This is a genomic window from Actinoplanes sp. NPDC051537 (genome assembly GCF_055586105.1).
Genome location: NZ_JBVJIU010000009.1, coordinates 1 through 57,671, shown reverse-complemented (window position 1 = coordinate 57,671; position 57,671 = coordinate 1). Strand labels below are relative to the sequence as shown.

Here is a 57,671-nt window from a genome sequence, read left to right as displayed (position 1 = left end):
CTTGTCGGCTGTTGGGCGCCTTCTGTGGGTGAGGGAAGGTCGCCCATACATGTTTGGTGTCTCCGTCGACGTGCCAGCAGACTTGCTGGGCTATGGAGAGGGCTATCTGTAGGCCACGACCGCCGGCCTGTACGCTCTGCTGAGCTGGTGGCTGTCTCGGGACCCGGTCGATGGCGTGGTCGATGACGTCGACGATGTAGCAGTTGTCGTCGATGAGTAGTCGTACGAGCACGGGAGGAGCTCCGTGTCGAAACGCGTTGCCGGCGAGCTCGGTCATGACAAGACCGATGGTCTCTGCCGCGGTGACCGCTGCCGGGTCTTGGCCGTAGGTGGAGACGAAGTAGCGTAGAAGTCCGTTGCGGACCAGACGCAGCTTTTGGTCGTTCGCCAGCCGCCAGCTGAGCTCTACGCGGGTGCGCGCCGGCAGCGCCAGCATCCGCAAGGGCCCCATGGCGCACATGTTGCCCCTCGGCTGACGGCGGAAACCCCTCCGGCCATCCTGAAATGCGAGGAAGTCTCCCTTTCCGAGTTGGCGGTTACGTGCGCACCATCGGAGGTTCGTCACCCGGGCGCCGAAGGCGCGGCGGGTGGGGGAGTGCCTTGTTCCGGTCTTCTGATCATCATTGGTGGATGAACGCGGGCAGCGCGAACAGCATGGTGGCCGACCAGGTGATGTGGGTCAGGCCCGGGGCGAGGATGCCGCCGGTGGCGCGGCGTTGCAGGCCGAGAATGAGGCCCAGGGTCAAGGCGGCGAAGACGAGCATCGGGTTGGCGGTGGCGACGGTGGCGGTGGCGTAGATGGCGGTGGAGATCGCGACGGGATGCCGCCGGCCGATGGCGGCGAACAGGGCGCCGCGGAAGAAGATCTCCTCGGCTATGCCGTTGAGTACGGTCACCGCGGTGATCGCTACGGCGTTGCCGTAGCGGGCGTGGTCGAGCACGTTGTTGACCAGGTCGCGCAATGGCGGGATCTCGCGGACGACCAGGGCGCCGGCGATGAAGATGGCGGCGATGACCAGGCCGGTGGCGATCGGGATGACGATCGGCCGGCGCCGCCCGCCGCGCTGCGGGGCCCAGCCCAGGTGCAATGGTCCGGACAGCAATGCGCCGGAAATCCATACCGCCGCTACCAGTCCGGTGAAGAGGTAGAAGGTGGCGTCGCCGGGGCGCACCGACAGGGACAGGCCGAGCAGGACCGCGCCGGCGGCCAGGGTGACGGCCGCGACTACTCGTCGTCGGCGGAACTGCCGGTCGGTTTGCTGGTGATTCCGCTCGACCGGTTCGAGCAGTGAAGCGGTGACGGCGCGCCGGGCGCGGGCCAGCCGTTTCATCGGTCCGGACGCGCCGCGTCGCGCTCCGCCGCCTCCCGTTGGGCCGCCTCCCGTTGCGCCGCCTCCTGTTGCGCCGCCTCCCGTTGCGCCAGGGCGAGCCGTACGGCGTCGTCGTAGCCGAGGGCCGGTCCGGGGACGATGCGGTTGATGGCGTCGTCGTGGACGATCACCTCGTTGGTCATCGAGTCGACCAGGTTGCGGGCGGTGACGGTGTCGACGTCGGTGACCAGCCTCAACCACGCTGAGGACAGCCGCGGCGTCAGCAGCGGCACGGTGATGTTGCGCAGTCGTTTCCCGCGGATCGCCGCGACGCGTTGCAGCATGTCGATGTAGCGCAACACCTCGGGCCCGCCGATCTCGTAGGTGCGGCCGCGGGCCTCCGGGGGCTCGAGGACGCCGGTCAGGTACCGCACCGCGTCGGGCAAGGCGATGGGCTGGGTACGGGTATTGACCCACCGGGGTGTCACCGTGATGGGCAGCCGATCGGCGAGTTGACGGGTCATCTCCCACGAGATGTTGCCGTGGCCGATGACGACGGCGGCGCGCAGCACGGTAACCGGTACCGGGCCCGCCCGAAGGATCTTCTCGACGGCCCGCCGGGAACGCAGATGCGGCGACAACCGGCCCTGTTCGGAGCCGAGGCCGCCGAGGTAGATGATCCGTTCCAGATGGGCGTCGGCGGCGGCCGCGGCGAAGGCGCGAGCGGCGTCGGCGTCGCGTCGTTCGAAGTCGTCGGAGCCCAGCGAGTGGATGAAGTAGTAGGCGGCGTCGGCGCCCTCGAACGCCGCGGCCAACGACTCCGGCTGTGTCACATCGGCCATGACCGGCTCGCCCGGGCCCCGGTAGGACTCGGGCCGGCGAGTCATCGCGCGTACCCGGTGATCGTGCTGGATCAGCCGTGCGGCGACGTGTGATCCGATGAACCCGGAGGCGCCGCTGACCAGAATCGTTTTCGTCACCGCTGCTATCTACCCGCACCGGTTGGCGCGCTCACCGCCTTTCTCCTCACATCCGGGCCATCTTGAGCGGCGGGCCGGTTCGTGGTCAGGCATAGCCACGGTAGCGACCCGGCCAGTCCGGGCGAACGCCGAGGCCGGCCGCATGGTCCGTCGCGCCGTTCAGATGACTGCCCGGCGGTCGATGCGGACGTGCGCCGGCTCCGCCCGGACGCAGTCCCGGCTGCCGTTTCCCTCAACTCTCGATGCCGGCCGCCGAAGTGGCCTAGAGGGCTCGATCTCCCGGGCCGCGGGAGGAGGACCGGACATGGCACAGGACGCCAACCGGTGGTTCGGGGTGGGCCGCAGCCTGCTGGCCGACCCAGCCGAGGCCGGCGCGGCGGCCTGCCGTGAGGCGCTGGACGGACGCCCGGCCACGCTGCTGATCGTGTTCGCGTCCCTGTCGCACGCGACCCCCGAGATGGCGGCCGCCGTGCACGCGGCGGCCGGGGGTGACGTGCTCATGATCGGCTGCTCGACGTCGGGCGAGTTCACCGCCGACGGCCGCGGCGCCGGGGTCGTCGTCAACGCGCTGGGCGGGTCCGGCTTCACCGCGGCGGTACGCGCCGTGCCGCACGACAGCATGGACCTGAACGCCGCCGGAGTCGCCGCCGCGTCCTGCATCGACGATGTCGACGCCGAGCACCGGGCCGTGCTCCTGCTCGGTGACGGCCGCAGCAGCGACCAGCAGGAGATGGTCCGCGGCGCCTACGCCGTCACCGGGGCCCTCGTCCCGCTGGTCGGCGGGTGCGCGGGCGACAACATCACACAGACCGGCACCTGGCATTTCTTCAGCGACGGACGTGACGTCCAGGTGCTGCCCAACGCCGTGCTCGGCGCCGCCATCGGCTCGGGGTCGCCGCTCGGGATCGGGATCGCCCACGGCTGGCACAAGGTCGGCGAGCCGATGGTCGTCACCCGCAGCGAGCGCGGCAAGATTTACGAACTGGACGGCGAGCCGGCGCTCGACGTCTACCTGCGCCGGACCGGGGGATCGCCCGAGCTGGCCACCGACCCGGGCGCGTTCCTGCAGTTCGCGACCGTACGGCCGCTCGGGCTGGCCCGGCGCACCGGCGAGGACGTGCGCATCATCTTCGAGGCCGACCCCGAGCAGCGGTCGATCTCCGGCCTCGCCGACACGCCGGAAGGCGCCATGGTGTGGTTCATGGAAGGCGACCTCGACGCGATCGCCGATGCGGCCGCGACCGCCGGCACCGCGGCGGTCACGTCCCTCGAGGGCGCCGACCCGCTCGGCGTGCTCGTCTTCGACTGCTGCGTGCGGCCGATCGCGCTGGGCGAGACCGGCGCCGAACTCGCCGCCGAACGCCTGCGCGAGGCGCTCGACTCGATCCCGTACGGCGGCTTCTACTCCAACGGTGAGATCGTCCAGCGACCCGGCGCCAAGGGCATGCACCACCTCACGGTGGTGGCCCTCGCGGTGAGCTGACCCATGGCCGCCTGGTCCGCCCTGCAGCTCAGCGAGTTCTTCAGCGCGATCACCCGGGCCGGGGACGTCGATCGGGCCGCCCGCATCGGGGTGCAGCGCGCGGCCGAGGCCACCGACGCCGAGGTCGCGGCCGTTGTCTGCGGCGGCGCGGTGCTGTGGTCGATCGGGCTCGGCCGGGGCGCGCGGGCGGACAGCTTCGCCGGCATTCGGGCCGGGGCTGAGCTCGCCCCCTTTCCCGGTCTCGGGTCGCTGCACGTCACCGTGCACCCGCTGGACCAGGGCAGCGACGACCGCCTGATCGTCGCGCGCCGGGACGAGGAGTTCGTCGCCGAGGAGCGGCAGATGCTCCAGGGCATGGCCCGGGTTCTCGGCCTGGCGCTGCTGAGCCTGCGCACCTTGGAGACCGAACGGCAGCTGCGCCGCGAGCAGGAGGCCGAGGCGGCGAGCCGGCTGGTGCTGGTACGCGCGCTGGAGCGACGCGAACGGCTCCTCGAGACGCTCCTGCGCGTGCAGCGGGCCACCAACCAGCGCATCCCCATCGCCGAAGTGCTCGACGCGATCACCATGGGCGCCGGCGCGCTGCTCGACGGCGCCACCACGGCACTGGTGCTGCGCGACGCAACGGAGGCCGGCACGCTGACCGTCGCCTCCCTCCATTCGGGCACCGACATCGCCGGGCGAGATGAGGGCGCGCTGCTTACCGTGGCCGAGCTCGCGATGACCGCCCGTGGCCCGGTCACGGTCGGGCTGTCGATCGCCGCACCGGTCACCGTCGGCGACGAGCCCGCCGGCAGCTTCGTCATCGCCGGAGATGGCGGCGACATTCCCGACAACGAACGGCGGGACGTGCTCGCCGCCTTCGCCGAGCAGGCCAGCCTCGCCCTCACCGGCGCGCACACGTTGGCCGCGATACGGGCGGCGCACCACGACCCGCTGACCCGGCTGCCCAGCCGCGGCCTGTTCCTGGAACGCCTCCAGCAGGTGCTCGCCGCGGAGCCCGGCCCGGCCGGTGTGGCGCTGCTCTACCTCGACCTCGACCTGTTCAAACAGGTCAACGACACGCTCGGCCACGCCGCCGGCGACGAGCTGCTGCGCGGCGTGGCCGACCGGTTGTCCGCCGTGATCCGCGACTCGGACATGGCGGCCCGGCTCGGCGGCGACGAGTTCGCCGTGCTTCTGCAGCCGCTGAGCCACGAGTGCCAGGCCCGGCACATCGCCGAGTCGGTGATCGAGGCGATCGGCCGGCCGTTCGACATCGCCGGGCGCACCGTGCTGACCCGCGCCAGTGTGGGGATCGCCTACAGCGACGCCAATCTGCCGGCCGACCGGCTCATCGAGAATGCCGACCTGGCCATGTACCGGGCGAAGAAGACCCGAGCCGGTACGTGCTGGGAGTTCGAGCCGCAAATGCGGGCCGCCCTGTCGCACATTGCTTGAGGCGCGGTAGACGCTCGAGCAACGACCGAGCGGATGGTCCGGGGCCGGCGTGCGCCCCGGACCAATTCCTGATGTCAGATCTTGTCGACCTTCCACCGCTGGTTGTTACCCAGGTGGCAGCCGTAGACCTGCACCTTCTGCCCGTCGCGCAGGCCGCCGCCGGAGTTGTCGGCGTCCAGGCACAGCCCGTTGACCTCGGAGTAGATCGGGCCGGCGACGGCGTCGACCCGGATGTTGGCCCAGAACTGGAACGACGACGGGCTGATGATGTTGTGCAGCACCACCGGCGCGCCGCGGGCGTCACCGCTGAGGTGCAGGTACCCGGCGAGCCGGTAGACGTCCTGAGCCCGTACGTTGTGCAGGCGGTGGCCGTTCTCCACCACCCACTGCTGGTTGCGCTCGCCGGTGCACGTCCAGATCTGCACCTTCGTGCCGTCGCCGAACGTGCCGAACTCGTCCGCGTCGAGGCAGAACGTCCGGGTGCCGTCGGTGACCTTCACCGTGACGATCGTCGGCCCGGCCACGGCCGCCGACGCGGCCGGAACCCGGCCCACCGTGTCGGCCGCGATCATCGCGATCAGGAGCATCATCAGCGCCGCCGCGGCGCGGACCGTTCTGAAACCTGTGGTCATGGCGTTCCCTTCGTCGTGTCGGTGCTTCGTGGCGGCCGCCGACCTGACGGAACCAGACATGCGGCTCCCCCGCCGAGTCCCTTTCGGATGTCGCCGAATGGACAGCCCGGCCGCGAACTCTCCGCGAGGGTGGAGCAGATATGTCGTGACACCACTTTCGGCGGGGGGAACGACATGACCGCAACACCGGACCGGCCTCTGGCCGCGCTCATCGGCGGCACGCGGACGCTGGTCCTGACGACGATCGGCACGGGCGGCGGAAGCACCACCACCGAGATCGCACGGCGGCTGCGGATCAGCCCGGCGTCGGCCTCCGAGCACGCGTACGCGTTGCGGGCAGCGGGCCTGATCAGCACCGAGCGCTGCGGGCCGTGCGTCGAGCATCGGATCACCCGGCTCGGGCGGGCACTGCTCCGGCGAGCGCCGGATCAGCACCGTGGCGCGAACCCTTCGCGACCGGTGAGCAGATAGCCGATGTCCGCGTCCGCGTCCGCCAACGGTCGGAGGTGCCCGGCATGAGGCGTACGCCGCGCGCCGGAAGCGCCGTGGGCGACGACGCCGCGGTCATCAGCCGGTCGGTGCACGACCCGGAGCAGTTCACCGAGATCTTCCGCCGGCACGCCGGTCACATTCACCGCTATCTGGGCTCCCGGGTCGGCCCGCAGGAGGCCGACGATCTGCTCGCCGAGGCGTTTCTGCACGCCTTCCGTAAACGCGACCGGTACGACACCAACCGTCCCGACGCCCGGCCGTGGCTCTACGGCATCGCGGCGAACCTGGCCGCCATGCACGCCCGCGACGGGGAACGCGCGTATCGACTCCAGCGCGCCGCCGCCGGGCGCGCCGACGACAACCGCCACGACGACCGGGTCGCCGCCGACGTTTCCGCGCAGGCCGCCCGCGACGTGCTGGCCGCGGGCCTGGCCGCGCTCGCGCCCGGCGACCGGGACGTGCTGCTGCTGATCGCCCAGGAAGAGCTGACCTACGAGCAGGTCGCGAGCGCGCTGGCCATCCCGGTCGGCACCGTGCGGTCCCGGCTGCACCGGGCCCGCGCCCGGCTGCGCGAGGCGCTCGGCGGTTCCGATCCGACCGGCGTGTACGAGGAGGCGAACGAGCATGGATGAACTCGCCGTGATCCGCGCGAACGCCGTGCCGCCGACCGCCCTCGACGACCCCCGGCTGGCCGGCGCGCGGGACCGCCTGCGGGCCGAGATCGCCGGCTCGTCCCGGCGATCGGCGCGCCGGCACGGGTGGATGCCGGCCGGTCTCGCCGCCGCTGCCGCCGCCGTACTGGTGGCCGTGCTTCCGCCGAGCGCCGAGGCGCCCGGCCCGTCGATGGTGCCGGCGGCCCAGGTGTTCGAACTGGCCGCCTCGGCCGCGCTGCGCGAGCCGGACCGGGAGCCCCGAGCCGACCAGTTCGTCCACACCCGCTCGATCGGCTGGGACGGGGCGGTGTACGAGTCCTGGCTGTCGGTCGACGGGACGCACGACGGCCTGGAGCGGGGCGACGACGGGCGTGAGTCGGTGATCCCCGGCTGCCGGGCCGGTCGCCGGCCGGTGACCATCGACGACATGCCGGTTCCCGGCCGGTACGAGCAGTGCGTCCCCGAACCGGCCTACGAACCGGATATCCCCGCCGAAACCGCCGCGATGGTCGCCTTCCTCCGCGAACGCAACGAGCGCGACGATCCGGCGAGCACCATGAACAGCACCGGCAAGGACATCATGGAGTTGTCCGTGAGCCACTACCTGCGCCCGGCGCAGCGGGCCGCCCTGCTACGTGCCGCCGCGCTGATCCCGGGCCTGGTCACCGGGTCGACGACGGCACCGGACGGCCGCGCCTGCACCACCGTCACCTGGGACTTCGGCGGCGCCGACCCGACGGTGCTGGTCTTCGACGCGACGACACACGCCTTCCTCGGGGACAACCTGGGCCTCACCACCGTCACGATCGTCGACCGGGCCGGCCAGGAGTCGTGACCCCCGTACAACAGCGTCCGGATGTCAGAAGTGTGCCGCGCTCGGTGTGCCTCATCCTGGAATGGCAGAGCTAAGACATCGACGTTCCACGAATTTCCCTGCACCGAACGCATACGCATACCTCCACCGGAGCCTCGGTTACAGAGTTGGAACGGTCGAGAAATGTCAGAGTAATGACGCGGGCCCAATCTTCTTGCACCTGCAGCAGCCGGCTGCACCTTGCTGACGACACCTGGCGAGGCGCTCGGGAGGCCGGCGGCTCGGCATGGGACATGCACGTCCGCACCATCCGCTGTGCCGCGACCCCAGCTCCTTTACCAGGAACGGAGTTCCCGCCTATGTCCACTCTCAGCAACCGGCTGCGCAAGCTTGTCGCCACGGGCACCGTCGCGACGACCGTCGCCCTCGTGCTCACCGGCTGTGGCGCCCGCGCCGGCGACGAGGCGTCCGGCGGCCAGTCGGCCGCGCCCAGCTGCGTCGACACCTCCGGCGACACCATCAAGCTCGGTTTCCTCAACTCGCTCACCGGCGGCATGGCGATCTCCGAGAAGACCGTCGCCAACGTGCTGCACATGGCCGCCGACGAGATCAACGCCGACGGCGGCATCCTCGGAAAGAAGATCAAGTACATTCAGGAAGACGGCGCTACCGACTGGCCCACGTTCGCGGAGAAGACCGGGAAGCTGCTCACCCAGGACTGCGTCGCCGCGATCTTCGGCGGCTGGACATCGTCCTCCCGCAAGGCCGTCAAGCCGGTCGTCGAGAAGAACAACGGCCTCTTCTTCTACCCGGTGCAGTACGAGGGCCTCGAGGCGTCGCCGAACATCTACTACACCGGCGCGACCACCAACCAGCAGATCATCCCGGCGATGGACTTCCTCGCGTCCAAGGGGGTGAAGAGGCTGTTCCTCGCCGGCAGCGACTACGTCTTCCCGCGCACCGCCAACGCGATCATCAAGCTCTACGCGGCCAAGCTCGGCATCCAGATCGTCGGCGAGGAGTACGTGCCCCTCGACAAGGACGACTGGACCACCCAGATGGCGAAAATCGTGGCGGCCAAACCCGACTTCATCTTCAACACCATCAACGGCTCATCGAACGTCGGCTTCATCAAGGCCTACTACGACGCCGGCCTCAAGGCGGCGACGACGCCGATCATCTCGGTGTCGATCGCCGAGGAGGAGGCGCCGGCCATGGGCCACGAGATCACTGGCCAATACGCGTCGTGGAACTACTTCGAGTCGCTCAAGACCGACACCAACCCGAACTTCATCAAGAGCTGGAAGGCCTACCCCAACAGCAGCGGCGTCACCTCCGACCCGATGGAGGCCGCGTACATCTCGCTGTATCTGTACAAGGCCCTCGTCGAGGCGGCCGGCTCGTTCGACGTCGACAAGGTGAACGCCGCGGCCAAGGCGAAGCCCATCACGTTCGACGCGCCGGAGGGCAAGGTCACGCTCAACGGCGAAAACCACCACATCTCCAAGCCGGGCCACATCGGCCAGATCAACGCTCAGAAACAGTTCGACATCGTCTGGTCCTCCGACAAGTTCATCGACCCGGACCCGTTCCTCAAGGGCTACGACTGGTTCCCGGCGACCGTCCGCGATCAGCTCGTCAAGGCTGCGGGCTGATCGCACCACCCGGCTCGAACGCGGGGTTGCGTGTTGCCGGCGACAACCCCGCGTACCCGGACTCAAAATCCCGCACCGTCACTCCGCACAGAGAGCGAGAGTACGTGGACGCACTGATCCCACCGCTGCTGAACGGCAGCGCAGAGGGTGCGCTGCTCCTGCTCGCCGCACTCGGTCTCTCGCTCACCTTCGGCCAGATGGGCGTGATCAACATGGCACACGGCGAGTTTCTCATGATCGGAGCCTTCACCGCCTACCTCGTCCAGCAGGTGATCGACTCCAGCGACCTCTCGATCGTGGTCGCACTGCCGGTCGCGTTCGTGGTCGCCGGCCTGCTCGGCCTCCTGCTGGAGGTCAGCACCATCCAATGGATGTACCGGAGGCCACTCGACACCCTGCTGGTCACGGTCGGTGTCAGCCTGATTCTGCAACAGGCGGCATTGCAGATCTTCCCGTCCCAGGGAGTCCCGGTGGAGAAGCCGCGATGGCTCGACGGGCAGTTGACCATCCTCGGCTACCACTGGCCGCTGCGGCAGTTCTTCACCATCCTGCTCGCGACCGCCTGCGTCGCCGTACTCGCGGCCTGGCTCAAGTACACCTCGTTCGGCCGCCGCATCCGGGCGACCGTGCACAACCGGGACCTCGCCGAGACCGCGGGGATCGCCACACGCACCGTCGACCGCCTGACCTTCTTCGTCGGGTCGGGTCTGGCCGGGGTCGCCGGAGTGGCCGCGTCACTCATCGGGGGCACGAACTCCCAGATGGGCGCGCAGTACATCATCCCGGCCTTTCTCGTCGTCGCCGCCGGCGGCATCGGCCAGCTCAAGGGCACCGTCATCGCGGCGTGGGCGGTGGGTGTCGCCCTCTCGTGCTTCGCCTACTGGACGACCGGCAGCCTCGCGCAGGTGCTCGCCTTCATCCTCGTGATCGTCTTCCTGCAGCTGCGCCCGCAGGGCCTGTTCACTGTGCGAACCAGGAGTCTGGCATGACGAAGCTGAAGCCACGGCTTTCCCTCTTCGGCATCGGGGTGTTCGCCGTGCTGCTCCTCGCGGTCGCTCCCCTCGTGCTCACCGATCACTGGCTCGGCAACCTCGGCAAGTACTGCTGCTGGGCGATGGCCGCAGTCGGCATCGGCCTGGCGTGGGGCCGAGGCGGGATGCTCGTGATGGGGCAGGGGGTGTTCTTCGCCCTCGGCGCCTACTCGATGGCCATGCACCTCACGCTGGAGAGCGCCGGTGACGGGATCCCCGGATTCATGGTGCTCTACGACCCGCTCGCGTCGCTGCCGGCGTTCTGGGAGCCGTTCCGCAGCACGGCGTTCACCCTGCTGGCGATCGTGCTGCTTCCGGTGATCGTGGCCGGCGCCCTCGGCTACGCGCTGTTCAAGCGCCGCGTGAAGGGCGCGTACTTCGCGATCCTGACGCAGGCGCTCGCCGTCGCGCTCGCCACCCTGATCAGCTCCACCATCCGCGAGACCGGTGGCGACACCGGGCTCAGCGACTTCAAGTACTTCTTCGGTTTCGTGCTGAAGGACTCGGCGAACCGGGAGATGGTGTACCTCATCGCGGCCGGGCTGCTCGTCGTGTGCCTGCTCGTGGTGTGGCAGCTCTACCGCAGCCGCTTCGGTGAGCTCCTCGTCGCCACCCGGGACGCCGAGGAGCGCGTGCGCTTCCTCGGCTACGACCCGGCCAACATCAAGCTTGTCGCCTTCGTCGTCGCCGGGCTGATGGCAAGCATCGGCGGAGCGATGTTCGTACCCATCGTCGGCATCATCACCCCGGCCGAGATCGGCGCCGCCGCCTCGATCCTCATGATCGCGGGCGTTGCCTTCGGCGGCCGCGCCTCGCTCTTCGGCCCGGTGCTCGGCGCGATGGCGGTCGGATGGGGGCAGTCGAGCCTCGGCTCGACCTGGCCCGAAGGCTGGACCTACATCGTCGGCCTGCTGTTCATCGTCGTCATCCTCTTCCTGCCGAAGGGATTGTCGTCGCTGCTTCCCCGGTTCACGGCGACGCGCCGGAGCCCGGGCGAACAGCCCGTCGCGGCGACCGCCGCCCCGGAGCTCGAGGCGGTGAAGTTGTGACCGACGCTTCGCTCGTCGTCACGGATCTCCACGTGGAGTTCTCGGGGTTCGCCGCGGTGGCCGGCGTCTCCTTCGACGCGCACCTCGGCGAGGTCCGGTTCCTCATCGGTCCGAACGGCGCCGGCAAGACGACGTGCATCGACGCCATCACGGGGCTGTCCAAGGCCACCGGGTCGGCGAAGCTTGGCGGGCGGGAGCTGCTCGGCCGGCCGGTGCACAAGATCGTCCGCCTCGGGGTCGGCCGTACGTTCCAGACCGCGAGCGTCTTCGACGAGCTCTCGGTGCTGCAGAACCTGGACATCGCCGCCGGACGCCAACGCCCCCGGGGCTCGCTGCTGCGGACCCGGCGTGGCGTCGACGCGTCGATCCAGCGGGCGCTGGAGGAGACCGGACTCGCCGACGAGCTCGCCACACCGGCCGGCATCCTGTCGCACGGCCAGAAGCAGTGGCTGGAAATCGCGATGCTGCTCGTGCAGGACGCGAGGGTGCTGCTGCTCGACGAGCCCGTCGCCGGCATGAGCCAGGACGAGCGGACCGCGACCGGCGAGCTTCTGCGGCGCGTCGCGGCGAAGCGCATTGTGCTCGTGGTCGAGCACGACATGGACTTCATGCGCCGCTTCGCCACGCGCGTGACGGTGCTGCACCAGGGCCGGGTGCTGTCGCAGGGCACGGTGGCCGAGGTGCAGGCCGACCCCAAGGTGCAGGAGGTCTATCTGGGCACTGCGGGAGCCGCAACGACGGCCGCCATGTCGGTCGTGCCCGAAATGGCAGCCGGGACGCAGGATCGGGAGGGGAACTGACATGCTCGAGCTCACCGACATCGAGGCCGGCTACGGGCGTACACGGGTGCTGCACGGCGTGACGGTGCCGGCCGGGAAGGTCGTGGCCGTGCTCGGCCACAACGGCGCCGGCAAGACGACGCTGCTGCGTGTCGCGATCGGACTCGTCAAGCCGTCGAAGGGGCGCGTGATGTTCGACGGCGAAGACATCGCGTCGCTCGCCCCCAACAAGCGCGTCGCTCGCGGCATGGCGTACGTGCCGCAGGGACAGCAGGCGTTCGGCCAGCTCACGACCCTCGAGAATCTTCAGCTCGTCGCCGATGGGCGCCGGGGCGGCAAGGCCCTCATCGACGCGCAGATGGCTCGCTTCCCCGCATTGGAGAAGTTCGCAGCCCGCAAGGCGGGCCTGCTCTCGGGCGGGCAGCGCCAGCAGCTCGCGATCGCCCGCGCACTCATCACCGAGCCGAAACTGCTCATCCTCGACGAGCCGACCGAGGGCATCCAGCCCACGATCGTCGCCGAGATCGAGCGCACCATCATGCAGCTGGCCGCCGAGGGCATCAACGTGCTGCTCGTCGAGCAGCACATCGGCTTCGCCCTCGAGGCCGCCGAGCGCTACGTCGTGCTCGCCTCGGGCTTCGTCACACAGACCGACCAGGGGGGCGCGGCGGCCACCTCCACCGTGCGAGGCGCCATGGCGATCTGAGCCGACATGACCGGCGTCCTTGCCCGCAACGCTGTTGTAACAGCGGACCCGGAAGATACCCAACGCGAGGGCGTCAGGGGGTGCCACGGTGAGCACAGGCAACGCACGCGCGGCGGCGGAGGACAGCCTCGAGGATTACGCCTTCCGTTACGTGCCGCGCACCTTCCGGCGCTGGAGCGCGGCGTCGGTCGGCGCCACCGCCCTCGGGTCCATCGCGTTCCTCGCCGATTTCTCGATCGGCGCGAGCATCGGCATCGACCACGGCACCGCCAACGCCGTGCTCGGCATCCTGTTCGCGTCGATCGTCATCGTCATCGTGGGCGTGCCCGTCGCCTACTACGCCGCCCGTTACAACCTCGATCTCGATCTCATCGCCCGTGGCTCGGGATTCGGCTACTACGGCTCGATGATCACGACAGTGGTCTTCGCGGGCTTCACGTGCATCTTCTTCGCCCTGGAGGGCGCCATCATGGCGCAGGGGCTGCAGGTCGCGACGGGGTTGCCGCTGTGGCTCGGCTATCTCATCTCGACCGTGGTGGTGATCCCGATCGTCATCTACGGCATGCGTGCGCTGGAGCGCCTGCATTTCTGGACCACCCCACTGTGGCTCGCCCTCGCCCTGCTGCCGCTGCTGTGGATTCTCGTCTCCGACCCCGAGGCGGTGCGCGCCTTCACGTCGTTCGCCGGCACGTCCGACGGCTCGATCAGCTTCGGCGCGGTCGTCTCGAGCGCGGCCGTGTGCTTCGCCCTCACCCCGCAGCTGGCGGAGCAGATCGACTACATCCGCGTCATGCCGCCACGCACGCCGTCGAACGCCCGCTCGTGGTGGACGTCGTTCGCGTTCGCCGGCCCCGGCTGGGTCGTCTTCAGCGGCACCAAGCAGGTGATCGGGGTGTTTCTCGCCGTCTACCTCCTCGTGGAGGTTGACCCCACCCTCGGGCACCAGGCGACCGAGCCGGTCAAGCAGTTCGTCGGCATGTACCAGACCCTCATCCCCGACTGGCTCGCCGTCGTCCTCGCCCTCGGGCTCATCGTGGTCGCGCAGCTGAAGATCAACGTGACGAACGCGTACTCGGGCTCGCTCGCGTGGTCGAACATCTTCACCCGGGTGGCCAAGCATTACCCGGGTCGTACGATCTTCGTGCTGCTCAACCTCGTGATCGCGTACCTGCTCATGACGCTGGACATCTTCACCCTGATCTCCTTCGTGCTGAGCCTCTACGCGAACGTCGTCATGGCGTGGCTCGTGACGATCGCCGCCGACATCGCGATCAACAAGTGGGTGCTGCGCATCTCGCCGCGCTTCCCCGAATTCCGCCGCGGCATGCTGCACGACTGGAACCCGGTGGGGCTCGTGTCGGTGGGACTCGCCTCGGTGCTGTCGCTGCTCGCGTTCGCCGGGCTGTTCGGCCCCGCCGTCAAGCCGTTCTCGGTGGTCATCGCGATCGGCGTCGCGGTCGTCGCCACGCCGGTCATGGCCGTCGCCACGCGGGGCCGCTACTACCTCCGCCGCCAGTCCGACGGCATCGACTCGCCCCTCTTCGACGACGACGGCAACCCCTCGGGCGAGCGGCTCCGTTGCCATGTCACCGGATATACGTTCGAGCGGCCGGATATGCTGGCCTCGGCCCAGCGAGGACCACTCGGCGAGGTGCAATACGTGTCGTCCCTGGCGCTCACGCTCGACGATTCCGATCGCTACGTGCTTCCGCCGGAAGTCACCGGACCCCCGCACTGGGCGACCGCGCGAGGCAGGGGGACGTGATGGAGGAGCCGGTCGACACCGCGACCGCGATTCTCGCCAGCGCCGCCGTTCTGCTGCGTGAGCAGACGTTCGACGACATCTCCTATCGTGCCCTCGCCGACCAGGTCGGCATCTCGGAGCGCACGATCTACCGGCAGTACCCCACGCGCGCGCACCTGCTCGCCGCACTCTCGAACTGGATCGAGCAGACCCGCTTCCCGCTCCCGCCGTTCGTGACCGTGTCCGATTTCCGGGACGCCGTGCACGACCGCTTCCGTGCCTTCGACGCCTCGCCCGCGTACGCGTACGTCAGCGCGCGGGCGTCAGCGATCTCGCTGACCCTCGAGGCCGAGCCTGCCTACATCACGCGCGCGATCGAGGCGATGCTCGACGTGGCGGCGCCGACGCTCAACCGGCGGGACCGACGGCGGGTCGCGGCATCCCTTCGCTACTTCTCGTCGGCAATGTTCTGGGCGCGGCTGCGCACGGGCTTCGACCTGGATGCCGGCGAGATCTGCGACGCGTTCGATCGCACCGTGGGCACCGTTCTCGCGAGGCTGCCCGACGCGACGTGGGCCCAGCCGTGACCGGGTCGACGGCAGTCCCGGCGCTGAGCGGCAACCAAGCGGCGATCCTCGCCGCCTACGCCGAGCTGATCGAGGAGGTCGGCAGCGACGACGTGTCGTTCCGGCTCGTCGCGCGCCGGGCCGGCATCGCCGAGCGCACGGTGTTCCGCAACTATCCCACGCGTGTCGATCTGCTGCTGGCGACGGCGACGTGGATCGAGGCGACGGTGTTCGCCCGCGATGAGTCGCACTCGATCTTCGACATCCCCCTCGCGATCCGCGACGCGATGCAGCGGTACGACGCGCGGCCGGAGCTCGCGCACGTCGTCGCCGAGGCGGCAATGCGCGGCGTGAGCGGCGCGGCGCCGTCGTCCGGCCGGGCGCACCTCGAGCGGCTGCTGGATGCCGAGGTGCCGTCCCTCGACGCGGCGGAGCGCAGGGGAGTCATCGTGGCGCTGTCCCACCTCGACTCCGCCGCGACCTGGGTGACGTTTCGCCGCGAGTTCGGCATGGACCGGCGTGACATCGCCGATGCCGCCGGGTGGGCGGCGGAGGCGGTGCTCGACGGCATCCGCGACCGCGTCGCCCCGGCCTAGCCTGCCGCCATCTCCGCCGTGCTGTGGGCTCGGATCTCGGGGCAAGGCGAGTCGCCGAACCGGGCCACCAGGGTGCGCACGTGTTCCTCGGCGGCTGCCGCGAGCCCGTCGTAGACGGTGACGAACACCTCGCGGGCTCGCGCCCGCGGCCAGTCGGCGGGCATCAGCTCGATCGGCAACTCCGGATCGACGAGGGGGAACTGCCGGTAGGCATTCATGATCTCGGTACGGGCTTGCACCGCGGCGGCACTGGAGACCTCTCCCGCGCGGATTCGGGGCAGCATCGGCTCCCAATGCTGGATGAAGGTGTGGTAGCGCTTCGCGATGGCCCCGACGTCCCAGGCGTCGATCGGGTTGCGGTTGGCCGCGGTGGCGAGGTCCACCTGGCGGGCCCGGAACATGGTCATGGTGCCCAGAGTGCTGGTCGTCAGCCGTTGTTTGACGATCGGGTTCGGTGCGTCGGGAGAGATCCAGAGCGCGTCGTACAGGGGCGCGAACCCCAGCCATCGCAGTTGCCCCCGGAGGGCTCGTCGGCGGCCGCGTTCATCCTGGGGAAACGAGAAGGAGACGAGGGTCCAGTACCCGTCCCATGGCTCCCCACGGGTGGCGAATCGGGCGATCCAGGCGCCGCCGGCGCTCAGGTCGGCGGCGGCGGCCGTCGTCAGGCGGTAGGAGCTGTGGCGCCCGTCCCGGGTACTTTCCAGCATCCGGCTTCGGAACAGCCGGCTGATGGCGGTACGGGCAGCGCCGCTCCCGATCCCCGCTTCCTCCAGCAACGCGACGATCGACGCCGACGGTAGCCAGGCCCGGGTGTGCAGGGTGTAGTCGGCCACGAGCGTCACGGCCAGATTCTGCGCGGTAGTGCCGCCCTGTTGGCGCTGCCGGCGCACGCTCGCCGGGTCGTCGGGAAAGATTTCCTCGATGTCGTACGGGCTGACCACGTAGCTGCTCCGGCGTCCGTCCACTGATGGTTGTCGATTGACACTACCGCGTCCCGCGTGCAACATGATTGACACATATTGATGTGAGGTGCCAGCAAGCGGTTCGGGCTGTCGACGGGGAGGCAATCGTGCGAGGTCGTCCGCAATTCCGGCCCGGCGCCGCCGCTGTCCCACCGGCGAGGGAGAGCGAAGCCGCGCCCCGATCGCGCCGAGCGTTTCTGCGGACCGGGGCCGTCGCGCTGGCCGGGCTGACTCTGGGCGTGGCGGAACCGGCGCTCGCGACGCCGGCCGGTCCGGGAAGACCGCATGGCGCGATGCCGTTCGGTCCGGTGGTGGTTGCCGATCCGGGATCCGGAGCGGCGTACGCCCGCGCCGTACGACTCGGCAACTCGCGGTCCTGGCTGGCGACGTTCCAGCAGTTCGGGGCGCCGGGGTTCCCCATCTACCGGAGTGACGACGACGGCCACACCTGGTCCGAGCTGAGCAATGTGCCGAGCACCGGTGACACGTCGGGCGTGTGGCTCCAGCCGTTTCTGTACGAGCTGCCGCGAGCCTTCGCCGGCTTCCCGAAGGGCACGCTCTTGTGCGCCGGCAATGCGCTCGGGAGCTTCACGAGCACCAAGATCCAGCTGTACGCGAGCCGCGACCACGGAGTCACGTGGACCTTCCTGAGCACCGTTGCGGAGGGCGGCGCGCCGATTCCGGAGAACGGCAACACTCCGGTGTGGGAGCCGTTCCTGTTGCTGCACTCCGACCGGCTCATCTGTTACTACTCCGATCAGCGAGACCCTCGATACGGGCAGAAACTGGCACACCAAACCAGTCGGGATCTGCGCACCTGGGGACCGGTCGTCGATGACGCCGTGGGTACGGATTACGACCAGCGCCCCGGCATGACCACGGTGGCCCGGATTCACGAGCGCCTGTGGATCCTGACTCACGAGGCAGGCGGCAACTCCGGCGACAATTTCTACGCCGTCCACTACAAGCTGGCGAGGGATCCGGAGTCGTTCGGACCGGCCCGTGACATCGTGCTGCACGATCAGGACGGCTACATCCCGTCGGCCGCGCCGACCGTGTCGTGGTCGGATTCCGGCGGTCCGAACGGGACGATCGTGGTGACGGCGAACGGCGACCAGGACCTCTTCGTCAATTGTCACCTCGGCGATCCCGGCAAGTGGACACGGGTGTCTTCGGCGATCCCCGGCGGCTACAGCCGGCAAACCATCCCCCTCGAAGGTACGGATTCCCGGCGGCAACGCGGCTTCCTGTTCATCATCACCGGCCCGAACTACGCCGAGAACGGCCCGATACAGGCCGGCGTGGTTCCGCTGGCCTGACCGCCGCGGCCGATGTCGCTCACCGGTTGGTGAGCTCCTTCTCCGGTTGTGGCTCCCGCTCCGGTTTTCTCTCCACTGCCACGAAGAAGCCCTTGACCGCCGGGGCGAGCGCGCCGAGCCGGTTCATCTTCTTGGGTACGGCCCACCCTGCGTACTCGGCCGGCGGGAGCGGCTGGTGCACCTCGGCGAAGCCGCCGTCCGGGAGCCGGCGGATGATGCCGGTCTCGACGCCGTGCGCCAGCGCCTCCCGGTCGTGTTGCTGCAACCCCAGGCAGATCCGGCGGGTCACGAAGTAGGCGATGGGCGGCGCCACCAGCAACCCGATGCGGCCGGCCCAGGTCATCGCGTTCAGGCTGATGTGGAACTTGTCGGCGATGATGTCGTTCCCGCCCGAGATCATGCAGATGAGGAAGAACGACACGGCCATCGCACCCAGGCCGGTACGGGCGGGGTTGTCCCGGGGCCGTTCGAGGAGGTTGTGCGCCGCGCGGTCGCGGTGGCGCCGCGCCTCGATCCACGGGTACGCCATCGGCGCCACGGTGAGGATGCCGGGCAACGCCACGGCCGGCCAGAAGATCGGCGGGATGCTGTAGTTGCCGAGGTAGACCTGCCAGTTCGGCATCAGCCGGATCGCGCCGTCGAGGAACATCACGTACCAGTCGGGCTGGCTGCCGGCCGACACCTCGTAGGCACGGTACGGTCCGTACAGCCACACCGGGTTGATCTGGAACAGGCCGGCCATCAGCGAGATGACCGCGAAGACGACCATGAAGAAGCCGCCCTGCTTGAGCGTGTACCGGGGCACGAACCGCTCGCCGACCACGTTGTTCTCGGTGCGGCCGGGGCCGGGCCACTGGGTGTGCTTCTGCACGAACACGAGGGCGACGTGCACGGTGATGAGCGCGAACAGCGCGGCCGGCAGCAGCAGTACGTGCACGATGTAGAGCCGCCCGACGATGAGGTGGCCGGGGAAGTCGCCGCCGAAGAGCGCCGCCGACAGCCAGCTGCCGGCCACCGGGATGGACAGCACGATGGCCTGGGCGATCCTCAGCCCGGCGCCGGAGAGCCCGTCGTCGATCATCGAGTACCCGGTGAACCCGGCCAGGAACGCCAGCCAGAACAGCAGCAGGCCGATCACCCAGTTCGCCTCGCGCGGCTTGCGGAACGCGCCGGTGAAGAAGACGCGCAGCATGTGCACCACGATGGCGGCCAGGAACAGCAGCGCCGCCCAGTGGTGCATCTGCCGGATGAACAGCCCGCCGCGTACCTCGAACGAAAGCCGCAACGATGACTCGTACGCCGCCGACATCGACGTCCCGCGCAGGGCGGCGTACGGACCGTCGTAGGTTGTTTCGCGCATCGAGGGGTCGAAGAAGAGCGTGAGAAAGACCCCGCTGAGCAGCAGCACGATGAACGAGAACAGGGCGATCTCGCCGAGCAGGAACGACCAGTGGTCGGGGAAGACCTTGTTGAGCAGTGCTCGTAACGGCGTGGCGACCTTGTAGCGTTCGTCGGCGCCCTTGGCCGTCTTCTCGATCGCGCGCATGCCACGCCCCTTCCCCGTCGCCTCCTGGCTGAAGACAAGACGAGGTAGCACCTCGAAATGTGACGCCGACCGGCTCCTACCGCGAACCAGGATCTGAGCCGCCGGCCGGCGCGGAGTCCTGGGCCAGGGCCATCGCGCCGACGAGCGGGGCGTCGTCGGCGAAGCGGGCCTTGGCCAGCGCCGGCGGGAACGGCACCGACCGGCGCAGGGCCGCCGCGACCCGCGGGATGATGTGCCCGGCGGCGCCCATCATGCCGCCGGCCAGGACCACTCGCTCCGGGTCGAGGACGACGCAGAGATTGGCGATGGTGCGCGACAGCGTCTCGATGGCCTCGTCCAGCAGGTGGGCAACGCCCGGTTCGGTTCTCAGCTCGAACAACTCCGCGGCGGTGACCGGCCGGCCCAGCAACGCGGCGCCGCGCCGGGCCAGGGCCACGCCGGACACGACGTCCTCCAGCGGCGCTTGTCCGTCCGCGAAGCCGGGATCGGTGTTGTCGTCGCGCAGATAGCCGATCTCGCCGGCCGCGCCATGCGCGCCGGGCACGACGCGACCGCCGACGACGAGGGCGGCGGCCAGCCCGGTGCCGAGGTTGATGTACAGGCCCACGTCGACCCCGCGCAGCGCTCCCCAGTGCAGTTCGGCGGCGGCGCCCGCGTTGACGTCGTTGTCGATCGCCACCGGGGCGTCGCCGAACTCGGCGCGTAACAACGCGGGCAGGGCCATGCCGTCCCAGCCGGGCACGTTGGGTGCGAGCCGGACCCGGCCGTCGCGCAGCACGCCGAAGGTGGACACGCCGACCGCCGCCGGGCCGGTCAGCAGTGTCCGGGCGGCTTCGAAGGTGCGTCGCACGGCCTGCATGGCGCCCGATTCGCCGAGGGTCCGCAAGCGGAGTGCGACCTCGGGGCGGCCGTCGGAGGAGCCGACGGCCGCCGTGGCGATCGCGATCTTGGTGCCGCCGAAGTCGATCGCCAGGACCCGGGGGCCGGTCATCGGGGCTGACCGCGCCGGGCGAGGGAGTCCACGGCGACGGCGACCGCGAGGACCGCGGCGGTCACCATGTAGCGCACCGAGGAGTTCACGTTCAGCAGCAGCATGCCGTTGGTGATGGCCTGGATGACGAGGATGCCGAGCAGGGCGGCGTGGGCGCGCCCCCGGCCGCCGAACAGCGAAGTGCCCCCGATGACGGCCGCGGCGATGGCCATGAGCAGGGTGTCGCTGCTGCCCGAGCTCTGGTTGACGGCGGCGAGGCGGCTGGCGGCCAGGATGCCACCGGCGGCGGCGAGGGCGGAGCCGGCGGCGAAGGCGATCACCCGGATCCTGGTCACGTTGATGCCCGCCCGCCGGGCCGCCTCGGCGTTGCCGCCCACCGCGTACATGTGCCGGCCGAAGACGGTGTGCTGCAGGATCAGGTCGAGCGCGACGACCAGGGCGGCGAAGATGACCAGCAGCAGCGGCACGCCGCGGTCGGCGGTGAGGACGAGCACGACGGCGGCCAGTGCGATCGCCAGACCGCCGAGGCGTACGGCCATCCGCAGGAACGAGGTCACCGGCAGTCCGGCCGCACCCCGCAGCCGCCGGTTGACCAGCGCGCTGGTCGCGCTGACCGCGACGATCAGGACGGCGGTCAGCCAGGCGACCGGCGTCGGAAGCCAGCTGTCGCTGAGCTTCGCCACGAACCCGTCGAACGGCAGGTTGATGGTCCCGCCGCTGCCCAGCAGATACAGCATCAACCCCTGCCAGCCGATCAGCCCGGCCAGCGTGACCACGAACGACGGCATGCCGAGCCGGGTGAACATCCAGCCGTGCAGCAGCCCGATCAGGGCGGCGCCGGTGAGCGCCGTCGCGATGGCGAGGACGGGCGGCCAGCCGTGGTTCACCGACAGGATGGTCATGATGACCGCGGCCAGACCGCTGACCGATCCCGCCGACAGGTCGATCTCGCCGAGCAGCACCACCATGATGATGCCGAGCGAGATGGTGCCGGTCGCGGCCATCTGCAGCGCGAGGTTGGTGAGGTTCTCGGCGGACAGGAAGCGGTCGTTCAGCGAGCCGAACACGACCGCGATGACGACCAGTCCGGCGACGACCGGCCAGGCGCCGAGGTCGGACCCGCCGCGACCGATCGGCCGCAGGGGCTTGCGCAGCATCAGGGAGAGGGCGGTCATGCGGTTTCCTCCGATGCGCCGGCCAGCGCGGCGCCGCCGGTGATCGCGGCCACGACGGCCTCCGGGGTGGTCTCGGCGGTGCGGAACTCGCCCGCGTTGCGGCCGAGCCGCAGGACCACGATCCGGTCGCTGACGGCCCGGACATCGGCGAGGTTGTGGGAGATGACGAGTACGGCGAGTCCGCGGTCTCGCAGGCGCCGGATCAGGCCGAGCACCTGGGCGGTCTGCTCGACGCCGAGCGCCGCCGTCGGCTCGTCCAGGATCACGACGCGCGGATCGGCGACCAGCGCCCGGGCGATGGCGACCGACTGACGCTGACCGCCGGAGAGCATGGCGACCGGGACCCGGATGTCCCGGATCCGGACGTCCAGGGACGCCAGCAGGTCGCGGGCCGCTCGTTCCATCCGGATCGGGCGCAACACCGACCAGCGTTGCCGTTCGGCGCCGAGGAACAGGTTGGCCACCACGTCCAGGTTCTCGCAGAGGGCGAGGTCCTGATGGACGGTGGCGATGTCCAGCTGTTGCGCCTCGTGGGGGCTGCTCAGGCGAACCGTGCGGCCGTCCAGCTCGACATGTCCGCTCTCCGGGATGACGACCCCGGAGAGGACCTTCACGAGGGTCGACTTGCCGGCGCCGTTGTCACCGACGAGGGCGACGACCTCGCCCGGCGCGAGGTCCAGGCTGACCTCGTCGAGCGCCTGGACCGCGCCGTACGCCTTGGAGATCGCGTTGGCGGAGAACACTATTGGATGCCCTGTCGCGCGCATGCCGCCTTCACCGGCGGAGTGCAGATGTCGGCCGCGGTGTAGAAGCCGTCCTTCACGATCGTGTCCTTGATCTTGTCGGCGGTCACCGGGCTCGGATCGAGCAGGAACGACGGGATCTTCGCCGTACCGTTGTCGACGCTGGCCGGCGCGGCCGGCTTCTGGTCGTGGACCACCCCGACGGCCAGTTCCGCCGCCTTCTCCGCCTCGCTGCGAATGTCCAGGTAGATGGTCATGTACTGCTCGCCGGTCAGGATGCGCTGCACCGCCGCGAGCTCGGCGTCCTGGCCGGTGATGGGCGGGACGGTGGCGTAGCCCGCCCGCTTCATCGCCGCGATGGCGCCGCCCGCCATGCCGTCGTTCGCGGACAGCACGCCGACGATGTTGTCGCGGCCGAGGGCGGTGATCGCCTGTTCCATCTCCTGCTGGGCCTTGTCGGGACTCCAGTCCGGAGTGTCGAACTCGCGTCCGACCGCCACCTTGCCGTCGAGCACATGGTGCGCGCCGGTCTTGTAGTCGGCCGAGCTGGGATCGGTGGGCGATCCGTTGATCATGACGATCTTGCCCTTGCCGGTCGTGCCGGCCTTGCCGAGCGCGTCCAGCAGAGCCTGGCCCTGCATCTCGCCCACCCGGACGTTGTTGAAGGAGACGTAGTAGTCGTACGTGATGCCGGAGATCAGCCGGTCGTAGGCGATCACCGGAACCTTGGCCTGCTTCGCCCGGTTGACGAGGGACGCGACGGCGCCCGCGTCGACGGCGTCGAGGACCAGGGCGTCGGCACCCTGGGTCAGCGCCGCCTCGACCTGCTGTTGTTGCTTGGCCGCGTCCTGATCGGCGTTGAAGTAGAGCACCTTGCAGTCGGCGCACAGGGCCTTGACCTTGGCCTCGAACAGGGGCCGGTCGAAGGCCTCGTACCGGGTGGTCTTGGACTCGGGAAGGAAGAGGGCGATGGTGGCCGCCTTCTTCGAGCTGTCGGAGGCGTCTGAGTTGTCCGCAGCGCCGCAGGCACTGAGGAGAACGACGGCGGCGGTGGCTGCGGCTGCTGCGGCGAACCTGCTGGTTCTCACGGTGCACCTCTCTTCCGAAGGTTTGAGGAGCATCGTCAGCCACCCGGCCGCCGTTTGGCAATGTCCTTTACGAAATTGATAAATGAGATTTACGAACGGGTGTGGCAGCCTGTAGGACGTGCAGAGCAGTGCGACAGCCAGTACCACGGCCGTTCTCCGGGTGATCAACGAGCGGGCCGTGTTCGCCGAGATCTTCCGGCTGGGGAAGGCGTCCCGCCCGGAACTGGCGGCGATCACCGGGCTGTCCAAGCCGACCGTGGCCGTCACCCTCAACAACCTGGAGGACGCGGGACTGCTGCGTCAGGTCGGCCGGCGCGCCGGCCCGGCCGGTCGCTCCGCCCTGCTCTACGAGGTGCGCCCCGAGGCCGGCTACGTCCTCGCGGTGGACATCGGGCGCGCCTTCGTGCGTACCGCCCTGGCCGATCTCGTCGGCGACATCGTCGCCCGCAAGGAGGAGCCGTCGCACGGGTACCGCGAACAGGACCTCGTAGCCCAGCTCACCCGGATCGCCGACGAACTGGCCGGCGCCGCGGGCATCGTCCGCGACGACATCACGCTCGCCGTCTTCGGCACCCCCGGCATCCACGACAAGACCGACGGCTCGCTGCACCTCGCGCCGAACCTGCCCGGCTGGGACCGGCAGAACAGCGTCGCCCAACTGGCCGGCATCACCGGCGCGACCTACGTGGTGGAGAACGACACCAATCTCGCCGCGATCGGCGAGGCGACGTACGGGCTCGGCCGGGGTGTACGCCATTTCGTGTACGTGCAGATCGGCACCGGCACCGGCATGGGCATCGTGATCGACGGCAAGTTGTACCGCGGCACCCGCGGCGCCGCCGGCGAGATCGGGTACATGCCGGTCGGCGACGGCGACCCGCTGCTGGACGAGCCGGGATCCCGGGGCCGGGGCATGTTCGAATCGGTCGCCTCGGCCGCCGGCGTCGTCGCCACCTCCCACCGCCTGGGTCTGGTGGACGCGGTCACCGCGAAGGAGGTTCTCGACGCCGCCCGGGCCGGTGACGAGGCCGCCCTGCGGGCGGTGGATCGCGAGGTCGAGTACGTGGGCCGGGCCCTGGCCGGCGTCACCGCGGTGCTCGATCCGGAGCTCGTGGTGCTCGGCGGGGGAGTGGCGGGTCACGCCGGCGATCTGCTGACCGGCCCACTGCTCGAGCGGCTGAACCGCCTGGTCGCCTTGCGCCCGCCCCGCATCGAAGTCTCCACGCTGGGCACCGACGCGGTCCTGCTCGGCGCCCTGGCGTCCGGCCTGACCGCCGCCCGTGACCTGGTGCTGGACCGCGCCGAACCGCCGACCGCCCGGTGAGCCCGTCGCGGGCCTGACCGGCGCAGCCGAAGCGGTGAATCGGGCCGCCCGGAACACGCACTCGCTTGATGTCCATGCGCTCCTCGCCGGCGTCGCGATCTCGTCGTCTCGAACGGGGTTTCGGCAGCCATCGCCGTCACGCGTGGACCGTCCGTTCGGTAGCGGCGACGATGAGCGCGGCGACGGCGGCGGGATTGTCGGCCATCGGGACGTGTCCGCAGCCCGGCAGCTCGCTGACGCGGGTTCCCGGCGGCAGTTCGTCCAGGTGGCGGGACTGGCGGGGGAGCAGGAGGCGGTCACGCGACCCGAAGGCGACGGTGACCGGCGCGTCGATGGGTGGGCCGGCGCGGTAGCAGCGCGGCTCGGTGGCTTTCATGGTCGCGTCGAAACCGGGGGCGCCGGCCATCGCCCGTACGGCGCCGCGGGCGTAGGCGGCGGTGATCCGGGACGGTTGCCCGTGGGTCTGGCCGAGGACGGCGATCCGCCCGGCGCGGTACCGGACGAGGCGGCATGCCGGTGCGGTGAAGTGCTTGGCGAGCCATTGGGTGGTGCGCAGGCTGATCCGGTTGTACAGCGGGGTTGGGCCGCGCCACAGGCCGGCCGGGGAGAGCAGGGCCAGCGATCGGAGCGGGCGGGCGGCGGCGAGCTCGAGGGCGACCCAGCCGCCGAGCGAGTTGCCGGCCACGTGCGGTGTCGCTATGCCCTGGGTGTCGAGGAAGGCGGCCACGGCGGCGGCGATGGCGTCCGGCCGTGGTTCGACGTGCGAGGGAAGCGGCGGGGATTCGCCGTGGCCGGGCAGGTCGACGGCGATGACGTCGAATCGCTCGGTGAGCCGGTCGAGGACGGGGTCCCAGGCCTGGCGAGCGGAGCCGATGCCGTGCAGCAGGATCAGCGGCGTCCCGGCACCGCGGCGGGTGAATGCGAGTGTCATGTCAGCAGGACGACCAGGCCTGCCACATTGTGACGCGTGGGTGCTCGCCGCGTCAGGGTGCAGTAGGTGGCTTAGGCGCTTGTATCGGGTAGATGTCGATGGGGTAGCTGCCACCGTTCTCGATCGTGGACCGCCGCACGCTTGACACGAATGTCGTGCCCACGTTCGGATCGGTTGTGCTGGGCCCGAGGTCGACGCCGTTGAACTTGGCCGTCGCCGTGGCCGCGACCACAGCGTTCGCACCGGTGGCCGAGATGGTGAATTTGTGGTGCGGGTCCGCCGTGGTGCATTGGCTGTCGTTGCAGTTGGTGATTCCGGTGTACTGGTATGTGCTCGTGATCGGCTTGCCCGTGGCGGCCCAGGTAGCCTCGATCGTCGCGGTTTTGTCGGTGTTGCACCCGTCGGCGCTGGTGCAGCTCGTCAGCCCGAACGTGATCGGCGCGAGGGTCGCCTTTTCGAGGTTGTTCTTCGCCGTGAAGGTCCCGGATCCGGGCGAGACCGTGTCGCCGATCGCGAACTCGACGGTATTGCCGTCCCGGTCGACGACACGCTTGTCCAAGGAGACGACGGTGCCATCGGCGAATGTCAAGATCCGGCCATTAGGGCGGGTTCCCTGCAGCACCGTCAGCTGGTAGTAGGTCGTGCTGCCGTCGGGATTCGGGATGACCCAGGCGGTGTTCGCCGCTACGCCTTTGCCGCCGCGCACGGTCTTGTTGCCCAGATCAATCGTGGGAGCGGAGTAGTCCGGAATGGAGATGATTCCCGACAGTTCGCCAGAGATGACACTGACCCGCGACGTACGGGAAAGGGTCGCTCTTGTCGTCGGTTCTCCCAAGCTCTTCCCATTCAGCGTCCCGGCCGCGGGCGCGGACCGGTACGCCGCATCATCGCTCAGCCTCACCTCGGTCGGGCCGGCCGGGGCGCTGCCGTTGTCCCGGAAAGTCGAGCGGGTTTCCCCCATCGGCCCGGTCCCGATCCAATCGGTCTGAATGATGAGGCTCCGATCGACGGCCTCGCACGGGGACGGGCCCAATACACACTGGTCCACCTTCACCGGCGCCAGCGTCGCCGAACGCAGTGTCCCCACTTTGTCGGTGCGGAAGACAGGTGCGGTCGTGAACAAGGTGCCGAAAAAGGAATCCTTGGTGTAGATGCTCTGACCGTTCGGGCCAATGACCGTCCGGAACAACTCGATCGTCGTGCCGTGGCCGAATTTCGGGCGGTGCTGCTCGTCGTTGACAATGCCGTCGACGAGATCAAGCTGCGTGACGAGTTTGTTTCCTTGATCATCCAGACCCGACCACACGGCGGTGGCATGGACAACGATCCCGCCGTCAACCGTCTTACCGGCGGCGGCCGCCGGCGCCGCGACCACGGCCGAGATGGTGAACACCAGCAAGGAGACGACCGGGATGCGGAAACGTCGCCTACGTCGCCCGGCAGGGGCCGGCGGCATCGGTCGGTTGATGTCGTCGCTCATCGTTGGCTCCTCAGTCTGGTTGAGCGGCCGTGCCCCAGCGGCAGCCGTGAGACGTCCGCACCTCGGCCCGATGGAGATGCTTGGAAGCCGCGCACGCCTCTTCCGCGGGGGCTTCGCCCTGCCGGACGCGAGCGTCCGAAGTGGATCGCCGGTCGTCCGACGCGCTCGGCACGACGGAGGCGGCCCAGAGCCCACGACAACCGGCCCGCCGGCGCTCCTGCTACCGGGCTGTCGATGTTGACCGACCACGTCTGCGCCACGGTCCGCTCCTCAGAGGGTTGGCCGACACCGCCGAGGTTCGCAGGAGAGGCTGAAGCGGCACTGACGCGGTGCTGAAAACGCAGGTGAAAGCTCAGGCCGGAGAGCCGGCCGTCAGTTTGCGGCCGTGCGCGGCGGCAAATGAGTGCGCGGCACCAGCGAACGACGTCGGTATCTCGAGCCGCCCGCTCGGGGCGCTGTCAACCCCAGGTCGCCATGAGCATTTCGGCCAGCCAGGTCTCGTAAGCCGTGCCGCCCCATTCCGCGGAAGCGGTGAGCTGGGTATAGAGGGCCGCGCTCGTCAGTGCCCAGCAAGCATCGGCCACACGCACGCGATCCGTGCCGGCTCGCAGTAGTCCGGTATCGGCGAGATGATCGACGAAAGCGCCCACGCCGGTGCGTCGTTCCCGCTCGCCGGCCTCCAGCACGGCGGCGGCCTCCGGGCCGGACTGGGCGAGCAGTGCGGCCAGGCCGGCGAGCCGCTCATGCACGCCACGGACGAACTGCGCGTACAGCAATATCTTGGTCGCCGGGTCGCTGGTCGCCCAGATCGTCCGCAATTGGGCCCTCTCGGCCATCGCTACCGGTTCGTCGTCGCCCGCCAGGGTGACGTCCCACAGCGCCTTGATCAGTCCGGGTTTCCCTCCGAACGTCTTGTAGATCGTTTCCGGGGACACCCCGGCGCGATCGGCGACCGCTCGGATGGTGCTGGCGCGGTAGCCGTCGGCAAAGAGCATCTCGCGGAAGGCGGCCAGAACCACCGCGCGGGTGCGGCGAGCGGCGGCTCGGCGGCTCGGCGACTCGTACGGCTTGCGGTCCGTTCGCGGCAATGACATGAAACACTTCCGCTCGAAGGGTTGGATACAGCACACTGTACTAGATTTCCCACCCGGCATCGGAGAGCTCATGCCCCGCCTCACTCCCACGATCGAACGCCTCGGCGACGACATCGTGAACTTCTACCTCGTAGAACACCCCGACGGGCTGACGCTCGTCGATGCCGGCCTGCCCGGGCACCGGCCGCAGGTGGAGGCGTTCCTGCCGGACGTGCGGGCGGTACTCCTGACGCACGGCCACCCGGATCACACCGGGCTGGCGGCCGCCGCTCAAAAGGCCGGCGCCGACGTCTGGATCCACCAGGCCGACGCGCCGATCCTGACCGACGGGCCGCGCAGCGCCATGCGGCACGCCAAGCCGGAGCGCTCCATGGTGCCGTACCTACTTCGCCGCCCCGCCGCGGTCGCCGCTCCGCTGCGCATGGCCCGCATGGGCGCCTTCAGCGCCAAAGCCGTGCCGGGGGTGCGCACCTTCTCCGGCGATCAGCGCCTTGATGACGTGCCCGGTCAGCCGCAGGTGATCACGCTGCCCGGACACACGCCCGGCACCGTCGCCTACCACTTTCCCGACCTCGGCGTACTGTTCACCGGCGACGCCCTGGTGACGCTGGACGGGCTGACCGGGCACACCGGGCCGAGGCTGATGTGCCGCGGCTTCACGCACGACGGCGCGACGGCGCTTGCCTCGCTCGACCGGCTGGCTGGAGTGCCCGCTTCTCTGATCCTTCCGGGCCACGGCGAGCCACTCGAAAGCAGTCCACAGCACGCCGCCGATCGGGCACGTCATGCCGGGTTGCGATAGGCGCCCGTCCTGGTCGCTGACGATCTTCACCGTCGACGAGGTCCGCCGGTCAGATCCGGGACTTGAGCTCCTGGTAGAACTTGGCCGGCTCGAGGCCGTTCAGCTCGTCGTCAATGCGGACGTCGACCACCCGCTGCCCGTCCCGCGGCACCAGCCGGGCGGTCGGCGCGCCGGTGCCGGCCTTCGGCTCGCCGTCCGACGTGCCCAGCACGTTGTCCTTCTCGTCCAGCAGTACGTGAACGATGCGCATGCCACCCTCCTCAGGGATCAGAAGCCGCCGCCGCGCCACTGGAACGCGACCGGGTTGGCGCCGTCGTTGCGTACGACGGCGTGATAGGTGATGTGACCGTTGGCGTCGAGGCTCTCCGCCGTCTGGGTGGTGACCAGCTCGCCCGAGGGTCCGAGTGGCTCGGCCTGGATCAGCTGGGGGCCGACGTCACCGTTGCCACCCCACGAGAACCACCAATCCTGCGAGATGCCGGGACCGATCGTCCCGGATCCGGATGTCCATGCCATAACCCCTCCTGAAAATTTGGTACGGCGCTAACGGCCGCCACCGCGCCATTGGAAGCGGACCGCCGACGGGCCGTCGTTGCGGACCGTCGCGTGATAACCGAGGTGCCCGTTGGTGTCCGAGGTCTCGCTGACCTGGACGGTCACCAGCTCGCCCGACGGCTCGACCGGCTGGGCCTGGATCAGCTGCGGTCCGACATCGCCGGTGCCGCCCCAGGAGAACCACCAGTCCTGCGAGGTTCCCGGGGCGATGCTGCCGAAGCCCGAGACCCAGTACGGACTGGGCCGGTACCAGATGTCGACCTCGCCGGCGTCGGCCGACACGTCCTCGTTCTCGACCAGCGTGTGCTGCCCGGTGTCGGTCACGTCGTTGTGGCCGGTCCAGGTGAACGACGGGTGGGTCGGCCCGGTGTCGATGCCGATGCCGCGCATCGCGGTGTACGACGAGTCCGGGTAGTCGGACGCGACCGTCACGCTGTACGCCTCAAGGGTCTCGATGCACCACGTCAGCTCCTCGACGTCCTGGATCGCCAGGCCCGCGTTGGCGATGCCGGTGAACTCGCAGTCGTAGCTGAACCCGGCCGGACCCTGCCCGGTCAGCGTCATCACGCCGGTGAGGACGTCGCCCTCGTCGACGTCGACCAGGCTCGAATGGAACGACTGGCCGGTCTGGCCGTCCGCGTACCAGCTCGCGACCGACCATTTCGCGCCGCCGCCGGCGGCCGACGGTCCCCACTGCAGCACCGGCTGGTAGATCATCGTGGAGTTCTGGATGCCGTTGAACAGGAAGATGGTCTGCCCGTTGCTGGTGGCCGGCGCGGGCGGCACGGTCCAGGTGGTGGTGAAGCGGGACACCGGGGTGCCGGTGTCGTTGAGCCACGACGCGTACGTGATCCAGCCGCTGCCCAGAGCCGGGACGGCCGTTTCCGCTTCCGTTTCCGGGCGTCGCACCTGGAACGGCATGAGTGGTCGGCCGAACGGCCGGACCGGCATCACGCCGTGGTCGGTGACGACCCGGCCGTCGGGCGCCAGCGTCTCCATCCGCCGCTCCCGCAGCCGGAGGCGGTGGCCGGGCGGCACCTCGTGCACCTGGGATCGGCGCCGGAGCCCGCCGGGGGTCAGGACGAGGTCGTCGGGCCCGCCCCGCTGTTCTTGCTGCTTCTGGGGACCGCTCTCCGCGTACGCCATGGCCCGTCCTTTCTCGCGTTCCACCTCGGCCGCGTCGCGCACCGAGAGGGAGCCGTCCGCCCCGGCGACCACGACCGACCCGGGCGGTACCAGGTGGGTCGACGATCGCGGTCGCGGACCGCCGGGAGCGATGACCGTCTCGTCGTCCGACATGACGCACGCTCCCTTTGCCCGAATCGATTAATGCGCGATTCGCGCTGATCAAAGCGTATGGACATTGGTCGATAAAGGTCCGACGCCGCTGTTCCGGACGTCTGGGTGCCCTGGTCGGAACCCGCGCTTTATGAGCCGACAATAGGGCCGGGGGAACGGCGCGTGGCACCCGCTGTCATCAAGCCGACTGGGCGCCGTATTCGCCTTTCGGCCGCTGTCCGGGAGGGCCGTCCCGGCGCTGGGTCGAGCGAGGCTTTGCTCGGGGTCAGAGCAGCAGCAGCGGGTCAGGATCGTCGGCGAAGCGTCCCTGGTCGTCGAGGGTGGCGCTGACCTTCAGGCTCACGCTGGTCGGGTGGGACGTGTTCGGCGACTTCGTGATGGTATGGTCGCCCGGTTTTAGCGTCCACCGTGCCGGTGTAGTCGTTCAGGTCGAATCCGGTGTCCTGCGATAAGTGGGCGGACTCGGTGCCGAGTCGGGCTTTCGCCGCGGCGAAAGCCTGTGCGGGATCGGCCGGAATGCTGACCGCGGCGTGCCGGGGACCGGCTGCACGTCCGGAATGCGGCTGACTGTTCGATGCCGAAGGTGGACACCAGCCTCGAGGTTGTCTTTCATGAGCCGGTGACCGACCGAACCTCACCACTCTCGGCCCGCGATGACCGGCCCGCGAAGCTTCCCAAGCCGATCTGGCGCGGCTGGATGCATCTCCTGTGGTTTCCGCTCTCCCTGATCGCCGGCACGTTCCTGGTCGCCGCCGCGCGTGGCGCCGCCGCGGTGACCGCGGCGGGCGTCTACGCGGTCGCCGTGAGTGCGATGTTCGGTGTCAGTGCCCTGTACCACCGCGTCGACTGGCAATTCGCGAGGAAGCGGATCCTGCAGCGATGCGACCACCTGATGATCTTTGTGCTGATCGCCGGAACCGCCACGCCGATGTATCAGCTGACGGCTTCCCCACGCTACGGACGCGTCTGCTCGATCGTGATGTGGGCGCTCGCGACGGCGGCGGCCGGCTTACACCTGGCGCGGATGCAAGCACCCGAGCGCGTAATTGGTGGCACTTATATCGCTCTCGCCACGGTGGCAGCTCTGGCTCTTCCGCTGGTCTGGATCCACGCCGGGCCACTCGCCGGAGGCCTGGCCATCGCCGGTGGCCTGTTGTACGTTGCCGGGGCCCTCGCCTACCACTACCGCAGACCCGACCCGGCGCCGTCGGTGTTCGGCTATCACGAGGTCTTTCATGCCTTCCTCTGCGCCGCTGTCACCTGTCACTATGTCGCCGTCTTCATCCTCGTGATCTAGCCGACCACTGCGCCGACGGCGCCGACCAGCCTTCCGGTCGTTCGCGCCGACCCGATCGAACTCGGCGTCTTCGAGGAAGCGACCACCGTCCGCCTACCGCTCCTGCGGCGGCACTACGGACTGGCCTTGTCGGGATCGGGCTACGAGCCGTGGCCGGCGTGGCCGTCGTGGGCGATCGCGCCCACCGTGCACGCGGCGTCCGGGGGGTTGGCGCGCACGGCGATCAGGGCGCGGCCCGTCACCGTGGCGCCGGGTGGGACCCGGTTGACCAGGCCGACGCCGGCGCCGAGTGGGCCGGCGGGCGCGGCCACCGTGAGCTCCACCTTGTAGGCGTGCTCCACGCGGTCGCCGTTGGCGATCGTGTAGGTGACGTCGGCCGAGCCCGCGTTCTGCAGGTCACAGGAGGCGACGCGGGCGGTCACGCTCTGCGGGGGGACCCTGGTGCCGGCCGGCGTCAGCACCACCGCGAGCACCCCGGCCAGCACGAGGACCGGGATCTCGGCCACCAGCGGGGCGAGACGGGCCGGAAGGCTAGGCATGCTTGAACACCACCGTCGCCATCAGCCAGACCGTCGACGCGCCCGTGGTCGCGCTGGCCGCGGGGGAGCCGCCGGTGCCGGCCACGGTGTCCTCGACGAGCATGTCCATGTTGCTGTTGGGGGACAGGTTCACCCGCGTCGTGTAGCCCGGGTCCCCGGTCAGCGTATTGCCGAAGCCCGAGTCGGCGTAGAAGCCGATCGCCAGTTCGCCGTCGGCGGTGACGGCCGGGGTGGCGGCCGACTTCACCACCTGCTGGCCGGTGGTGGTGCCGGTACCGGTCGCCTGCTGGTCGACGGCGCCGGCGCCCGCGGCGGTCGACAGGCCGGAGTACTCGGCCACCGCGATTCCGACGTCGGCCGACGCGCTGACCTTCGCCGTGATGGTGGGCTTGGTGCCACCGGTCGCCACCACGGCGCTCCAGACGCTGACCTGCGTGTGGTCGGACGCGGTGAACGAGGTGAGCTTCGTGAAGACGTCACCGGCGCTGTCGGTGACCGTGCTGACCGTCGCCGACCCGGCACTCCACACGCCGACCTCGACGACCAGCCGGTCGTTGGTCGTCGCGTTGGCCGGCAGGGTCGCGGCCAGGCTGGTCTTGCCGGCGCCCTGGGCCGATACCTGCTGGACGAAGGCCGGCGCGGTCACGTTCGTCGGCGTCACCGGGTTGGAGGCGGCGGAGTCCGGTGAGGTGCCGACCGCGTTCGTCGCCGACACCTTGAAGGTGTACGCGGTGCCGTTGGTCAGCCCGGTCATGGTCGCGGTCGGCGCCGTTACGGTCACCGGGTTCTGCGCGGTGCCGCCGATGTAGGGCGTCACCGTGTAGGACGTGATGGCGCTGCCCCCGTTGGCCGGCGCCGACCAGCTCACGGTGGCCGAAGCGTTGCCGGCGGTGGCGGTCACCCCGCTCGGTGGGGCCGGGGCGGTCGGCGGCCCGGCCGTGCCCGGCTTGAACACGAGCGTGCCGAGCAGCCAGGTGGTGCTCGCTCCGGCGCCGACCGTCGCGTTGGGCTTGGCGCCGGCCGCGACGACCTGGTCCTCGGTGAGCAGGTCGATGTTGCCGTTGGGGGAGACGTTGCCGCGTACGGTCCAGCCGCTGCCGGCGGTGAGCGGGTGGTTGAAGCCCGAGTCGCCGTAGAAGCCGATCGCCAGCTCGTTGCCGCCTGTGGTGGCCGCGGTCGCGCCGGACTGAACCGTCGTGGCACCCGACGTGGTGCCCGAGTTGGTGGCCGCGACATCGACCACGCCGGCATCAGCCGCCGTCGACAGCCCGCTGTACTCCGTCGCGACGACGCCGACATCGGCGGTGCCGGACGCGCGGGCGGTGATGACCGGCGCCTGCCCGCCACCGCCGGTGATCGGCGCGGTCCAGACGCTCAGCTCGGTGCTGTCGGCGGCCTTCCAGTGCGCCACTTCGGTGAACGGGTCTCCGGCCGAGTCGGTCACCCCGCTGGTCGTCGCGCCGGTGCCGCTCCACGTGCCGACCTCGACGACCAGCCGGTTGCCGGAGCCGAGGTTCCCCGGCAGGGTGACCGACTGCGTGCCGCCCGTGCCCTGGGCGCCGGTCTGCTGCACGAACGTCGGGGTGGCCACCGTGCCCGGCGTCACGGCGTTGGAAGCGGCCGAGGCGGGCGACGTCCCGATCGCGTTCGTCGCCGTCACCTTGAAGGTGTACGCGGTGCCGTTGGTCAGCCCGGTCACGGTCGCGGTCGTGGCCGGCGGGTTGCCCGTCACCGTCATCGGGGCCTGCGCGGTGGTGCCGGCATACGGCGTGACGGTGTATCCGGTGACCGGGCTGCCGCTGTTCGGCGGCGCGGTCCACCGCACCGTCGCGAACTTGTCGCCGGCCGTGGCGCTCACCGCGGTCGGCGCGGCGGGCGCGGTCGGCGCCTGGGACATCTGCACCATCGAGGCGACCGACGGCACGCCCTTGTCGTTGACGATGAACAGCATGTAGTAGCCGGGCGGCGCGAGCGCCGAACTGGCCGGCGCCTGCACCGACAGCGTGGAGCCGTCGGTGGTGAAGCTCAGCGGCACGAAGTGCTGGTTCATGTCCATCTGGTGGGTGTCGGCGCCCAGCGAGACGAGGTTCACCGAGCTGATGCTGGCCGCGTCGGGGGTCGACACCGAGATGGTGCCGCCGTAGGACGCGCCCGCCGACGCCGAGGTGATCGTCGGCCGCGCTCCGTTGGACAGGTACGGCGGGGAGTAGTACTGCGCCGAGTACTGTCCGTCGGCACCCTGCCCGTACGGGTGACCGCCGCCCGCGACGAGCACCCGGCCGTCCGGCATGAGCAGCGCGGTCGAGTGGTAGTTGCGGGCCGCCGCCATCGAGGCGCCGGTCGTCCACGCCTGCGTGGCCGGGTCCCAGATCTCGGTCGACAGCACGCCGGAGGCGACGACGCCCTGGTTGGTGTTGGTGTTGCCGCCGACCGCGAGCACCTTGCCGTCGGCCAGCATCGTCAGCGTGTGATAGACGCGGGCCGAGCTCATCGGCGCCGCCGCCGTCCAGGTCGGGCCGGCGGAGGTGAGGTCGATGGTGGCGGCCGTGTTGAACGCCGGCCCCGACGCGTTGACGTTGGCGCCGCCGCCGGTGTAGAGCACCTTGCCCGGCCGGTACATCACCGACGACCCATTGTGTACGCCGCTGGCCCCGCCGGTCGGGGTCCAGGTCTGCGCGTTGACGTCGAGCAGGAACGAGTTGTCCTCGTCCGGCCCGATCGCGAAGATCTTGCCGCTGGGCAGCAGGTAGGAGAACGGGTACTCGGTCTCGTGGATCTGCGGCGTGGACACGTTCGACAGCAAGGTCCAGGTGTTGGTCGACGGGTCGTACACCTCGGGCGTGTCGGCCCAGTGTGCCGAGGTGGTGTCGTTGCCGCTGAGCGCCACGTACCGGCCGTCGGCCAGTTCGGTCACCGTCGGGTACCAGCGCGGGAAGTGCATGTCGGCGACGCGCGACCAGCTGTTGGTGGCCGGGTCGAAGATGTTCGTGTCGGCAATGCCGATCTTGCCGGTGGTCAGGCCGCCGTAGCCGCCGACGACGAGCACCCGGCCGTCGGGCAGGGTGGCCCCGCCGTCGCAGAAGACGCTCGTCGGCGCGTTGACGGTGGTGAACGTATTCGGCGTCGACGGGTTCCAGATGACCGACGGCTGCGGCTGCTGCCAGCCGTCCCAGGCGACCACGTTGCCGTTGTAGAGCAGCGTGTTGGACAACGCGACGATCGGCCAGGTCTGCAGGCTCGACCAGGAGCCGGCGGGGGAGGAGCCGGGGGTGACCGGGTTCGAGGCGGCCGAGGCGGGTCCGCTGCCGACCGCGTTGGCGGCGGTGACCGTGAACGTGTAGGCGGTGCCGTTGGTCAGCCCGGGCACCGTCGCGGTCGTCGCCGGTGGGTTGCCGGTGACGGTCGTGGCGGCCTGCGCCGTCGTTCCCACGTACGGCGTGACGGTGTAGCCGGTGATCGGGCTGCCGCCGTTGCCGGGCGCGTTCCAGGTGACCGTGGCAGCGCTGTTGCCCGCGGTGGCGGTCACCCCGCTGGGAGCCGACGGCGCGGTGGGCGGGTTGCCGGAGCCGCTGCCGGCGCGCAGCACGAGCACCGCCATCAGCCAGGTGGTGCCGGCGCCGGTGCCGGCCGTCGCCGAGACGGTCGAGCCGACCGACACCACCTTGTCCTCGGCCAGCAGCTCCATGTCGCCGTTCGGTGACATGTTGGCCCGCTGGGCGAACCCGCTGCCGGCGGTCAGGGCGGCGCCGAAGCCCGAGTCGGCGTAGAGCCCGAGCGCCAGCTCACCGTCGGCGCTCGCGGCGGCCGTGGTTCCCGAGCTGACGCTGCCCGCACCCGAGGTGGTACCGGCGGCGTGGGCCTGCTGGTCCAGCACCGTCGCGTCGGTGACGGTGGACAGCCCCGAGTACTCCAGCGCCAGGACTCCGACGTCGGCCGACGACGTGGGCTTGGCCGTGATGGTGGGCTTCGTGCCGCCCGTCGCCACGACGGCGGTCCACACGCTCATCTCCGTGTGGTCGGTCGCGGTGTAGCTGAGCAGCTTGACGAACGTGTCGCCGGCGTTGTCGGTGACCGTGCTGATCGTGGCGCTCTTCGAGTTCCACACCCCGACCTCGACGACGAGGCGGTTGCCGGCGACCGTGTTGGACGGCAGCGTGACGGCGCGGGTGCTACCGAGTCCGTGCGCCGTTGCCTGCTGGACAAAGCTGGGCGTGGCGGCGGCGTAGCCGGGCGTGCCGGCCGTCATGCCGGCGGCGGTCACCGCCACGCATACCGCGCCAATCGCCAGCCTTCGGGACAACGATCGCATGCCTGCTCCTGCATCCGACGAGGGCGAGCCCCCACACGCTGTGAGGACGGCGCAGTGTCCCCACACTGTGATCCCGCGCCGGACCGGTGAGCAAGATTCACGACAATGCCCGGACCCGGTTCTGCACGTTCGGCTGACCGACGCTCATCCTCGCGTGCGGCCGGGGACGGCCAGCCATCTGAACCGCAGGTGAGGGCGTCGACCGCCTCGTCGACCCAGTCGTGCAGTGGAGCGCGGCGCCCGGCGGGGGAGCCGTCAGCCGGGCCCGCGCCGCCTGGCCGGCCGTCGCGGCCGAGCCGGCCGGAATGCAACCCCACGGCCATCCTCAATCCCGGTCGAAACGACCAATCCGCAAGAAACATCAGCAACCGACGAAACGCCGCCGCGTCGGCTCCGCCGGCTAAATGCCCGGTGGGGGAGGCGGTTGCATCGGCTCGACCCGGATCCGGCGACCGCCCGCCATGGAGCGTTAACGTTCACAACTCGAAGCGCCGAATGACGTACGTCCAAGTCCGCACCGACCGGAGATGTCGCGCTGCCATAACGGTTTTCATAGGCTCCCGTTGAGGCGTTTTTCGCTCATAACGCGAGAAGAATGCGGCCCAGGCCGGCCGGAAACGATCCGTTGACTAGCCGTTGGCGCCGGCGTAACAATCGACGAGCGGCCCGCTAGTTAACGTTCACAACTGCCTCCCGCCGGACCGGTCGAGGCGCGTCCGGCCGGCGACCCCAACCGGCCCCGGGCCCGCATCCCCTCCCCGGGCGCAGTCCACCCGATCACCGTCCCCGAACGACAAGCGAGGTTTCCATGACCCTCATCCCCAGGCGTTTCCGGCGCAGAGCGCTGCTGTCGGCGGCCGGCGTCGCCGGGCTGCTCGGCGGCATCCTGGCCGCGGTGGCGCCCGCGCACGCCGCGGTCACCGGACCGTGCGACATCTACGCCTCCGGCGGCACCCCGTGCGTCGCCGCGCACAGCACGACCCGCGCCCTGTTCGGCGCGTACACCGGCTCGCTCTATCAGGTGCGGCGCGCCTCCGACAACACGTACCGCAGCATCAGCCCGGTCGGCGCCGGCGGCTACGCCGACGCGGCCGGTCAGGACTCGTTCTGCGCCGGCACCACCTGCTTGATCACCCGGATCTACGACCAGACCGGGCGCGGCAACGACCTCACCCAGGCGCCCGGCGGCGGCGCGGCCGGCGGCCCGGACAACCTGGCCAACGCCACCGCCGCCCCGATCACGATCAACGGCAACAAGGTGTACGGCGTCTTCGTCGCCCCCGGCACCGGCTACCGCAACAACAACACCAACGGCATCGCCACCGGCGACCAGCCCGAGGGCATGTACGCCATCTTCGACGGCACCCACTACAACGGCGGCTGCTGCTTCGACTACGGCAACGCCGAGACCAGCAGCAACGACACCGGCAACGGCCACATGGAAGCCATCTACTTCGGCAACATCAAGGTCTGGGGCTACGGCACCGGCAACGGGCCATGGGTCATGGCCGACCTCGAGAACGGGCTCTTCTCCGGGGTCAACGCCGGGTACAACGCCAACGACCCGTCGATCAGCAACCGGTTCGTCACCGCGATCATCAAGGGTCAGCCCAACCAGTGGGCGATCCGGGCCGGCAACGCCCAGTCCGGCGGCCTGTCCACCTACTACAGCGGCCCGCGACCCAACGTCAACGGCTACAACCCGATGCACAAGGAGGGCGCCATCATCCTGGGCATCGGCGGCGACAACAGCAAGGGCTCGGCGGGCACCTTCTACGAGGGCGTCATGACCAGCGGCTACCCGTCCGACGCCACCGAGAACGCGGTGCAGGCCAACATCGTGTCGGCCGGCTACGGCACGTCGACGGGCGGCGGCGGAAGCGGTAAGGAGATCGTCGGCGGGCAGTCGGGCCGGTGCGTCGACGTACCGAACTCGTCCACCACCAACAGCACCCAGGTGCAGCTGTACGACTGCTGGGGCGGCACCAACCAGCTCTGGACGTCCACCTCGGGCAAGCAACTGATGGTGTACGGCAACAAGTGCCTGGACGCGAACGCCAAGGGCACCACCAACGGCACCGCGGTCATCATCTACGACTGCAACGGCCAGACCAACCAGCAGTGGAACGTCAACAGCAACGGCACGGTCACCGGCGTGCAGTCGGGGCTGTGCCTGGACGCGAACGGCGCCGGCACGGCCAACGGCACGAAGCTGATTCTGTGGTCCTGCAACGGTCAGTCCAACCAGCAGTGGAGTCTGCGGTAGGCGCAGCCCTCCGACGGAGCGACCGCACAACGGGCCGGTGGGGCCACCTCCCACCGGCCCGTTGGCGTTCCCGCGGTCCGGGTCAGCCGCCGTGACCGCGGTGCCGGACCGCGGTGACGCTGCCGAGGCGATGGCCTTCGAACTCCGCGCCGCACCGGTCGCCTGACGGTCACGATGCGCGTACGCTCCGGAGCGGGGCATTTGCGATCGTCTAAATCCGCGGGGCCCGGAGGTGTGACGAAATGATTAAAGTCCGGTCAATCGCCGCCGCGGCGGTGGCAGTCACGCTGTTCGGCACCACGGGCGCGGCCGGCGCGTCCGGCGGGACGCCATCCGTCGAGTCGCGGGTCAACGCGCTGCTGGCCCGGATGACGCTGGCCGAGAAGCTGGAGCAGCTGCAACTGCTGCCCGACTTCATGGTCACCGACGACGAGGTGCGCGACGGGCTCGGCTCCGCGTTCAGCCTCACCGACCCCGTGCGGATCAACCAGCTCCAGCACATCGCCGTCGAGCAGTCACGGCTGCACATCCCGATTCTGTTCGCCTTCGACACCATCCACGGCTTCCGCACCGTCTTCCCGATCCCGCTGGGCACGGCGAGCAGCTTCGATCCGTCGGTGGCCGCCGACGACGACCGGATCGGCGCGCGCGAGTCCGCCGCGGTCGGTCTCAAGCAGATCTACGGCCCGATGGTCGACGTGTCGCACGAGCCGCGCTGGGGCCGCATCGCCGAGGGTGCCGGCGAGGACCCGTACCTGGGCTCGGTCTTCGCCGCCGCGCGGGTCGGCGCGGCCCAGGGCAAGAACTACGCGGCGCCGGACAAGGTGATCGCCAGTCCCAAGCACTACGCCGCATACGGGCAGCCGGAGGGTGGCCGCGACTACAACACGACGGACCTGTCCGAGCAGCGGCTGCGCAACCTGTACCTGCCGCCGTTCCAGGCCGCCGTCCGGGCCGGCGCGGACACGGCGATGTGCTCGTTCAACTCGATCAACGGCGTGCCCGGCTGCGGCGACCCGTACACGGAGTCCGGGATCCTCAAGGGCGAGTGGGGGTTCGACGGCTTCATCGAGAGCGACTACACGGCCGTGGCCGAGATGCGAGCCTGCCCACCGGTCCGGCCCGACAGCGGACCGTGCGGTCACGGGGTGGCGGCGGACGGGCCGGACGCGGCGGCGCTGGCGCTCAACTCCGGCACCGACTCGGAGATGACCAGCACCTTCCTACGCGACTACGGCGCCGAGCTGGTGGCGCAGCACCGGATCTCGCCGAGCCGGATCAATGACGCCGTCCGGCGGATCCTGCGCGTGAAGTTCCGTGCCGGGCTGTTCGAGCACCCGTACGTGGACGTGTCCAAGGCCGAGGCGGCTCAGCTCCTGCCGGACGCGGTTGCCGCGGCCCGCCGGGCCGCCGGCCGGTCGATGGTCCTGCTGAAGAACACCGGCGCGACGTTGCCGCTGGACCCGGCCAAGAACACCGCCGTGATCGGCCCGCTCGCCGACGACGGCCACGCGATGCTCGGCCCGTGGTGGGGCACCGGCCGGGACGAGGACGCGGTCACCACGCTGACCGGGATCCGGGCACAGAGCACCGGGACCACCACGTACGCGCAGGCGTGCACCCTGCCGCACACCGAGCCGCCCGACTACGACCCGGCCGCGGACTGCACCACGGACGGGTTCGCCGACGCCGTCGCCACTGCCCGCAAGGCCGACCAGGTCGTGCTGGCGCTCGGCGAGTCACGCGAGATGAGCGGCGAGGCGGCCGCACGCAGCCAGATCGATCTCCCCGGCCACCAGCAGGAGCTGATCGACGCGATCGCGGCCACCGGCAAGCCCTTCGCCGTCGTCCTGTTCAACGGCCGCCCGCTCACCCTGGAACCGGTCGCCGCGTCCGCACCGGCCGTACTGGAGGCCTGGTTCCCCGGCGTGCAGGCCGGCAACGCGGTCGCCGACGTGCTGTTCGGCAAGGTCAACCCCGGCGGCAAGCTGCCGGTCTCGTTCCCCCGCCGGCTCGGCCAGGTGCCGATCTACTACAACCACGAGCCGACCGGCCGCCCGTGCGACACCACCCAGAAGTACGACTCGCGATACCGCGACTTGAACAGCTGCGACCCGCTCTATCCGTTCGGCTTCGGCCTGTCCTACACCACGTTCGCGGTGACGAACCTGCGGCTCAGCGCGGCCACCGTGGCGCCGGACAAACGGCTGACCGCCTCGGTGGACGTAACCAACACCGGCATGCGCGCCGGCGACGAGGTCGTCCAGCTGTACCTGCACGATCCGGTCGCGAGCATCTCGCAGCCGGTGCGGCGGCTACGCGACTTCGCCCGGGTGACGCTCCAGCCCGGCGAGCACCGCACGCTCAGCTTCACGCTGGACCGCGACGACTTCGGCTTCTACGACAACCAGGGCCGGTTCATCGTCGAGCCCGGCCGGATCGACGTGTACGCCGGCGACAGCTCGGCCGCGGAAATCACCGCATCGTTCACCGTGAAGACCCGCCGTTGATCTCGTCTCGCCAGGCGAGCCATCGGCGCAGCTCGGTGCGGTCGTAGTCGGGAGCGCCGCCGCTTCTTCCCCGCGCACGGAGCTTCAGCCGCCCCGGAGCCAGTGCTGGATGACCGTGGGCTCATCAGTACGCGATGTGCAGGCCGCTCACGGCGTGGACGTCGGTGAGCCCCCCGGTCGCGCCGGAGAAGCCGATCAGGCCGGCTTCCGGAATCCCGGCGACCGGGGTGGTGAACAACGCCGACCCATCGATGGTTACCACGAGGCTGCCGCCGGTGACGGCCACACTCACCTCGTGGGTTCCGCTCCGCAGGTTCGGTACCGCGGTGGAGGTGGTGACGAAGGTCGCGCCGGTGGCGGTGCCGGTCTGGATGCCGCCGAAGTTGTTCGACGTGACGCCGCTCTGTGCGTACGTGACGAAGGTGACCGCCACGCCGGTGAGCCCGGCGAAGCCCAGGCCGGCGCCGTTGCGGCCGACCGCGGACGGGGCGTTCCGGGCCGGGTCGAGAAGCATGAAGGTGAGGCCGTCCGCGCCGGTGCCGCCGCCGATCGCCATGGTGAAGGTCGCCTGCAGATGGGCGGTCGGCACCGGCGTGGCGTAGATGGCCGTACCGGCCTGGCCGGCGACCGCGGAGGTCAACTGCACGGTGCCGCCGGACAGCGTCGCCGACCCGTTCAGCGACCAGCCGGCGCCGGGCGCCGGCATGGCGGTGCGGCCGCTCACCACGTGGGCGTCGGTGATCGCGTGGACGTCGGTCAGGGCGCCGGTTCCGGCGGAGAAGCCGACGAGCGCGGTCGGCCTGAGTGCCGGGACCGCCTGGCTGAGCACATCCGTTCCGTCGATGGCGATGCCGATCGTGCCGCCGTCGACCGAGACCACCACATCATGGCTGCGCGCCCGCAGGTCGGGAACGTCGGTGGTGGACGCCAGGAGCGAGGCGGCGCCACCGGCCGTACCGGTCGCGATCCCGACAAGGTCCTGCGGGTAGGTCACGAACGACACGGCCACGCCGGGCAACCCGGCGAACCCGAGGCCCCCGCCCGCCCCTCCCGCGCTGGTCGGGCTCGCCGTTGCGGGGTCCAGCAGGACGAGCGCGGCGCCGTCGGCGCCGGTTCCGCCACCGATGGACAGGGTGAAGGAGGCGGTCAATCCGTCGGCGGCGACGGGTTGGGTGTACAGGGCCGTGCCGGCCAGCGACGTCGCCGCCGGCGTGAGGATCACCTGGGATCCGGCGACGTCGGCCGAGCCGTTGAACCGCCAGCCGGTTCCCGGCGGGGGCAGCTCGGTTGCGCCGGAGCTGATCGAGACGTCGTGCACCGCGTGCAGGTCGGTGGCCGTGCCGGTGCCGCCGGTGAACGCCGGTAGGACGGCCGGGGCGAGGCCGGGCACGTCGACCGACAGCCGCTGCGCGCCGTCGAGGAAGACGGTGATCGTCGTGCCGGAGACGGTTACGGTGACGCCGTGCGGGCCGCCGCGCAGGTTCGGGATGTTCGCCGAGGTGGCGACGTAGGTCAGCGCTCCCCCGTCGGCGCCGGTGCTGATGCCCACGAAGTTGTTCGCAGGATCCGCCCCGTTGTCGAACGTGTCGAGGGCGACGGCCACGCCGGGCAGGCCGGCCACGCCGAGGCCGCCACCACCGCCGCCCAGACTCCGGCTGTTGTTGCCGGATGCGGAGAGCAGGGCGAATGTCATGCCGTCGCCACCCGACCCGCCACCGATCTGCGCGGTGAACGACGCGGTCAGGCCGTCGCTGGGCACCGGCGTCGAGTACACCGCGGACCCGGCCAGACCTGTCGCGTTCGGGGTGAGGACCACGCTGGTGCCGGAGATCCGGGCGGACCCGTTGACGAACCAGCCGCCCTGGGTGATCGGCGGCAACGGTGTTCCGCCGGGCAGACCGGCGGCGGTGCCGATGACCGGGATGCTGTGCGCTCCCTGGCCGTCGTCCGAGCTGATCACGTACGTGTTGCTGAAGCTGCCGGAGACGGTCGGCGCGAAGGTGACGTCGACCTGCGCGGTGTCCTCGGGATTGAGGACCAGTCCCTCGGGCAGTGGCGTGTTCACGATGAACGGCAATGCGGGTGGCGCCGCCTTGGTGACGGTGACCGGAAGGTTGCCGGTGTTCGCCACGGTCAGTGTCCTGGTGGCGGATCCACCGACCGGCACGGCGCCGAAGCTGAGCGACTCCGGCGTGATGGAGAGCCGGGCGAGGCCGACGGCGCCGGCGCCGGTCAGCCGAACGGTGGCGTCGCCCCGCGGGCCGGTAACCGTGATCGACGACGTGTCGGTGCCTGCCGCTTCCGGCCGGTAGGTCACCGACACGCCGATGGACTGCCCGGGCCCGAGCACTGTGCCGACGATGGGCAGCCCGGCGGCGGTGAACGGCGCCGCCGGGCCGGTCACCGCCGTGACGGTCTCGTCCGTCGTGCCGGTGTTGGTGACGTTGACCGTCAGGTACTTGTCGGTGCCTACGGCGATGTCGCCGAAGTCCAAGGACGCCGGCGTCGCGGTCAGGCCGGGCTTGATGGCGTTGCCCTGCAGTCCGGCCCCGAGCGTCTGGCCGACGCCGCCCTCGATGACGGAGAACCGCAACGCCCCGGTGAACGAGCCCGGGGAGGTGGGGGAGAACGAGACCGGAACGGTGATCGTCTGGCCGGCGATCAGGGTGACCGGAAGCGCCGGCGCGGTGGCCCCGAACGGCGGCCCGGTGGTGCCGACGGCGGTGATGGTGACGGTGCGGGTGGCGGTCGCGCTCACCGTGGCGGTGCCGGTCTGCGAGACGAGTACGTCGCCGAAGGGCGTCTGTGTGGTTTGCAGCGCGGTGGTGGTGGGCTGCCCGAAGCCGTAGACGAACCCGTCGCGCGTGCCGACGTAGACACGCCCGTCGGCCGAGGCCGGTGTGGAGAACTTCGCGCCGGTGCCGATCGGGAAGGAGCGCAGCAGCGTGAGGTGACCGTTCGCCGGTACCGCGTCGTAGGCGCACAACCGCCCGTTCGCGCCGGATCCGCTGTCCACATTGGTCACCCACACCACCGCAGTACCCGGCGTGGTGCCGTCCGAGGTGACGATCGGCGATCCGGAGCTGTAGCCGAAGCTTTCCGAGCTGTTCCCGGCAAGCGACAACGTCGGCCGGTTCGATCCGTCGACACCGTACTTGAAGGCCAGCATGCTGCCGCTGTTCTGCACGACGTACACGTAACCGCCCTCGCCGCCGTACGCCGCGGGATGTCCCCAGACGCCGAGGTACGGCCCGAGCACCCGGATCACGTCATCGCCGCCACCGGCCCTCTGGTTCTTCCCGCCGAGGCGGTCGCGGTCGAGAACGAACAACCGGCCGTCCTTGCCGATCTGCACCATCAGGTGCGGCGTGGCCGCGGTGCCGAAGTACGGCGCGGGTAGTGCGACCGGGCCGCCCGAGCCGAGGTCCTGGTCGTTGCGGTCGAGCTGAGCGGCGTTGGCCGGGCTGAAGAAGTCCTTCGCGGAGATCGTGCCGTCGGCCGCGACGCCGAGCCGGACGACCGACTCGGACAGCTGCTGCGGCGGGTTGCCGCCGGGACCGTCCGGAGCCGTCACCCCGTTGCCGGTGGTCAGGAAGATGCGGCCGGGACCGTCTGAGACCAGGCCGCCGCCCGCCTGCCAGATGCCGGCCCCGCTGCTGGTGGCACCGACCTCGTCGGACCACACGCTGATCGCCCCGGTGGCGGTGTTCACGCCGGCCACCCAGCCGACGTAGTGGCCGTGGTCGCACATCGAGCCGAACGCCATGTGGACGCGGCCGTCCATCAGCAACAGCCCGGGCCGCTGATTCACGTCGTACGGCTGGAACGGGTGAGCGGGATCGTTGGACGGCGTGCCGACGATCTTCACCGGCCAGCCGGCTCGCTCCGCTCCGGATCCCACCTCGACCGCATGGAGATACCAGTGGGGATGCAGTACGTCGGGCCCGTCGTCGACCTTGGTGGTCAGATACACGTGGCCGGTCGCCGCGTCGTACACGCCGGTGGCCGTGTTGCCGACGGTGGGCGCGATGTCGGCGCAGCCGATGGCGCTGGCGGGCCAGGACGGCCCCAGGGTGCGCTGCCATCGCACCGCCCCGGTCGCCGCGTCCAGGCCGTAGACGTAGTTCTCCTCGGTACCGACGACAACGGTGCCGCCGATGACGAGGGGCTGGGCGTACACCTGGCCCTGGACCTTGGTCGCGAACAGCTGGCCGAAGGTCGTGCTCGTGATCGTGCTCGGCGCGAGCGCCGGCTCACCCCGGTCCCAGCCGGTGCGCAGGTTGTCCTGCGAGGCGGTGATGTCGTCGCCGACGGTGGGCGTCACCGTCGGCGGTCCACTGACGAGGACCCGCGCCACCGGTCGGCTCCACCTGGGCGGCAACCACTGCGATCGATGCCGTACGCGTTCCCCCACCGGCGAGCCCGCATCCCCCGAGAGTAGGGGTTGATCCGCCCGGCGTCGACAGTGCCGGCCGGACCGGGCCCGGCGATCAGCAGCGTGGACAAGGGGACCCGAGGACCTGTTCCGATGCCGTAGGCTGCCCGGTGATGTGGAGTCTCATCATCGGGCTGGTGCGAGCCCGTCCTGCCCAGACTCTGACGATGCTTGTCCTCACCGCTCTGGCCGCTGCGGTTGCCGCGGCGGGCCCCTGGTTCGCGTTCGCGAGCATGAGCTCCGCCGCCGCGGCTGATGTCGCCGCCGCCCCGGCCGAGCAGCGCATGGTGTCGGTCCGGCAGAGCATCCACATCGACGGCGATCCCCGTAGCGCCATCGATCGGTTCGCCGGGCAGGTTCGCGACATGGTCGCGTTGCCGTCGGCGGAACCGGTCACCGGTCTGACCCTGCCCATGAGCGTGGTCCGCGGTCTCCGGTCCGACACTCTGCCGGTGGCCTACCGGGACCAGTTCTGCGCCCACGTCCAGCTCCAGGGACCGTGCCCGGCAGCCCCGGGCGAGGTGGCGATCAGCGCCACCGCCGGTCAGCGGCTCGGGCTGCGGCCCGGCGACCAGGTGACCGAACGGGTCTCGCTGGCCAGCCCAGAGATCACTTTCCGGATCGTGTCGATCTACACCCCGGTCGAACCGGACGGGCCGTACTGGAGCAACAGCCTTTTCCGCGCGCTCACCGGCGTCGACCCGCTGTTCACGCCGATCGAGACGTTCCGGCAGGTCCCGTTGGCAAATCCCACGGTCACCTACGACGTGCAGGTGCCGGATGACCTGCTGCGCGCCGACGGCGGTTACGACCTGGCCTCGGTGCTGAACACCGCCGGCGCCCGGATGGGGCGCGAGCAGCGGTCACTGATCAACTCCAGCGGGCCGCTGCTGACCGCGGTGGCGCGGGACCGTTCGACAGTGCGCACCATGGTCACCGTCTCGCTGGTGCAGGTACTCATCGTGGCCTGGTTCGCGATCGGCCTGGCCGGCCGCTACACCGCGCGGGACCGGCGCGGGGACACCGCCCTGTTGAAGCTCCGCGGCGCCACCCCGACCGGCCTGCTCCAGCTGGCGTGGGGTCAGCATCTGGTCCCGCTGACCGCCGGAGCCATCGCCGGGCTCCCGCTCGGATTCCTCCTGTCCCGGCTCCTGGCGGGGCCGGTCGGCAACCCGTCCGATCGGCGGTCGGCACTGCTGTTGTCGGTCGCCGCGGCGATGGCGGTGCTGCTCGGCGGGCTGCTGCTGCTGGCCGTGCTGGAGGCGCTGGCCCAGCGGCGGCCGGTCGCCGAGCTGTTGCGCCAGACCACCTCGGGCCGCGGCGACTGGAAGTCCGGCCTGATCGATCTCCTCCTGCTCGCGGTCGCGGGGTTGGGGGTCTATCAGGCGCGGGTCGGCACCGACGCGGGCGGGTTGGCGTTCGCGGCTCCGGCCCTGGTCGCTCTGGCGGTGGCGGTGCTGCTGGCCCGGCTGCTGTTCCGGGTCGCCGACCGTGGTGGCGGCGCCGCCCTGCGGTCCGGCCGCCTGCGACTCGGTCTGACCGCGGCGCAGATGTCCCGGCGGCCCGGCACCGACCGGTTGTTCGCGCTGGTGGTGGTGGCGGTCGCGATGTTCACCACGGCGCTCGGCGGGTGGCTGGCCGACGGCGAGCACCGGGCCACCCGCAGTGCCGCCGAACTGGGTGCGCAGCGAGTGCTGACCGTGCGAGCGACCAACCGTACGGTCCTTCAGGAGGCGGTGCGTCGCGCCGATCCGCAGGGAAGACAGGCGATGGCGGTCGTCGTCGACACCACGCAACTGCCCGCCGTTCTCGCCGTCGACAGCCCCCGGCTGGCCGCGGTCGCCCGCTGGCGGCCCGACTTCGGCTCCGTCGCGACCCTGCCGTCGGCGACCGCCGACGACCCCGGTCCGGCGCCGCTGCCGGCCATCGTCGGTGACCGGCTGACCGTACGGGTGACGCACACCGGCGATGAACCGGCCGTCCTCGGGCTCGTGGCGCAACACGAGGGAACCGGCGCCGCGGTTCGGGTCTCCTTCGGGACGCTCGGGCTGGGAGACCGGACGGTCAGCGCCCCGGTGACCGGTTGCACCGTCGCGCCCGGCTGCCGCATCGTGCGCTGGGAGGTGACCGCCCCGCCCGATCGGCTGGGACGAATCCAGGCCGCCCGGTTCCCGACCGCGGTGACCGTACACGTGCTCACCCAGGCAAATCCCACCGCGACCATCCTGGATCCCGCAGCCCTGTCCGACATCGACCGCTGGCGCGGCGGCGCGTCCGGTGCGGCGATGACCATCGCCACGTCACCGGACGGCCTCCGGATCGCGGTCGACGAGAACCTGACCGGCTCCGTCACTGCCGACTACCGGGTCTGGGCCATCGACGTTCGGCAGCCCCTGCCGGTCGTGCTGAGCGGTGCGGTCCCGGACGACTGGAGGTTCGGGGAGCCGGGCCTGCCGCTGCTCGGCGATGGGATCACTCCGGTACGAGTGGCGGGCACCGCCCGGGCGCTGCCGGTGCTCGGCTTCGACGGGGTGCTCGCCGACCTCGACGCGACGCGGCGGATCATCGGTGACACCGCGACGGCGGGCACCTTCCAGGTGTGGCTGTCCCCGGACGCCGGGCCGGGCGTGATCGGTGCGCTCGAGCGCAACGGGCTGACCGTCCTCGGCGACGAGTCGGTCACCGGCCGGGCGAGCCGGCTGGCGCAGCACGGCCCGTCGGCCGGTTCCCGATTCGCGTTGCTGGCCACGACGATCGGGCTGCTGCTGGCGGCCCTGTCCATTGCGGTCGCCGGAGCGGTCGACTGGCGTACGCGGCTCAGCGAGGTGGCCACCCTGCGGGTGCAGGGCCTGCCGCACCGGGCCGCAGTCGTCGCCAGCTGGGCCGGTACCGCCGGGCTCGTCCTCACCGCCGTGGCCGGCGGCCTGCTCGCAGCGGTGCTGTCCCGGCCGCTCGCCCGTACGGTCGTGCCGCCGTTCACCGACGGGTGGGCCGTGCTCGCCCCGCCGGGCGCGCTGAGCGCCGCCGCGGTCGCCCTGGCCGCTCTGGTGTCCCTGATCCTGCTGGGCGTGGCCGGCTGGCTGTCGACGCTGGCCCTGCTGCGTCGCGTTCGCGAGGGGGCCCCGTGATCTCGCTCGTGCTCGCCATGCTCTGGTCCCGCCGCGGCCAGGCTCTCACCCTGGCACTGCTCGCGCTCTGCGCGGTCGCGGCCGCCGTCGCGGCGCCGGCCTATCTGACCGCGGCGGACCGGGCGATCGCCGTCGGGCAGATCGCCAACGCGAGCTCGGCCGAGCGCAGCCTGGCCATCGTCGGCGTGCAGAACGACCGCGACGTCGACAATCAGATCGACTTCGAGGACATCGGCTCGGCCCTGATCGAGCTGCCCGGGTTCTCCTACATCTACGCGGCCGAGTTCACCGCGATCGGCCTCGAGCCGGGCCGGGAGAATGCCAGCCGGCTGGTGTTCCGCCAGGACCTCTGCGCACACGTCCGGATGGTCAGTGGACGCTGCCCGGCGGCCGGGGGCGAGGTGATCGTCGGGGCGGCGACCGCGGCCCGTCTGCACCTGGCGGCCGGCGGGTCGGTCACCCTGCGGGCCGGCAAGTACAGCGACGATCCGAACAAGCCCGGCTACGTCCCGGACGGCAAGCCCAAACGGCTGGTGGTCACCGGAATCTACCGGGTTGCCGCGCCGGAGGTGACGTACTGGGGCACGCACGGGTACTTCACCGCGGTCTCCGGGCTCGGGCCGGGCGAGCCGATCTTCGCCAACGCGGTCACGTTCGACGCCATCGACCACGGCGACACCGCCAAAGCCATCGACGGCACGGCCGGGCCCGATGCGCTCGCCCCGGACAACCTCGGTGCGCTGCGGGGCGGCCTGGCCGCGCTCAACTCGGACCCGGCCGACCTGGGCACGTCGCTGCGGATCACGACCGAGATCCCGGCCATGCTCGACCGGATCGAAGCGGGCCGGGCCGCGGCCCATCTGCTGGTGCCCGTGCTCGCGGTACCGCTGGTGCTGCTCGCCTGCTTCAGCATCTTCCTGGCCGTCGGCTACGGCACCGAGGCCCGGCAGCCCGAGCTCGCAGTGGTCGCGCTGCGTGGCTCCCGTTGGTGGATCCGATGGTGGCTCGCGATCGGCGAGAACGTCGCCGCCGTGGCGGCGGGCGCGGTCGCCGGGTGCGTCGCCGCTCAACTAATGGTCAACGCCGTCTCGACCACCCGCCTCGGCGCCGGGGTGGACCCGGGCTGGAGCTCGTTGCGGTACGCGCCGTACGCCGCGCTCGCCGCCCTCGCCGCGGCCGTCCTCGCCCAACGGCGGCAACTGCTCCGCCCGGTCGCCACCCTGCTGCGCCGCAACGCTGTGGCCGGCCCGCGCGTGCCGGCCGTCGAGGCGGTGGTCGTGCTGCTCGCGGTCGCGGCCACGGTGCAGCTGGTGCTGTCCGACGGCACCCTGACCGGTGTCGGCCTGCTGGCGCCCGCCTTCCTCATGCTGGCCGTCGCGGTGCTGGCCGCCCGTCTGCTGCTGCCGGCCGTCACCCGGTACGCCGTACGCGCGCTCGACCGGGGCCACCTCGGCGCCGCCCTGGCCGCCTTCCAGCTGTCCCGTCGCCCGGGCGCCCAGCGGCTCTTCGCCCTCTTGGTCGCCACGGTCGCCGTGGCCGGGTATGCCGCCTGCGCCATCGACGTGGCCAACGGCGGCCGGCACGTGCAGTCCCGCCTCGGCGTCGGCGCCGACCGGGTCCTCGACGTCGGCAACGCGGTCTTCCGCAGCCAACTGCTGACCGCGGTCCGCAACGTCGACCCCGACGGCCGGTACGCGATGGCGGTCGTGCGGCTGCGCAAGCTCGGCCCCACCGAGCCGCCCGGCCTGGCCGTCGACGCGACCCGCCTGGCCGCGGTCGTGAACTGGCCGTCCGGTGACGTCCCGCCGGCCAGGCTGGCGAGCCGGCTGCATCCACCGGCCCCGGCGCCGCTGATCTTCCCGGGGTCACCGATCGCCCTCGAGGCCACCGGCAGCGGCCTGGAAGCGGCTCAGGGCCTGCGGCTCGAGGCCGCGGTCTCGTCGACCACGGGGGCCGGCGACTCGCTCGTCCAGCTCGGCCGGCTCCGCAACGGACCGTTCCGCTATCAGCAGCAGGTTCCGGCGTGCGAGACGGGCTGCCGGCTCAACGGCCTCCAGATCGTCCAGGGCGGCGCGGTCGGCAAGGTCACCGGCCGGCTGGTGGTCCGCTCGCTCAGCACGGCCGACCCGACCGGTCCGCTCACCGACCCGGCCCGCTGGCGGATGCCCCGGCACGGCACCGTCGGCACCGACCCGTCCGGCCTGAGCATCACCCTGAACGCGCCCGACGGCCTGCTCGGAGGCGCCTGGATCAGTCCAGCCGACACGCCGTACCCGCTTCCCGCCGCCTGGGCCGGCGCCGCCCCGATCGACGGGAGGATCACCGGCGTGGGCGGCGACCCGCAGCCGATCACACCGGCCGGAACGCTGTCGGCGGTGCCCCGGCTGGGCCGCCACGCGACCCTGGTCGATCTGGAATGGGCCGACCGCCTCGCCACGGACGCCGGCCGCGCCCTCGAACCGCAGGTCTGGCTGGGCCCGAGCGCGCCGGCCGACATCGTCGACCGGCTCTCCGCCCAGGGCCTGCAGATCACCGCCGATACCCGCACCGATCAGGTCGGCCGTCAGCTCGACCGGCAGGGCCCGGCGCTGTCGCTCTGGTTCTACGCCCTGGCCGGCGTGCTGGCGATCCTTCTCGGCGGCGGCGCACTGGTGCTGGCCGGCGCGGTGGACCGGGCTCGCCGGGTCGAAGACCTGTCGGCCCTGCGCAACCAGGGACTGAAACGGACGCCGCTCGGCCGGGCGACGAGCTGGACCTACCCGTTCCTGGTCGCGATCGCCACGGTGGTCGGGCTGATCACCGCGCTGATCGCGTGGCTGGCGACCGGCTGGGCCCTCCCGCTGGCCGGCATCGACCCGCCGGACCTGCCCATGCCGACCTGGCCTGGACCGCTCACCGTACTCGCCGCAACGGTGATGGTGTTCCTGTTCCTCGTCCTCGTGGCGGCCGCCACGGGGCAAAATCTGCGCCGCCGAGTCAACGGAAAGAAACGACCGGCATAAGGAACGTGCCCGGCGTGGTCCACCGAGATGCCCGCAAGAACTTGCACCCGACAGCGACCCGGTTCGCCTGCGGAGCGGTTGCCGACGACGTTGGAACGATCGTGGAACGCGAGCCGGCATCGCCGGTTGACCAGGGCTGGGCTGAACTCACCGGGCCGCTCTCGACGCCGGAGGCGACCCGGTCCTTATCGCGGGCTTGATCGAAGTTTCCACCGTCCGGGCGACCGCTACCGCCGCACTGCGCCAGAGCGCCGACGGATTCTCCGCTACGTGGTCCGGAAGAGCGTCCTGGCCTGACGCGCGCTGTCCGGGACCCCAGGTTCCCGAGTGTGCTGCCGCCTCCTGATCCTCCGCGCGGCAATCACCGCCTCGGCGGCCGAGGCGGCCAGGGTGTGCACGGCGCGAATCCCTGGAGGTTCTCGACGGTGAACCGGGTGGCCGAATTCGTGGCGTCATCGTAGGCCGCCCGCTTGTGACCTTGACTGAACTGGTTAAGGATAGTGGTGATTATCGATATGTTGCCGCGTGCCGGGAGGCCTGGACATGCGTCCCTCCAATCGCTTCGCCGCCTCCGCCACTGTCGGCGCCCTGGTGGCCACCCTCGGCGTGGCGCTGGCCGCGCACGCCGCCACCGCCGGCTGCTCGGTGACGTACGCGATCACCTCGCAGTGGCCGGGCGGCTTCGGCGCCGCCGTGTCCGTGACCAATCTCGGCGACCCGATCAACGGCTGGACGCTGACCTGGTCGTTCCCGGCTGGCCAGAGGGCGACCCAGGCCTGGAACGCGACGGTGTCGCAGAACGGCGGCCAGGTCACCGCCCGCAACGTCGCCTACAACGGCAGCGTGGGCACCGGCGCCGGCGTCTCCTTCGGCTTCAACGGCTCCTGGAGCGGCAGTAACCCGGCGCCGTCCGCGTTCGCCCTCAACGGCACGAGCTGCACCGGCGTACCGTCCTCGCCGTCGCCGACCGTAACGCCGTCGCCTACGCCGACCGTGACGCCGACGCCCACCCCGACGGCCTCGCCGGACGGCGACGACTGGCCGACCTATCACCGGGACAACGCCCGCGACGGCAACGCGCCGAATCTCGCACCGCTGTCGACGCTCGCGGTCGCCTGGACCGCCGCGCTCGACGGAGCCGTCTACGGCCAGCCGCTGATCGTGGGCGGCCGGCTCTTCGCGGCCACCGAGAACGACACCGTTTACGCGCTGAACCCGGGCACCGGTGCCGTGCTGTGGTCGGCCCACGTCGGCCAGCCCGAGCCGCTGTCCGATCTGCCCTGCGGCAACATCGACCCGCTCGGGATCACCAGCACGATGGTGTACGACCCGGTCACCAACCGGGTGTTCGCGGTGGCCGAGACCACCGGCGGCGCCCACACGCTGCTGGGTCTGAACGCCGCCACCGGGGCCGTCGAGGTCCGGGCCGCCGTCGAGCCGCCGCTGGGCGACGTCAAAGCGCACCAGCAGCGGGGCGCGCTGACCCTGCTGAACGGGCGGGTCTACATCGGCTACGGCGGCCTGTTCGGCGACTGCGGGCGGTACATCGGCTCGGTGGTTTCGGTGGCCACCGACGGCACCGGCAAGCTCAGCTACGCCGTGCCGACCACCCGCGAGGCGGGCATCTGGGGCACGGCCGGGGGCGTCGTCGACGGCGACCGGGTGCTGTACGCGGTCGGCAACGGCGAGTCCACCACGACGTACGACGGCAGCGACTCCGTCCTGGCCCTGTCGGCCACCCTGCAGCGGACCGACTTCTTCGCCCCGTCCGACTGGGCCACCCAGAACTCCGGCGACGCCGACCTCGGATCGATGAGCCCGGCCCTGGTCGGCCAGTACGTCTACGCCGACGGCAAGGCCGGCATCGGCTACGTGCTGCGGCGCGGCAACCTGGGCGGCATCGGCGGCCAGGTCGCGCAGCTGAACAACAACTGCCAGGCGTTCGGCGGCGCCGCCGTCGCCGGGAACACGGTGTTCCTGCCCTGCACCACCGGGCCGCGGGCGGTCACGATCGCCGCCGACGGCACGCCTCGGGAACTGTGGCGGGCCTCCGCGAGCGTGCCGGCCGAGGGCTCACCCGCGGTCGGCGGGGGAGCGGTGTGGGTCGTCGACTACCACGGAGGTGTGCTGTACGCCCTCGACCCGGCCACCGGCGCGCCGCTCGCCCAGGTCCGCGTCGGTCAGGCGCCCAACTTCACCTCGCCGACCCTATCCGGGAACCGTGCCTACGTCGGCACCCGCACCGGCGTCACCGCCGTCAACGGCGCCTGACCAACCCGTACGCCGTCGGTGTCGCCGTTGTTCGGAAAGCCCGGCCGCGCGGCTCGGGTGACCGGGCGATCCCGCACGCGCCGGGCTGGATCGGCGCCGTCGATGACCGGACCGTGCTGGTCGACCGCCCGGTAGACATTGCGCCACACGCCGTTGACGTTGACGTACGTCTCGTCGACGAACCGGCGGATACTGGCCACGGATCGGTCGGTGCGCAGCCCGCGCCAACGCATGTTCGTGGGGCACGTCTGGCACGGGCGGGTACTACGGACGAGCCGGCCGAGCTCGCGCTGCAGCTGGCGGAGCACGGCGTCGGTGAAGCCAGTGCCGACATGCCCGGCGAAGGTGAGCCGGTCATCGGCGTCGTAGACGGCCAGCAACAGCGAGCCGGGCAGGCCGACCGCCGGCCCTCGCCGGCCTTCCCGCCGATCACCAGCACTTCCTGCGTATTGATCAGCGAGACCTGCTCGTGCTCTTCGGTCTGCCGGCGCTGACCGTGGCTATCTCCTTGCTGCTCGGCGATTCCTTCACCACCGTCGACCCGGCCCGCCTGGTCGTCAGCCAGCTGGGGCTACTCGCCGCCAGCTTCTTCCTATCGCACGGCACTCGACGCAGCGCCAGCCGGGTTGGTGGGCGGCTGATCGCCTCACGTGCCCATCGATCAGAGCATCGGTCGGACGACCCGGGCCGGCGTCAAGAAGCAGCAGGGCCAGGACGGCCAGCTCGCCGCCGGCGGCGAGCGACCGCGTTTCACCGTCATGCATCAGTTCGAAGGCATCGCTGAACAGGCCGATCGACGCGGGACGTAGGTCGCCTCACGTGAGCGGATTTTCAAGTCGCTGAGACTGGCTGAGGCGGCACCCTCGCGGGGTCGTTAACCACTACCTGACCGTCGCCAACTCGACGCTTGGAGCGCGCTCAGCCCCGCTCGGCCGCCGGTTTCCGTGCGCCAGATGGTCATCAAGCACCTACCTGGCCAAGACGATGTGAGCCGGGCGATATCTCGCCAATGCCCTTGACGCGCATACCCCCAGGGGGTACATGATGGCGGCATCAATACCAGTACCCCCTAGGGGTATCAGACGAAGGAGCAATAGCAATGCCACACAGAAACCGGCGCTGGTGGGCCCTCGCCCTCATCGCCCTCGCCCAGTTCATCGTCATCATGGACACGTCGATCATCGGCGTGGCCCTGCCGAAGATGCAGAACGACCTCGGCTTCACCCCGAGCAATCTGTCCTGGGTGTTCAATGCATACGTCGTCGCGTTCGGCGGCCTGCTGCTGCTCGGGGGCCGGCTCTCCGACCTGTACGGCGCCCGCCGCATCTTCGCCACCGGCTGGGCCGTCCTGCTCGCCGGCTCGCTGGCTGCCGGACTGGCCGGCACCGTCGAGATCGAACTGGCCGCCCGCGCCCTGCAGGGCGCGGGCGCTGCGCTGATCGCCCCGTCCGCGCTGACCTTGCTGATGACGCTGTTCGGCGCCCGGCCGGCCGAGCTCACCAAGGCTCTCGCCCTGTACGGCGCGGCCGCCCCGGCCGGCGGCACCGCTGGCGTCTTCCTCGGCGGCGTCATCACCGAATACGCCAACTGGCCGTGGGTGTTCTACCTGAACATCCCTATCGCCACCGTCGCCTTGATCGCCATCCCGGCACTCATGCCCGCCGGCGGCGCCCGCCGCGGAAGCCTCGACGTCGCCGGCGCGCTCACAGTCACTGCTGGGCTCGCCATGGCCGTGTACGCCATCGTCCGCGCGCCCGAAATCGGGTGGAACTCCGCCCAGACCTGGCTCACCCTTTCCGGAGCGGCGGTACTGCTCGTCGGATTCCTGGTCATGCAGGCCCGCCGCCGAGAACCGCTGATGCGGCTGTCCATCTTCGCCAACCGCGACCTGTCCGCCGCGAACCTCGCCCAGCTGCTGCTCGGTGCCGCGTGGATCCCGATGTGGTTCTACCTCAACCTCTACCTGCAGCAAGTCCTCGGCTACAGCGCCTTCCCGAGCGGCGCCGCGCTGCTGCCGATGACCCTCCTCATCATGCTCGGCATGATCGCCCTCGCACCCCGGGTGATCGGCCGTTACGGACCGAAGACGACCCTTGTCACCGGCCTCGTCATGCTGGCCGCCGGGCTCGGCTGGCTCGCCCTGATCCGACCGACCGGTAGCTATCTGACCGACGTGCTGCCCGCCTCCCTGGTAACCGCGCTCGGCATGGCCCTAGCGTTCATCCCGTCACTGGGAACCGCCCTGTCCAGCGCCCGGCCCGAGGAGGGTGGCCTGGCCTCCGGCATCGTCAACACCAGCTACCAGATCGGCTCCGCCCTCGGCCTGGCCGCCATGACCGCGCTCGCCACCGCACACGGCGCCGACCAGCTCGGCAACCAGGCCGAACTCACCAACGGCTACTCCGCAGCGCTGCTCGGGGCCGCCGGCATCGCCGCCGTGGCGGCCGCCCTTGCCGCCGTCACCCTCACCGGTCGCGGTGGCGCTCCCGCCACCTCGGAACCCGACAGCGCGCCGGCCACCCGATGACCCCCGGCTGCTGTCCCGGGGGGGGGGGGGGGGGGGGGGGGGGGGGGGGGGGGGGGGGGGGGGGGAGGAGAAGAAACACACCCCAAAACAAAAAAAAGAATAGGGGGGGGTTGGCCGGCCCTAAACCCCGCAAACGTAGGGGGGAGAGGCG

The 57,671-nt window shown here is 70.6% G+C and carries 44 protein-coding genes (1 of these 44 running past the window's edge); 24 read left to right on the top strand and 20 right to left on the bottom strand.

Annotated elements, in window-relative coordinates; all coding sequences use genetic code 11:
- The 3 genes from ACZ6TB_RS22760 to ACZ6TB_RS22750 form a co-directional block, all read right to left on the bottom strand.
- On the bottom strand, window positions 1-451 hold the 5' portion of the coding sequence (locus ACZ6TB_RS22760; protein ID WP_465556649.1) for an ATP-binding protein. Its footprint begins 5 nt before the window's first position; 451 of the gene's 456 nt are visible here — the first part of the coding sequence; its start codon is at window positions 449-451; its stop codon lies beyond the left edge, outside the window.
- A 169-nt stretch (window positions 452-620) separates the two neighbouring features.
- On the bottom strand, window positions 621-1,331 hold the full coding sequence (locus ACZ6TB_RS22755; protein ID WP_465556647.1) for a lysostaphin resistance A-like protein: 711 nt from the start codon (window positions 1,329-1,331) through the stop codon (window positions 621-623).
- Window positions 1,328-2,290, bottom strand: a complete 963-nt coding sequence (locus ACZ6TB_RS22750; protein WP_465556645.1) for an NAD(P)H-binding protein — start codon at window positions 2,288-2,290, stop codon at window positions 1,328-1,330. Before ACZ6TB_RS22750 ends, ACZ6TB_RS22755 begins: the two co-directional genes overlap by 4 nt.
- Window positions 2,291-2,594: 304 nt before the next feature.
- On the opposite strand from ACZ6TB_RS22750, the gene ACZ6TB_RS22745 reads away from it, so the two are divergent.
- Window positions 2,595-3,773, top strand: coding sequence for an FIST signal transduction protein (locus ACZ6TB_RS22745; RefSeq protein ID WP_465556643.1), 1,179 nt, complete (start codon window positions 2,595-2,597; stop codon window positions 3,771-3,773).
- Window positions 3,774-3,776: 3 nt separating this feature from the next.
- The gene (locus tag ACZ6TB_RS22740) at window positions 3,777-5,210 is read left to right on the top strand and encodes a diguanylate cyclase domain-containing protein (protein ID WP_465556642.1); all 1,434 of its coding nucleotides are present in this window, start codon (window positions 3,777-3,779) and stop codon (window positions 5,208-5,210) included.
- 74 nt (window positions 5,211-5,284) lie between these two features.
- On the opposite strand, the gene ACZ6TB_RS22735 is transcribed toward ACZ6TB_RS22740, so the two are convergent.
- Window positions 5,285-5,842: a hypothetical protein gene (locus ACZ6TB_RS22735; RefSeq protein WP_465556640.1), complete on the bottom strand. Its 558-nt coding sequence runs from the start codon at window positions 5,840-5,842 to the stop codon at window positions 5,285-5,287.
- Window positions 5,843-6,016: 174 nt separating this feature from the next.
- On the opposite strand from ACZ6TB_RS22735, the gene ACZ6TB_RS22730 reads away from it, so the two are divergent.
- The 11 genes from ACZ6TB_RS22730 (at window position 6,017) to ACZ6TB_RS22680 (ending at window position 15,927) form a co-directional block, all read left to right on the top strand.
- On the top strand, window positions 6,017-6,313 hold the full coding sequence (locus tag ACZ6TB_RS22730; protein WP_465556638.1) for a helix-turn-helix domain-containing protein: 297 nt from the start codon (window positions 6,017-6,019) through the stop codon (window positions 6,311-6,313).
- A 44-nt stretch (window positions 6,314-6,357) separates the two neighbouring features.
- Complete coding sequence (locus ACZ6TB_RS22725; protein ID WP_465556637.1) at window positions 6,358-6,966, top strand: RNA polymerase sigma factor; 609 nt, start codon at window positions 6,358-6,360, stop codon at window positions 6,964-6,966.
- The gene (locus tag ACZ6TB_RS22720; protein WP_465556635.1) at window positions 6,959-7,822 is read left to right on the top strand and encodes a CU044_5270 family protein; all 864 of its coding nucleotides are present in this window, start codon (window positions 6,959-6,961) and stop codon (window positions 7,820-7,822) included. The genes ACZ6TB_RS22725 and ACZ6TB_RS22720 overlap by 8 nt, the downstream gene beginning before the upstream one ends.
- 338 nt (window positions 7,823-8,160) lie before the next feature.
- The gene (urtA, locus tag ACZ6TB_RS22715) at window positions 8,161-9,456 is read left to right on the top strand and encodes an urea ABC transporter substrate-binding protein (RefSeq protein ID WP_465556633.1); all 1,296 of its coding nucleotides are present in this window, start codon (window positions 8,161-8,163) and stop codon (window positions 9,454-9,456) included.
- Between the two features lie 104 nt (window positions 9,457-9,560).
- Window positions 9,561-10,445 carry an urea ABC transporter permease subunit UrtB gene (gene urtB, locus ACZ6TB_RS22710; RefSeq protein WP_465556632.1) on the top strand — a complete coding sequence of 295 codons (885 nt, stop codon included), beginning with the start codon at window positions 9,561-9,563 and terminating at the stop codon, window positions 10,443-10,445.
- Complete coding sequence (gene urtC / locus ACZ6TB_RS22705; protein WP_465556630.1) at window positions 10,442-11,536, top strand: urea ABC transporter permease subunit UrtC; 1,095 nt, start codon at window positions 10,442-10,444, stop codon at window positions 11,534-11,536. Before urtB ends, urtC begins: the two co-directional genes overlap by 4 nt.
- Window positions 11,533-12,336 (top strand): urea ABC transporter ATP-binding protein UrtD, encoded by an 804-nt coding sequence (urtD, locus tag ACZ6TB_RS22700; RefSeq protein ID WP_465556628.1) that lies wholly within the window; start codon window positions 11,533-11,535, stop codon window positions 12,334-12,336. The genes urtC and urtD overlap by 4 nt, the downstream gene beginning before the upstream one ends.
- Window position 12,337: 1 nt before the next feature.
- The gene (locus tag ACZ6TB_RS22695; RefSeq protein ID WP_465556626.1) at window positions 12,338-13,021 is read left to right on the top strand and encodes an ATP-binding cassette domain-containing protein; all 684 of its coding nucleotides are present in this window, start codon (window positions 12,338-12,340) and stop codon (window positions 13,019-13,021) included.
- Window positions 13,022-13,109: 88 nt separating this feature from the next.
- Window positions 13,110-14,786, top strand: coding sequence for a purine-cytosine permease family protein (locus ACZ6TB_RS22690; protein WP_465556625.1), 1,677 nt, complete (start codon window positions 13,110-13,112; stop codon window positions 14,784-14,786).
- Window positions 14,786-15,352: a TetR/AcrR family transcriptional regulator gene (locus tag ACZ6TB_RS22685; RefSeq protein WP_465557233.1), complete on the top strand. Its 567-nt coding sequence runs from the start codon at window positions 14,786-14,788 to the stop codon at window positions 15,350-15,352. Before ACZ6TB_RS22690 ends, ACZ6TB_RS22685 begins: the two co-directional genes overlap by 1 nt.
- Window positions 15,349-15,927, top strand: a complete 579-nt coding sequence (locus ACZ6TB_RS22680; RefSeq protein WP_465556623.1) for a TetR/AcrR family transcriptional regulator — start codon at window positions 15,349-15,351, stop codon at window positions 15,925-15,927. Before ACZ6TB_RS22685 ends, ACZ6TB_RS22680 begins: the two co-directional genes overlap by 4 nt.
- Here the strand turns inward: ACZ6TB_RS22680 and ACZ6TB_RS22675 are convergent.
- Entirely contained in the window at window positions 15,924-16,868 is a 945-nt protein-coding gene (locus ACZ6TB_RS22675; RefSeq protein ID WP_465556621.1) for a PaaX family transcriptional regulator, read from the bottom strand. The two genes, ACZ6TB_RS22680 and ACZ6TB_RS22675, sit on opposite strands and share 4 nt — an antisense overlap.
- A gap of 314 nt (window positions 16,869-17,182) precedes the next feature.
- Between ACZ6TB_RS22675 and ACZ6TB_RS22670 the strand changes: the two genes are divergently transcribed.
- On the top strand, window positions 17,183-18,208 hold the full coding sequence (locus ACZ6TB_RS22670; RefSeq protein ID WP_465556619.1) for a sialidase family protein: 1,026 nt from the start codon (window positions 17,183-17,185) through the stop codon (window positions 18,206-18,208).
- 19 nt (window positions 18,209-18,227) lie between these two features.
- On the opposite strand, the gene qcrB is transcribed toward ACZ6TB_RS22670, so the two are convergent.
- The 5 genes from qcrB to ACZ6TB_RS22645 all read right to left on the bottom strand — a co-directional run bounded on the left by qcrB (window position 18,228) and on the right by ACZ6TB_RS22645 (window position 23,751).
- On the bottom strand, window positions 18,228-19,754 hold the full coding sequence (qcrB, locus tag ACZ6TB_RS22665; protein ID WP_465556617.1) for a cytochrome bc1 complex cytochrome b subunit: 1,527 nt from the start codon (window positions 19,752-19,754) through the stop codon (window positions 18,228-18,230).
- Window positions 19,755-19,830: 76 nt separating this feature from the next.
- The gene (locus ACZ6TB_RS22660) at window positions 19,831-20,745 is read right to left on the bottom strand and encodes an ROK family protein (RefSeq protein WP_465556615.1); all 915 of its coding nucleotides are present in this window, start codon (window positions 20,743-20,745) and stop codon (window positions 19,831-19,833) included.
- The gene (locus ACZ6TB_RS22655) at window positions 20,742-21,920 is read right to left on the bottom strand and encodes a sugar ABC transporter permease (protein WP_465556613.1); all 1,179 of its coding nucleotides are present in this window, start codon (window positions 21,918-21,920) and stop codon (window positions 20,742-20,744) included. Before ACZ6TB_RS22655 ends, ACZ6TB_RS22660 begins: the two co-directional genes overlap by 4 nt.
- Entirely contained in the window at window positions 21,917-22,663 is a 747-nt protein-coding gene (locus ACZ6TB_RS22650; protein WP_465556611.1) for an ATP-binding cassette domain-containing protein, read from the bottom strand. The genes ACZ6TB_RS22655 and ACZ6TB_RS22650 overlap by 4 nt, the downstream gene beginning before the upstream one ends.
- Window positions 22,663-23,751, bottom strand: a complete 1,089-nt coding sequence (locus tag ACZ6TB_RS22645) for a sugar ABC transporter substrate-binding protein (RefSeq protein ID WP_465556609.1) — start codon at window positions 23,749-23,751, stop codon at window positions 22,663-22,665. Before ACZ6TB_RS22645 ends, ACZ6TB_RS22650 begins: the two co-directional genes overlap by 1 nt.
- Window positions 23,752-23,869: 118 nt before the next feature.
- Between ACZ6TB_RS22645 and ACZ6TB_RS22640 the strand changes: the two genes are divergently transcribed.
- Window positions 23,870-25,075, top strand: coding sequence for an ROK family transcriptional regulator (locus tag ACZ6TB_RS22640; RefSeq protein ID WP_465556607.1), 1,206 nt, complete (start codon window positions 23,870-23,872; stop codon window positions 25,073-25,075).
- A 136-nt stretch (window positions 25,076-25,211) separates the two neighbouring features.
- On the opposite strand, the gene ACZ6TB_RS22635 is transcribed toward ACZ6TB_RS22640, so the two are convergent.
- The 3 genes from ACZ6TB_RS22635 to ACZ6TB_RS22625 form a co-directional block, all read right to left on the bottom strand.
- On the bottom strand, window positions 25,212-26,006 hold the full coding sequence (locus ACZ6TB_RS22635; RefSeq protein ID WP_465556605.1) for an alpha/beta fold hydrolase: 795 nt from the start codon (window positions 26,004-26,006) through the stop codon (window positions 25,212-25,214).
- A 52-nt stretch (window positions 26,007-26,058) separates the two neighbouring features.
- The gene (locus ACZ6TB_RS22630; RefSeq protein WP_465556603.1) at window positions 26,059-27,486 is read right to left on the bottom strand and encodes a hypothetical protein; all 1,428 of its coding nucleotides are present in this window, start codon (window positions 27,484-27,486) and stop codon (window positions 26,059-26,061) included.
- A gap of 458 nt (window positions 27,487-27,944) precedes the next feature.
- Window positions 27,945-28,580, bottom strand: a complete 636-nt coding sequence (locus tag ACZ6TB_RS22625; protein WP_465556601.1) for a TetR/AcrR family transcriptional regulator — start codon at window positions 28,578-28,580, stop codon at window positions 27,945-27,947.
- Between ACZ6TB_RS22625 and ACZ6TB_RS22620 the strand changes: the two genes are divergently transcribed.
- A complete protein-coding gene (locus tag ACZ6TB_RS22620) occupies window positions 28,579-29,382 on the top strand; it encodes an MBL fold metallo-hydrolase (protein WP_465556600.1) in 804 nt (267 codons plus the stop codon). The genes ACZ6TB_RS22625 and ACZ6TB_RS22620 overlap by 2 nt on opposite strands.
- Window positions 29,383-29,431: 49 nt before the next feature.
- Here ACZ6TB_RS22620 and ACZ6TB_RS22615 read toward each other — a convergent pair whose 3' ends face one another.
- Genes ACZ6TB_RS22615 through ACZ6TB_RS22605 form a run of 3 tightly spaced genes read right to left on the bottom strand, consistent with a single transcriptional unit; the run spans window position 29,432 to window position 31,236 of the window.
- The gene (locus tag ACZ6TB_RS22615; protein ID WP_030435760.1) at window positions 29,432-29,632 is read right to left on the bottom strand and encodes a hypothetical protein; all 201 of its coding nucleotides are present in this window, start codon (window positions 29,630-29,632) and stop codon (window positions 29,432-29,434) included.
- Window positions 29,633-29,649: 17 nt separating this feature from the next.
- A complete protein-coding gene (locus tag ACZ6TB_RS22610; protein WP_465556597.1) occupies window positions 29,650-29,898 on the bottom strand; it encodes a hypothetical protein in 249 nt (82 codons plus the stop codon).
- Window positions 29,899-29,925: 27 nt separating this feature from the next.
- Window positions 29,926-31,236: a hypothetical protein gene (locus ACZ6TB_RS22605; RefSeq protein WP_465556595.1), complete on the bottom strand. Its 1,311-nt coding sequence runs from the start codon at window positions 31,234-31,236 to the stop codon at window positions 29,926-29,928.
- Between the two features lie 583 nt (window positions 31,237-31,819).
- Between ACZ6TB_RS22605 and trhA the strand changes: the two genes are divergently transcribed.
- Window positions 31,820-32,533: a PAQR family membrane homeostasis protein TrhA gene (gene trhA, locus ACZ6TB_RS22600; RefSeq protein ID WP_465556593.1), complete on the top strand. Its 714-nt coding sequence runs from the start codon at window positions 31,820-31,822 to the stop codon at window positions 32,531-32,533.
- Between the two features lie 140 nt (window positions 32,534-32,673).
- On the opposite strand, the gene ACZ6TB_RS22595 is transcribed toward trhA, so the two are convergent.
- On the bottom strand, window positions 32,674-33,072 hold the full coding sequence (locus tag ACZ6TB_RS22595; protein WP_465556591.1) for a hypothetical protein: 399 nt from the start codon (window positions 33,070-33,072) through the stop codon (window positions 32,674-32,676).
- The gene (locus tag ACZ6TB_RS22590; RefSeq protein WP_465556589.1) at window positions 33,065-37,339 is read right to left on the bottom strand and encodes a fibronectin type III domain-containing protein; all 4,275 of its coding nucleotides are present in this window, start codon (window positions 37,337-37,339) and stop codon (window positions 33,065-33,067) included. Before ACZ6TB_RS22590 ends, ACZ6TB_RS22595 begins: the two co-directional genes overlap by 8 nt.
- Before the next feature lie 850 nt (window positions 37,340-38,189).
- Here ACZ6TB_RS22590 and ACZ6TB_RS22585 point away from each other — a divergent pair.
- The gene (locus tag ACZ6TB_RS22585) at window positions 38,190-39,647 is read left to right on the top strand and encodes an arabinofuranosidase catalytic domain-containing protein (protein ID WP_465556587.1); all 1,458 of its coding nucleotides are present in this window, start codon (window positions 38,190-38,192) and stop codon (window positions 39,645-39,647) included.
- 242 nt (window positions 39,648-39,889) lie between these two features.
- Entirely contained in the window at window positions 39,890-42,157 is a 2,268-nt protein-coding gene (bglX, locus tag ACZ6TB_RS22580; RefSeq protein ID WP_465556585.1) for a beta-glucosidase BglX, read from the top strand.
- Window positions 42,158-42,281: 124 nt separating this feature from the next.
- Here the strand turns inward: bglX and ACZ6TB_RS22575 are convergent, their stop codons facing one another.
- Window positions 42,282-46,514 (bottom strand): choice-of-anchor D domain-containing protein, encoded by a 4,233-nt coding sequence (locus ACZ6TB_RS22575; RefSeq protein ID WP_465556583.1) that lies wholly within the window; start codon window positions 46,512-46,514, stop codon window positions 42,282-42,284.
- Window positions 46,515-46,759: 245 nt separating this feature from the next.
- Between ACZ6TB_RS22575 and ACZ6TB_RS22570 the strand changes: the two genes are divergently transcribed.
- From ACZ6TB_RS22570 to ACZ6TB_RS22560, 3 genes are all read left to right on the top strand, one after another.
- A complete protein-coding gene (locus ACZ6TB_RS22570) occupies window positions 46,760-49,720 on the top strand; it encodes an FtsX-like permease family protein (RefSeq protein ID WP_465556581.1) in 2,961 nt (986 codons plus the stop codon).
- Window positions 49,717-52,722, top strand: coding sequence for a hypothetical protein (locus tag ACZ6TB_RS22565; RefSeq protein WP_465556579.1), 3,006 nt, complete (start codon window positions 49,717-49,719; stop codon window positions 52,720-52,722). The genes ACZ6TB_RS22570 and ACZ6TB_RS22565 overlap by 4 nt, the downstream gene beginning before the upstream one ends.
- Window positions 52,723-53,265: 543 nt before the next feature.
- A complete protein-coding gene (locus ACZ6TB_RS22560; protein ID WP_465556577.1) occupies window positions 53,266-54,993 on the top strand; it encodes a cellulose binding domain-containing protein in 1,728 nt (575 codons plus the stop codon).
- Here the strand turns inward: ACZ6TB_RS22560 and ACZ6TB_RS22555 are convergent.
- On the bottom strand, window positions 54,948-55,373 hold the full coding sequence (locus ACZ6TB_RS22555) for an ATP dependent DNA ligase (protein ID WP_465556575.1): 426 nt from the start codon (window positions 55,371-55,373) through the stop codon (window positions 54,948-54,950). The two genes, ACZ6TB_RS22560 and ACZ6TB_RS22555, sit on opposite strands and share 46 nt — an antisense overlap.
- A 270-nt stretch (window positions 55,374-55,643) precedes the next feature.
- Here ACZ6TB_RS22555 and ACZ6TB_RS22550 point away from each other — a divergent pair, with 270 nt between their 5' ends.
- Both ACZ6TB_RS22550 and ACZ6TB_RS22545 read left to right on the top strand, forming a co-directional pair.
- Window positions 55,644-55,802: a hypothetical protein gene (locus ACZ6TB_RS22550; protein WP_465556573.1), complete on the top strand. Its 159-nt coding sequence runs from the start codon at window positions 55,644-55,646 to the stop codon at window positions 55,800-55,802.
- A 290-nt stretch (window positions 55,803-56,092) separates the two neighbouring features.
- Window positions 56,093-57,520 (top strand): MFS transporter, encoded by a 1,428-nt coding sequence (locus ACZ6TB_RS22545; RefSeq protein WP_465556572.1) that lies wholly within the window; start codon window positions 56,093-56,095, stop codon window positions 57,518-57,520.
- The last annotated feature ends 151 nt before the right edge of the window (window positions 57,521-57,671 follow it).

Coding starts and splice junctions, on each gene's coding strand:
- ACZ6TB_RS22720 (WP_465556635.1), top strand. CDS start 6,959: ATGGATGAACTCGCCGTGATCCGCGCGAACGCCGTGCCGCCGACCGCC.
- ACZ6TB_RS22595 (WP_465556591.1), bottom strand. CDS start 33,072: ATGCCTAGCCTTCCGGCCCGTCTCGCCCCGCTGGTGGCCGAGATCCCG.
- ACZ6TB_RS22695 (WP_465556626.1), top strand. CDS start 12,338: ATGCTCGAGCTCACCGACATCGAGGCCGGCTACGGGCGTACACGGGTG.
- ACZ6TB_RS22570 (WP_465556581.1), top strand. CDS start 46,760: ATGCTTGTCCTCACCGCTCTGGCCGCTGCGGTTGCCGCGGCGGGCCCC.
- ACZ6TB_RS22735 (WP_465556640.1), bottom strand. CDS start 5,842: ATGACCACAGGTTTCAGAACGGTCCGCGCCGCGGCGGCGCTGATGATG.
- urtC (WP_465556630.1), top strand. CDS start 10,442: ATGACGAAGCTGAAGCCACGGCTTTCCCTCTTCGGCATCGGGGTGTTC.
- ACZ6TB_RS22755 (WP_465556647.1), bottom strand. CDS start 1,331: ATGAAACGGCTGGCCCGCGCCCGGCGCGCCGTCACCGCTTCACTGCTC.
- ACZ6TB_RS22685 (WP_465557233.1), top strand. CDS start 14,786: ATGGAGGAGCCGGTCGACACCGCGACCGCGATTCTCGCCAGCGCCGCC.
- ACZ6TB_RS22615 (WP_030435760.1), bottom strand. CDS start 29,632: ATGCGCATCGTTCACGTACTGCTGGACGAGAAGGACAACGTGCTGGGC.
- qcrB (WP_465556617.1), bottom strand. CDS start 19,754: ATGCGCGCGATCGAGAAGACGGCCAAGGGCGCCGACGAACGCTACAAG.
- ACZ6TB_RS22545 (WP_465556572.1), top strand. CDS start 56,093: ATGCCACACAGAAACCGGCGCTGGTGGGCCCTCGCCCTCATCGCCCTC.
- bglX (WP_465556585.1), top strand. CDS start 39,890: ATGATTAAAGTCCGGTCAATCGCCGCCGCGGCGGTGGCAGTCACGCTG.
- ACZ6TB_RS22605 (WP_465556595.1), bottom strand. CDS start 31,236: ATGTCGGACGACGAGACGGTCATCGCTCCCGGCGGTCCGCGACCGCGA.
- ACZ6TB_RS22635 (WP_465556605.1), bottom strand. CDS start 26,006: ATGACACTCGCATTCACCCGCCGCGGTGCCGGGACGCCGCTGATCCTG.
- ACZ6TB_RS22730 (WP_465556638.1), top strand. CDS start 6,017: ATGACCGCAACACCGGACCGGCCTCTGGCCGCGCTCATCGGCGGCACG.
- ACZ6TB_RS22610 (WP_465556597.1), bottom strand. CDS start 29,898: ATGGCATGGACATCCGGATCCGGGACGATCGGTCCCGGCATCTCGCAG.
- ACZ6TB_RS22725 (WP_465556637.1), top strand. CDS start 6,358: ATGAGGCGTACGCCGCGCGCCGGAAGCGCCGTGGGCGACGACGCCGCG.
- ACZ6TB_RS22625 (WP_465556601.1), bottom strand. CDS start 28,580: ATGTCATTGCCGCGAACGGACCGCAAGCCGTACGAGTCGCCGAGCCGC.
- ACZ6TB_RS22655 (WP_465556613.1), bottom strand. CDS start 21,920: ATGACCGCCCTCTCCCTGATGCTGCGCAAGCCCCTGCGGCCGATCGGT.
- ACZ6TB_RS22660 (WP_465556615.1), bottom strand. CDS start 20,745: ATGACCGGCCCCCGGGTCCTGGCGATCGACTTCGGCGGCACCAAGATC.
- ACZ6TB_RS22560 (WP_465556577.1), top strand. CDS start 53,266: ATGCGTCCCTCCAATCGCTTCGCCGCCTCCGCCACTGTCGGCGCCCTG.
- ACZ6TB_RS22670 (WP_465556619.1), top strand. CDS start 17,183: ATGCCGTTCGGTCCGGTGGTGGTTGCCGATCCGGGATCCGGAGCGGCG.
- ACZ6TB_RS22630 (WP_465556603.1), bottom strand. CDS start 27,486: ATGAGCGACGACATCAACCGACCGATGCCGCCGGCCCCTGCCGGGCGA.
- ACZ6TB_RS22585 (WP_465556587.1), top strand. CDS start 38,190: ATGACCCTCATCCCCAGGCGTTTCCGGCGCAGAGCGCTGCTGTCGGCG.
- ACZ6TB_RS22620 (WP_465556600.1), top strand. CDS start 28,579: ATGAAACACTTCCGCTCGAAGGGTTGGATACAGCACACTGTACTAGAT.
- urtA (WP_465556633.1), top strand. CDS start 8,161: ATGTCCACTCTCAGCAACCGGCTGCGCAAGCTTGTCGCCACGGGCACC.
- ACZ6TB_RS22745 (WP_465556643.1), top strand. CDS start 2,595: ATGGCACAGGACGCCAACCGGTGGTTCGGGGTGGGCCGCAGCCTGCTG.
- ACZ6TB_RS22740 (WP_465556642.1), top strand. CDS start 3,777: ATGGCCGCCTGGTCCGCCCTGCAGCTCAGCGAGTTCTTCAGCGCGATC.